Annotated in this window: 44 protein-coding genes and 1 pseudogene; 27 read left to right on the forward strand and 18 right to left on the reverse strand. The window is 41.6% G+C overall.

The annotated features are described in order from the left end of the window. The 3 genes and pseudogenes from ABZB17_RS00135 to ABZB17_RS00145 all read left to right on the forward strand — a co-directional run. A pseudogene (locus ABZB17_RS00135) lies at positions 1 to 984 on the forward strand (hypothetical protein); the annotation flags it as partial. A 242-nt stretch (positions 985 to 1,226) separates the two neighbouring features. Next, positions 1,227 to 1,928 (forward strand): hypothetical protein, encoded by a 702-nt coding sequence (locus ABZB17_RS00140; RefSeq protein ID WP_372647274.1) that lies wholly within the window; start codon positions 1,227 to 1,229, stop codon positions 1,926 to 1,928. 673 nt (positions 1,929 to 2,601) lie between these two features. Then, positions 2,602 to 5,025 (forward strand): ABC transporter permease, encoded by a 2,424-nt coding sequence (locus ABZB17_RS00145; RefSeq protein WP_372647275.1) that lies wholly within the window; start codon positions 2,602 to 2,604, stop codon positions 5,023 to 5,025. A gap of 464 nt (positions 5,026 to 5,489) precedes the next feature. Here the strand turns inward: ABZB17_RS00145 and ABZB17_RS00150 are convergent, their stop codons facing one another. The 6 genes from ABZB17_RS00150 to ABZB17_RS00175 all read right to left on the reverse strand — a co-directional run bounded on the left by ABZB17_RS00150 (position 5,490) and on the right by ABZB17_RS00175 (position 9,933). Next, positions 5,490 to 6,350, reverse strand: coding sequence for an RNA polymerase sigma factor RpoD/SigA (locus tag ABZB17_RS00150; protein WP_372647276.1), 861 nt, complete (start codon positions 6,348 to 6,350; stop codon positions 5,490 to 5,492). Positions 6,351 to 6,824: 474 nt separating this feature from the next. Then, positions 6,825 to 7,406 carry a hypothetical protein gene (locus ABZB17_RS00155; RefSeq protein ID WP_372647277.1) on the reverse strand — a complete coding sequence of 194 codons (582 nt, stop codon included), beginning with the start codon at positions 7,404 to 7,406 and terminating at the stop codon, positions 6,825 to 6,827. A gap of 565 nt (positions 7,407 to 7,971) precedes the next feature. Continuing rightward, positions 7,972 to 8,520 (reverse strand): BBE domain-containing protein, encoded by a 549-nt coding sequence (locus tag ABZB17_RS00160; protein WP_372647278.1) that lies wholly within the window; start codon positions 8,518 to 8,520, stop codon positions 7,972 to 7,974. A 4-nt stretch (positions 8,521 to 8,524) separates the two neighbouring features. Continuing rightward, the gene (locus ABZB17_RS00165) at positions 8,525 to 8,665 is read right to left on the reverse strand and encodes a hypothetical protein (protein ID WP_372647279.1); all 141 of its coding nucleotides are present in this window, start codon (positions 8,663 to 8,665) and stop codon (positions 8,525 to 8,527) included. After that, positions 8,658 to 9,326, reverse strand: coding sequence for an FAD-binding oxidoreductase (locus ABZB17_RS00170; protein WP_372647280.1), 669 nt, complete (start codon positions 9,324 to 9,326; stop codon positions 8,658 to 8,660). The genes ABZB17_RS00165 and ABZB17_RS00170 overlap by 8 nt, the downstream gene beginning before the upstream one ends. Before the next feature lie 475 nt (positions 9,327 to 9,801). Further along, positions 9,802 to 9,933, reverse strand: a complete 132-nt coding sequence (locus tag ABZB17_RS00175) for a hypothetical protein (RefSeq protein ID WP_372647281.1) — start codon at positions 9,931 to 9,933, stop codon at positions 9,802 to 9,804. Positions 9,934 to 10,064: 131 nt separating this feature from the next. Between ABZB17_RS00175 and ABZB17_RS00180 the strand changes: the two genes are divergently transcribed. Both ABZB17_RS00180 and ABZB17_RS00185 read left to right on the forward strand, forming a co-directional pair. Beyond that, positions 10,065 to 10,976 carry a hypothetical protein gene (locus ABZB17_RS00180; protein WP_372647282.1) on the forward strand — a complete coding sequence of 304 codons (912 nt, stop codon included), beginning with the start codon at positions 10,065 to 10,067 and terminating at the stop codon, positions 10,974 to 10,976. Positions 10,977 to 11,249: 273 nt separating this feature from the next. After that, positions 11,250 to 11,813 (forward strand): hypothetical protein, encoded by a 564-nt coding sequence (locus tag ABZB17_RS00185; protein WP_372647283.1) that lies wholly within the window; start codon positions 11,250 to 11,252, stop codon positions 11,811 to 11,813. A gap of 87 nt (positions 11,814 to 11,900) precedes the next feature. On the opposite strand, the gene ABZB17_RS00190 is transcribed toward ABZB17_RS00185, so the two are convergent. Continuing rightward, complete coding sequence (locus ABZB17_RS00190) at positions 11,901 to 12,644, reverse strand: hypothetical protein (RefSeq protein WP_372647284.1); 744 nt, start codon at positions 12,642 to 12,644, stop codon at positions 11,901 to 11,903. Positions 12,645 to 12,918: 274 nt separating this feature from the next. Further along, on the reverse strand, positions 12,919 to 14,028 hold the full coding sequence (locus ABZB17_RS00195; RefSeq protein WP_372647285.1) for a nickel-binding protein: 1,110 nt from the start codon (positions 14,026 to 14,028) through the stop codon (positions 12,919 to 12,921). 366 nt (positions 14,029 to 14,394) lie between these two features. Here ABZB17_RS00195 and ABZB17_RS00200 point away from each other — a divergent pair, with 366 nt between their 5' ends. Then, positions 14,395 to 14,730: a DUF6616 family protein gene (locus tag ABZB17_RS00200; protein WP_372647286.1), complete on the forward strand. Its 336-nt coding sequence runs from the start codon at positions 14,395 to 14,397 to the stop codon at positions 14,728 to 14,730. A 51-nt stretch (positions 14,731 to 14,781) separates the two neighbouring features. After that, positions 14,782 to 15,288: a nuclear transport factor 2 family protein gene (locus tag ABZB17_RS00205; RefSeq protein ID WP_372647287.1), complete on the forward strand. Its 507-nt coding sequence runs from the start codon at positions 14,782 to 14,784 to the stop codon at positions 15,286 to 15,288. 67 nt (positions 15,289 to 15,355) lie between these two features. Here ABZB17_RS00205 and ABZB17_RS00210 read toward each other — a convergent pair whose 3' ends face one another. Next, positions 15,356 to 16,111, reverse strand: coding sequence for a nuclear transport factor 2 family protein (locus ABZB17_RS00210; RefSeq protein WP_372647288.1), 756 nt, complete (start codon positions 16,109 to 16,111; stop codon positions 15,356 to 15,358). Positions 16,112 to 16,297: 186 nt separating this feature from the next. Between ABZB17_RS00210 and hutI the strand changes: the two genes are divergently transcribed. From hutI to ftcD, 3 genes are all read left to right on the forward strand, one after another. Continuing rightward, positions 16,298 to 17,551 (forward strand): imidazolonepropionase, encoded by a 1,254-nt coding sequence (gene hutI / locus ABZB17_RS00215; protein WP_372647289.1) that lies wholly within the window; start codon positions 16,298 to 16,300, stop codon positions 17,549 to 17,551. A 144-nt stretch (positions 17,552 to 17,695) separates the two neighbouring features. After that, complete coding sequence (locus ABZB17_RS00220) at positions 17,696 to 18,010, forward strand: GxxExxY protein (protein ID WP_372647290.1); 315 nt, start codon at positions 17,696 to 17,698, stop codon at positions 18,008 to 18,010. 117 nt (positions 18,011 to 18,127) lie between these two features. Then, positions 18,128 to 19,825, forward strand: coding sequence for a glutamate formimidoyltransferase (gene ftcD, locus ABZB17_RS00225; RefSeq protein WP_372647291.1), 1,698 nt, complete (start codon positions 18,128 to 18,130; stop codon positions 19,823 to 19,825). A gap of 54 nt (positions 19,826 to 19,879) precedes the next feature. On the opposite strand, the gene ABZB17_RS00230 is transcribed toward ftcD, so the two are convergent. Together ABZB17_RS00230 and ABZB17_RS00235 are read right to left on the reverse strand one after the other, a co-directional pair. Beyond that, positions 19,880 to 20,632 (reverse strand): DUF5995 family protein, encoded by a 753-nt coding sequence (locus ABZB17_RS00230; RefSeq protein ID WP_372647317.1) that lies wholly within the window; start codon positions 20,630 to 20,632, stop codon positions 19,880 to 19,882. Positions 20,633 to 20,820: 188 nt separating this feature from the next. Continuing rightward, entirely contained in the window at positions 20,821 to 21,198 is a 378-nt protein-coding gene (locus tag ABZB17_RS00235; RefSeq protein WP_372647292.1) for a MotA/TolQ/ExbB proton channel family protein, read from the reverse strand. A gap of 211 nt (positions 21,199 to 21,409) precedes the next feature. Between ABZB17_RS00235 and ABZB17_RS00240 the strand changes: the two genes are divergently transcribed. From ABZB17_RS00240 to ABZB17_RS00265, 6 genes are all read left to right on the forward strand, one after another. Beyond that, on the forward strand, positions 21,410 to 22,495 hold the full coding sequence (locus ABZB17_RS00240; RefSeq protein ID WP_372647293.1) for a sensor histidine kinase: 1,086 nt from the start codon (positions 21,410 to 21,412) through the stop codon (positions 22,493 to 22,495). After that, entirely contained in the window at positions 22,488 to 23,201 is a 714-nt protein-coding gene (locus tag ABZB17_RS00245) for a LytR/AlgR family response regulator transcription factor (protein ID WP_372647294.1), read from the forward strand. Before ABZB17_RS00240 ends, ABZB17_RS00245 begins: the two co-directional genes overlap by 8 nt. 183 nt (positions 23,202 to 23,384) lie before the next feature. Beyond that, positions 23,385 to 24,044 (forward strand): TetR/AcrR family transcriptional regulator, encoded by a 660-nt coding sequence (locus ABZB17_RS00250; RefSeq protein ID WP_372647295.1) that lies wholly within the window; start codon positions 23,385 to 23,387, stop codon positions 24,042 to 24,044. Between the two features lie 4 nt (positions 24,045 to 24,048). Then, positions 24,049 to 24,903 (forward strand): ATP-binding cassette domain-containing protein, encoded by an 855-nt coding sequence (locus ABZB17_RS00255; protein ID WP_372647296.1) that lies wholly within the window; start codon positions 24,049 to 24,051, stop codon positions 24,901 to 24,903. Beyond that, the gene (locus ABZB17_RS00260) at positions 24,896 to 25,594 is read left to right on the forward strand and encodes a hypothetical protein (protein WP_372647297.1); all 699 of its coding nucleotides are present in this window, start codon (positions 24,896 to 24,898) and stop codon (positions 25,592 to 25,594) included. Before ABZB17_RS00255 ends, ABZB17_RS00260 begins: the two co-directional genes overlap by 8 nt. A gap of 10 nt (positions 25,595 to 25,604) precedes the next feature. Beyond that, the gene (locus ABZB17_RS00265; protein ID WP_372647298.1) at positions 25,605 to 26,315 is read left to right on the forward strand and encodes a hypothetical protein; all 711 of its coding nucleotides are present in this window, start codon (positions 25,605 to 25,607) and stop codon (positions 26,313 to 26,315) included. A 9-nt stretch (positions 26,316 to 26,324) separates the two neighbouring features. Here ABZB17_RS00265 and ABZB17_RS00270 read toward each other — a convergent pair whose 3' ends face one another. Next, on the reverse strand, positions 26,325 to 27,074 hold the full coding sequence (locus ABZB17_RS00270) for an NUDIX domain-containing protein (RefSeq protein ID WP_372647299.1): 750 nt from the start codon (positions 27,072 to 27,074) through the stop codon (positions 26,325 to 26,327). A 151-nt stretch (positions 27,075 to 27,225) separates the two neighbouring features. Then, positions 27,226 to 28,098 (reverse strand): AraC family transcriptional regulator, encoded by an 873-nt coding sequence (locus ABZB17_RS00275; RefSeq protein WP_372647300.1) that lies wholly within the window; start codon positions 28,096 to 28,098, stop codon positions 27,226 to 27,228. Between the two features lie 133 nt (positions 28,099 to 28,231). On the opposite strand from ABZB17_RS00275, the gene ABZB17_RS00280 reads away from it, so the two are divergent. From ABZB17_RS00280 to ABZB17_RS00295, 4 genes are all read left to right on the forward strand, one after another. Beyond that, positions 28,232 to 29,359, forward strand: coding sequence for an L-rhamnose/proton symporter RhaT (locus tag ABZB17_RS00280; RefSeq protein WP_372647301.1), 1,128 nt, complete (start codon positions 28,232 to 28,234; stop codon positions 29,357 to 29,359). A 20-nt stretch (positions 29,360 to 29,379) separates the two neighbouring features. Next, complete coding sequence (gene rhaM / locus ABZB17_RS00285) at positions 29,380 to 29,694, forward strand: L-rhamnose mutarotase (RefSeq protein WP_372647302.1); 315 nt, start codon at positions 29,380 to 29,382, stop codon at positions 29,692 to 29,694. Positions 29,695 to 29,717: 23 nt separating this feature from the next. Further along, positions 29,718 to 30,977, forward strand: coding sequence for an L-rhamnose isomerase (locus tag ABZB17_RS00290; RefSeq protein WP_372647303.1), 1,260 nt, complete (start codon positions 29,718 to 29,720; stop codon positions 30,975 to 30,977). Between the two features lie 71 nt (positions 30,978 to 31,048). Next, the gene (locus ABZB17_RS00295) at positions 31,049 to 32,410 is read left to right on the forward strand and encodes an FGGY-family carbohydrate kinase (protein WP_372647304.1); all 1,362 of its coding nucleotides are present in this window, start codon (positions 31,049 to 31,051) and stop codon (positions 32,408 to 32,410) included. Between the two features lie 59 nt (positions 32,411 to 32,469). Here ABZB17_RS00295 and ABZB17_RS00300 read toward each other — a convergent pair whose 3' ends face one another. Then, complete coding sequence (locus ABZB17_RS00300) at positions 32,470 to 33,189, reverse strand: GntR family transcriptional regulator (protein ID WP_372647305.1); 720 nt, start codon at positions 33,187 to 33,189, stop codon at positions 32,470 to 32,472. Positions 33,190 to 33,383: 194 nt separating this feature from the next. On the opposite strand from ABZB17_RS00300, the gene ABZB17_RS00305 reads away from it, so the two are divergent. The 7 genes from ABZB17_RS00305 (at position 33,384) to ABZB17_RS00335 (ending at position 43,975) form a co-directional block, all read left to right on the forward strand. Next, positions 33,384 to 34,697, forward strand: coding sequence for a dihydrolipoamide acetyltransferase family protein (locus ABZB17_RS00305; protein ID WP_372647306.1), 1,314 nt, complete (start codon positions 33,384 to 33,386; stop codon positions 34,695 to 34,697). Between the two features lie 7 nt (positions 34,698 to 34,704). Continuing rightward, positions 34,705 to 36,066: a dihydrolipoyl dehydrogenase gene (gene lpdA / locus ABZB17_RS00310; protein ID WP_372647307.1), complete on the forward strand. Its 1,362-nt coding sequence runs from the start codon at positions 34,705 to 34,707 to the stop codon at positions 36,064 to 36,066. A gap of 144 nt (positions 36,067 to 36,210) precedes the next feature. Then, entirely contained in the window at positions 36,211 to 38,679 is a 2,469-nt protein-coding gene (locus ABZB17_RS00315) for a thiamine pyrophosphate-dependent enzyme (RefSeq protein ID WP_372647308.1), read from the forward strand. Between the two features lie 96 nt (positions 38,680 to 38,775). Then, complete coding sequence (locus tag ABZB17_RS00320; protein ID WP_372647309.1) at positions 38,776 to 39,993, forward strand: PHP domain-containing protein; 1,218 nt, start codon at positions 38,776 to 38,778, stop codon at positions 39,991 to 39,993. A 205-nt stretch (positions 39,994 to 40,198) separates the two neighbouring features. Then, a complete protein-coding gene (locus ABZB17_RS00325) occupies positions 40,199 to 42,160 on the forward strand; it encodes an SDR family NAD(P)-dependent oxidoreductase (protein ID WP_372647310.1) in 1,962 nt (653 codons plus the stop codon). Between the two features lie 85 nt (positions 42,161 to 42,245). Beyond that, complete coding sequence (locus tag ABZB17_RS00330; RefSeq protein WP_372647311.1) at positions 42,246 to 42,392, forward strand: hypothetical protein; 147 nt, start codon at positions 42,246 to 42,248, stop codon at positions 42,390 to 42,392. Between the two features lie 308 nt (positions 42,393 to 42,700). Next, complete coding sequence (locus ABZB17_RS00335; protein ID WP_372647312.1) at positions 42,701 to 43,975, forward strand: zinc-binding dehydrogenase; 1,275 nt, start codon at positions 42,701 to 42,703, stop codon at positions 43,973 to 43,975. Positions 43,976 to 44,078: 103 nt separating this feature from the next. Here ABZB17_RS00335 and ABZB17_RS00340 read toward each other — a convergent pair whose 3' ends face one another. The 4 genes from ABZB17_RS00340 to ABZB17_RS00355 all read right to left on the reverse strand — a co-directional run. Next, positions 44,079 to 45,164, reverse strand: a complete 1,086-nt coding sequence (locus ABZB17_RS00340; RefSeq protein ID WP_372647313.1) for a glycoside hydrolase family 88 protein — start codon at positions 45,162 to 45,164, stop codon at positions 44,079 to 44,081. Between the two features lie 270 nt (positions 45,165 to 45,434). Further along, on the reverse strand, positions 45,435 to 47,144 hold the full coding sequence (locus ABZB17_RS00345; protein ID WP_372647314.1) for a RagB/SusD family nutrient uptake outer membrane protein: 1,710 nt from the start codon (positions 47,142 to 47,144) through the stop codon (positions 45,435 to 45,437). A gap of 15 nt (positions 47,145 to 47,159) precedes the next feature. Continuing rightward, the gene (locus tag ABZB17_RS00350) at positions 47,160 to 50,219 is read right to left on the reverse strand and encodes a SusC/RagA family TonB-linked outer membrane protein (protein WP_372647315.1); all 3,060 of its coding nucleotides are present in this window, start codon (positions 50,217 to 50,219) and stop codon (positions 47,160 to 47,162) included. A gap of 49 nt (positions 50,220 to 50,268) precedes the next feature. Further along, positions 50,269 to 50,740, reverse strand: a 472-nt coding sequence (locus ABZB17_RS00355; protein WP_372647316.1) for a glycoside hydrolase family 16 protein, incomplete at its 5' end; no start/stop codon positions are given.

Raw genomic sequence — 50,740 nt, forward strand, 5'->3', positions numbered from 1 at the left:
GATGCCGAAAACAATTCCACGTATCACCTGGAATTTGAATGCCCGGAAGCAGCCGGAAATTATAAAAGCGGCGATTTGCTGGATGTAATTCCCGAAAATCCTGCAGAACTGGTTCTGGCGCTTTGCGAAAAGTTAGAGACACCACAACTGGCAGCTGCTTTTGCAACAGAAAAAGAAATTACACGCGTAAATCGGCAATTGTTAAAGGCTTATGCCGGAGCGACATTAAATAAATCGCTGGCTGAATTGCTTACTCAAAATGAGGCGCTGAATACCTATCTGAAAAATGCAAATGTACTTGATCTGCTTAACGATTTTCCGGCAGAAATTTCCGGCGAAAAACTGCTTTCGTTCTTGCCACCAATCCGCATCCGGCAGTTTTCGATAAGCAGCGTGCCCAATGCCGAAAAGCCAATTGGTCTGATGGTAAAAACCTTACGTTTTCAGTTCAACGGTAAAAAACATTTGGGAGCAGCTTCCAGCTGGTTAAACGAAATTAGTACGCCGGGTAGTCCAATTCGTTTTCGACTGGCAGCAAATCCCGATTTTTATTTGCCGCCCGATAGAAATACTCCGATTTTGATGATCGCCGCCGGAACAGGAGTAGCACCATTCCGTGCCTTTATGAACGAAATGGAGCAACAGCATTTTCCGGCAAACGCCTGGTTGCTTTGGGGCGAACAGTTTCATCATCACGAAAACCGTTATTACGCAGAATTCAGCGCAATAAGTGAAAAGTATGCCAACTTTTTGTTCGATGCTGTAGAATCGCGTAATCAGCAAAAACCAATGTATGTGCAGGATTTGTTACTGGAAAAACACCATGAAGTATCGGCCTTTATAGAGCACGGTGCACATGTTTATGTCTGCGGCTCAAAAGCAATGGGCGAGGGCGTTGAAAAAGCCCTGCAGCAAATCTTTCCGGATTCCGCAGCCTGGGAAATTTTTAAATCCTCCGGGCGGTATCACTGGAGTTGTTATTGAGTGGAAAGTTGGGAGTCGGAAGTTGGAAAACCGAAGAGATGGCCAACTCGTAACATGCAACTTGTGTCTTGCAGCTTCTTTAATCCTTCATCCTCTCACTTGGCTTGCCCCTGCTTAAAGAAATAAATCTTAAAAAGTAGCGGGTAAATCAATCATACACTTTTCTATTAAGCAACTTATAGTTAAATTGCAATACAAGCCCGGATTACAAATCAATCCTACGCTATAAATAGAGAAGAAAAATGGAATTTATAGATGCACTCAAATATGGAGCTATTGGATTATGCGCTATCCTTTTTGCTCTTTCAACCAAATTGCTGTTAAAGGAACAAGACCGCAATGATGATGCGCGTCAACCCATTTTAAACACCATTAAATGGTTTCTGGTTGTCTCCTTTTTAATGGCGGTGTTTTTTGGAATAACCGAGTTTCTGAAACCGGATAAAACAAATGCGACGCTGGAAAATGCGATAACAACGGTATGGGAATCTCATTATTCAGAATATACCACTGATACAACATTACTGTTAAAAGCAAAGCGGGTAAAAGAAGGTGACAACGAATGGGAGGGAACGGCAGATCCGGCCAAAGTGTGTGAAGATATTATTTCGGAACTGGAAATGTGCATGAACGAGCGATCGAGCATTGAATTTGAATTTTACACCTATATTATTCGTTTAAAAAAGGAGATTAATGATAAAGGAGGAACGATAAATGTTGATTTTAATCCCAACAATAACAAAAAGGACGTTTATGAAATTCTCGAATTCATATTTATAAACCTCGAATTAACCGCTAAACAAAACTTAAACGACGATGAGGTGCGTTCATTGTGGAAACAATACAAACGATCGTGGTCGACTAAAAATTTTAAGTTTATCGATTATTGGGATGTTGCACAATTGGTACGTGAATACCTGGATAAGTTTTACCCGAACGAATAGACTATCTCCCCAAAAAAAATCTTGTTGCCTTTCGATACTAAGAAGTTGAAATGTTTCATTTCTGATATATTAGGACGAGTTTCACGGCGCCGTTCCCCTTGGCGAAGGGCGATTTAGAGGGATTGATCTTTTTACTTGAGAATACCTGAATGCGTAAATGCAAAAATGCGTTATTAAAAACTCAATGCCCAATGCCCAATGCCCAATGCCCAATGCCCAATGCCCAATGACTAATGACTAATGACTAATGACTAATGACTAATGACCAGCGACTCGTAACTTTCTTTAATCCTTCATCCTTAATCCCTAATCCTTTCACTCATCTTGCCACAGTCGTTGCTCCCTCGCAATGACAGTTCCGGTTTATATCCCCGTTAGCAAATGCCCAGTGCCCAGTGCCCAGTGCCCAGTGCCCAATGACTAATGACTAGCGACTCGCAGCTTTCTTTAATCGTTCCTCCTTTTGCCTTTTTACTTTTGCCCCCAACGCTTCGGTCGGGATTTCGTCCGGCAGAACCGTCCTCAACTTTTGCCTTTTTACTTTTGCCTTTCTCCTTGATTCATCCTTCATCCTTTATCAATAATCTTTCATAACCCTGTAACCAACAACAACTTCGTGCGTCTTTAAAATATCCGGTCCATTCATCTCCGGAAAACTAAAGCTATTGAAAACATGATTAAAAACTTATTGAAACACAGCTTGCGGGCGCTGAAAAAGCAAAAAGGATACGTTGCCATCAACATTCTGGGTTTGGCCATTGGTATTGCCTGCAGTATTATTATCGCACTCTTTATTATTCACGAGTTAAGTTACGACCAGTACCACCAGAACAAAGACCGCATTTACCGGGTAAACTTAGACGGCAAGATTGGCGAACAGGAGGTAAATGCCTCTTATTCGGCATCGATACTGGGGCCAACAATGGCCGATGAATTCCCTGAGGTGGAAAAATTCTGCCGCTTAAATAACTGGGGCGAAGCCGTTGTAAAAAGGGAAGATATCGCTTTTGTAATCGATGATTTTGCCGAGGTAGACTCTACCTTTTTCCAGCTGTTCTCCATTCCTCTGCTTCGGGGCGACAGCAAAACCGTGCTGAATGAACCCCATACCATGGTGCTGTCGGAATCTACCGCTAAAAAGATCTTTGGCAACGAAGATCCGATAAATAAAATGGTGCGGGTAAACACGGGGCAAGATCCGTACCGCATAACCGGAGTAATGGCCGATTTCCCCGAGGAAACGCATTTAAATGCCAACATCCTCACGTCGTTTATGACCAACAACCGAGCCGACGATCCCGAATGGATGAACAACAGTTTCTCCACTTATGTGTTGCTAAAACCCAATACCTCGCCCGAGAGTGTGGAGGCACGTTTCCCGGGACTGATTGAAAAATACGTTGGGCCGCGGGTGCAGGAACTAATGGGAATAATGCTCGAGGATTTTCTGGCGCAGGGCAACCGTTACAATTATCACCTGCAGCCATTAACAAAAATACACCTTATGCCCGAGGTAGAGCACGAAGTAAAACCGGCCACCGACCCCAAATACCTGGTTATTTTCAGTAGTGTGGCTATTCTTATCATCGTTATTGCCTCCATTAATTTTATGAACCTTTCCACCGCACAGGCCACAAAACGCGCCAAAGAAATTGGGGTGAAAAAGGTGAGCGGATCATCAAAAGGAATGCTTATTTTGCAGTTTCTTACCGATTCAACGCTGATTTCGTTTATTGCACTCATTCTGGCTGTGGCCATTGTTTTTGTGTCGCTGCCGTTTTTTAACGACGTTTTCGATACGCAGGTGCGGTTCAATATCATCGAACATTTCTACTACATTCCCCTGCTTATCCTTTTTGCCTTGTTTGTGGGTTTTGTTGCAGGTGCTTACCCGGCCTTTTATCTATCCTCGTTTAATCCCAATACTGTCTTGCGCGGAAAACTTCGCGACGGGGCAAAAAACGGAAAACTACGCCGCATCCTGGTGTCGGTACAGTTTCTTATTTCCATTGTTCTTATTGTTGGCACCATCATTATGTACCGCCAGCTGACTTACATGGTAAATAAAGATGTTGGTTTTGGGAAAGATCGCCTGATGGTCATCCAAAGTGCCGGTTCCATTGGCGACCAGGTAAAAGCGTTTAAACAGGAAATACAAAAAATACCCGGTGTTAAGCATGTTTCGGCCTCAACGGCAGTGCCCGGGCGCAACAATAACAACAACGGCTATATGCTGGAAGGCCACGACGGACAAACCTACCTGATGCAAACCGCTTATGTTGATTACGATTTTCTGGAAACCTACGGTATGGAACTAAACAAAGGCCGCTTTTTCGACCGCGAGTTTGGTGCCGATAACGAGGCTTGTGTGGTAAATCAGAAAACCATTGATGAGTTTGGTATCGGCGATTATACCCAAACCCGCTTTATTGTTCCGTTTTCCGATGACGGCAATAAAAAACTCATGCCTATAATAGGTGTGTGTAACGATTTCCATTTTAAATCGCTGCACGATCGTATAGGCCCTTATGTAATGCGCTTTAAGGAAGCCGACAATAACTGGGGTTATATTTCGGTGAAATTTAATACCGATGCACCGGCCTCGGCCATTAACCAGATTGAAGAAAGCTGGAAAGGTTTTGCGGCCAACAACCCGATGCGTTACTTTTTTATGGACGAAGATTTTGCGCACATGTATAAATCCGAAAGGCAAAACGCCAAACTATCAGTGGTGTTTGCCATACTGGGGATTTTAATTGCCGCACTCGGATTGTTCGGGCTTACTTCGTTTACCGTTGAGCAGCGCACCAAAGAAGTGGGCGTGCGCAAAGCACTGGGCGCTTCGGGCTACAGTATTTTTTACCTCATTTCGAAAGAAATCGTTATCCTGGTTTGTGTAGCAACACTGGTGGCCAGCCCGTTGATTTACTGGGTAGCTACAAACTGGCTGCATAATTATTACTACCGTATCCACCTCGGAGCGCTCGAGTTTGTTGTTGGTTTTATTGCGGCCATATCCATAGCGCTGCTTACCATCAGTTATAAAACACTGCAAACACTGCGAATCAATCCGGCGCATACGTTGAGGTATGAGTAGGGATTGAGGGATTGAGGGACTGATGGATTGAATGTTGGAATGCTTAAATGCGTGAATGATTTAATGCTTTAATGAGCAGTAGCTTTGTAAAATTGCCTACTGCGATGTTGCCAACTGCCTACTTGTTGCAGATTGATTTAAAGATTGATAGAGATTGAAGGAGATTGACAAATTGATAAATTGTCTTGAATTGATAAATTGCCTACTGCGATTTTGCCAATTGCCTATTACTTGTAACTTGCAACTTGTACCTTGCACGAGATTGAAGAAAGCTAGTAGCCGCTAGCCTCTTTCATCCCTAATCGCTAAAGCCTAAAATGCTATTTACTCCTAAATCACCGCCCTGAAGGACGGTGCAAAAAAATCTGTCAGCACGCGAATCCTTACACGAGCAATCTCTCGCAGCTGGCAACCAGCGACTCGCAGCCTTAATTCATCCTTCATCTTTAATCGATAATCCTTACTTAGCCCAAGTAGGTTTTCAATGATTTACTTCGTGATGATTTTTGTAAACGTCGGATGGCCTTTTCTTTTATCTGCCTTACCCTTTCGCGGGTCAGTCCAAATCGTTCTCCGATTTCCTCCAGTGTCATTTCCCGACAACCAAGACCAAAAAATAATCTGAGAATGTCGTTCTCGCGCTCTACCAGTGTATCCAATGCACGGTGTACCTCTTTTTCCAGTGATTCCCGCATAAGTGCACGGTCGGCGTTTGGCGAATCGTTATTTACCAAAACATCCAAAAGACTATTTTCATCGTTATATACGAAAGGGGCGTCAACTGAAACATGTCTTCCTGATACGCGCAGCGTAGTGGTAATTTTTTCGGCAGGTAACTCCAGTATTTCGGCTAATTCTTCCGGCGATGGCTTTCGTTCATTTTCCTGCTCAAATTTTGCCATTGCCCTGTTTATTTTATGCAACGAACCTACCTGATTTAATGGCAAACGAACAATGCGCGATTGTTCTGAAATTGCCTGAAGAATTGATTGCCGAATCCACCACACTGCATAGGAAATAAATTTAAATCCACGTGTTTCATCAAACTTCTGACCTGCTTTTATCAATCCGAGGTTTCCTTCGTTTATCAGATCGGGTAGGCTCAATCCCTGATTCTGGTATTGCTTTGCCACCGATACAACAAAACGTAAGTTTGCCTTTGTTAATTTCTCCAAAGCCGCCTGATCGCCTTTTTTAATTCGTTGTGCCAATTCAACTTCTTCCTCAACAGAAATAAGTTCTTCCTTACCAAGTTCCTGCAAATACTTGTCTAAAGAAGCACTTTCACGATTAGTAATCGACGTTGTAATTTTTAGCTGTCTCATAGTTTTCCTAAAAAAGCGTTCAATTGTACATGGCTAAAGCCAAACCCATCAACCACCCTTCTTCGGGTTTAAAATCAAAACGTATAGATATGAACCCAACCCTCGTACCGATACACGCACATTATAAAATTGTGTAACATAGCCTTTATGCCATACTTAAAAAGTATGCATTATTATCTCTCCTGCGAATAGTGACTCCGATTTTTGGTGGTGAGGTGGTTCGATTTTTCCACAGCTATTACTACGAAAGAAATGCAGGCTTTGTTGCAATGCACGATGTTAGATTTCAAACTAATGTAAGAATGGTGTTAAAGGATTAAATATCTGGTTTATACTCAAAATTAATTCATTCTATTTCATTGGGAATTAATACCTCAAATAAGGGGGATTGGCAAGGTTGTGACTAATCTTTGCAACAAAAAAAGGCCTAACGAATTGTCAGGCCTTATTGTTTTGGCTTATAAAATCAACTTTTTATCGTTTACCTTTAAGCATTGTTATGGTTCCTTCCCAGTAATGGTGCGAGTTATTGTCTTCCGTACTGTTATAATCATCCGACCATCCGCCACCTGTGGCTCCTTCAAATCGTCCGGTTCCTCCCAATATTTCAAATTCATCTGTCCAGTAATTCACCACATAATCGGGGTGGTCGTCCAGTGGCGGCGAAACTACTGCTCCTTCAATCGAGACAAATAGCGAATCGCCGTTGTCGGCTATAATATAAGCATCGGTATTCCCGTAAAAAATAGAGTCTCTACTGGCTGTTGCGCCAAGAATACAAAAATCAAAATGAATGGTTGAAACGCCCACATGTGTTCCTTCGCCCACTCCGTCAACTATAACATTTGTGGTGCCGGGACATTTGTCGCCGGGAGGCATGTAAGTTCCCAGGTAGTACACTTTAAAAGGTACAGTTACCATTTTTAGGTCTCCATCTTTGTTGGAGCCGTACTTACCACTTTTGAGGTCGTTTGTAACATCTTCATTGAAATCTGCACAGGCAAAACACAGGCTGACACAGAAAACCAGACACAGCAATTTTCTGAAATTTTTCATAATTGGTAATTTTTGGTTAATAAAAAGTCCGGTTTTTCCACAACTGAAAATGGAAGTAACTCTTCATACGAATATTTCCGGATAAAAGTAATCCTATAGGATTTGCAAGAAGAAAATTGTTTGCTGTGAAGTTTGGTCTTTAATCCTCCGTCCCGATTGTAGTATCAGCACATCTCTTTTAGCAAAAGGTGGATGTACTTCGAAGCGCAGTCTCTTATGGCTTCAGTACTGCTCCCGGAAAATGATTTTTTGAATGAAATTTTAGATAAAAAAAAGAAGGGGAAAGCTCTATGGACGCTTTTTGAAGATGATTGATAATTTACAAACCCCTAAACACAAAACCAATCATAAATACAGAAGTCGCTTTCCCCTATTTTATCTTTACCAAGAGTCGTACCATAACTGAATGAGGTCTGACCTTTAGATGTTTAACAAAATATTCCATTTTTAATCCTTCCCTATTTAGGAATTATTTCCTCATTTGAGTCCGTTTTCTTCGCCGGAAACATTTTTCCTGCGAAGGAATGATCAAAATAAGCAATACCCCCTCGTCAGTGAAAGCAAACTATTCAGCCGGTTTAATATTCTGGTTAATACGGAATAAATTGTTTGGATCGTACTTCTTTTTTATCACCGACAGGCGCTCGTAGTTTTTCCCGTAGGCCGATTTTACCAGGTCGGTACCTTCCTCGCCCAGGCCGGCAAAGTTTACATATAAACCACCGGGCGAGAAATCTTTCAGGTCATCAAGAAATTCGCGGGAATAGCTTATTACTTCATCTTTTGCTGCGGCATCGGCCCAAATGGCATCAATGCTAAACAGGTAATTCGATTGTCGACCGGAGAAAGGAGTGGCGTCGTCTTTTACGCGGCTCATGGCTCCTTCAATGTGCCAAATGGCGATCAGCACCATTGGTTGCGGCGGATTGCTCGCTTTTGGAACAATGGCATCGATAGATTTTGTATCCAACCGGTTAATGTATCTCGATTTAAAAAAATACAGTTGTTCGCCTTTCGGGAAGAAAGGATCGAACATGGTTTGCAGTGTGGTCCAGGGCAGGGGCGTACTCAGGTCGACCAGTGGTGTACTGAGTTCGCGTAAAGGTTTAAGCAATTGCTCACCTTTTTTCCACTTCGCCGGAATGAACAGCAAGAATGATAAGTACGCGTCTGCCATGCGCTTCTTCGGGGAAATCGGGAACCGGGGGAATGGTCCAGAACATGGCAGTTGAGGATACCTCGTCGGGCGATTCATCCATAAAAGCCTGCCATGCCGGTAAGATTTCCGGGGCTTCTTCTGCAGGGTAAAAAGGCGCACACAAAGTTACCAATGGCCCAACCGGGTACACTTGATACTGGAACGAAGTAACCACGCCAAAATTTCCACCGCCGCCACGCACGGCTCAAAACAGGTCGGAGTTTTTGTTTTTCGCAGGCGGTAATAAATTGTCCGTCGGCAGTTACTACATCCACCGATACCAGGTTGTCGATACTCAATCCGTATCTTTTTTGAAGATGACCCAACCCGCCCACCAGCGTTAAGCCGGCAATTCCGGTTGTTGATACCACTCCGGATGGAGCAACGAGTCCGAATACCGATGTTTCACGGTCGAGATCGGCAATGGTAACGCCGCCTTGCGCATAAACGGTTTTTTTCTCCAGGTCGACCCGAATCCCTTTCATTTGAGAGAGATCGATCATTAGTCCACCATCGTTCGAGGCGCTGCCACCAACATTATGGCCGCCACCGCGCACCGATACCAGGATGTCGTTTTCGCGGGCAAAATTTACCGATGCAATTACATCGGCCACTCCCGAGCACTGTGCTATAAGTGCCGGTTTTTTGTCGTGCATGCCGTTCCAGATCTGACGAACTTCGTCGTAATTGGCATCCGAAGCTGTTACCAATGTTCCACCCAATGATGCGCTAAAATCATCGATCAGCTGCTGACCGATGTTTGTTTTGTTACCGGATTTTGTAATAATTTCCTTGACTTTATAATTTTTGGTTAAAAACTAAAAACTTACGCATGCCTGTTTCACACCAATTGAGCATTGCCGGCATGGCAAAACATTTGTGCGAAATATTATACTGGTAATCAAAGCTTAATTGAGTGGGAGTTACTATGCGCGGGATGGTGAGTTGCTACCTCATACAGCTACCTGCGAAGAGAGAAATAAGTGTTTCACTTAGTTGTAAAAACAGTGTTGCCTTACTTTGTATATGAACTTTACTACAAAATATTGGAGGTATGCTTTTTTAGCTTTTTCGGGTTTTATGCCGGGGGTTATGTGGTAATTCATAATGAGCGGCATAGTGCAGTTTTTACAAGTTCAGGATAAAGTGTAACATGCGCTGTAAGGATTTGTTCATCAGGTAAATGTACTAATTTGTTTATTGCTTGTGATTACGTGTATCGCGAAGAAATCTAATCCATACATACCATGTTTTCATCCATATTTCATCCTGCCACAGTTGTGAGCTGTTTACTCCTGAAAGTTTACCATCGTTTACTGTAAATGGCAATGGCCATGTTATTTGGTATCCTTTTTAAAGGTTGTAACGTATAAAACGGTTGTGTTATTGAAATCTCAATCCTGATCCGCAATATTCCTGGTCCCTGTTGCCTATTTTAAGTTTCACCAAATAAAAATAACATGAAAAAAATTGCCTGCCTTTTACTGGTGCTTGTATGGGGCACCTGCGCCTTTGCGCAAACCAAAAACGGAACAGTGTATTCGGATCACGAATACATAACCAAAACACGCGAAATGTGGAAAGCCTTTCAAGATGGCGACGCAATAGCTTTTCAAAGCTTTTTTGCCGACAGTGTTTACCGCTCGATGAACGGAACCTGGAGCAAGGTATCAAACGAGGTGTTTAAAAATGCTGGCGAATCGTGGAGCAAAGCTTACGAAAACCTGGAGGTAAAAGATGATAAGCCGGCTTTCCCGGATGCAATTGAGTACAAAGAGGGTGGCACCTGGGTGCAGGACTGGCTGTTGTTTACGGGCACTCACATTGAAAGTGGCATCAATATAGCGGTGCCGTATCATAACTTGTATATGTTTAACGACGAAGGAAAAATTGCAAATATCGGTTTCTATTTCCCAACCGCCACTTTCGATGCTATTCGTAATAGTAGCACAACTTCTGAAAACGGCGAAGTGTATGATAATCATCCGTACATTACCAAGGTGCGCAAATTGGTTAATGCCTATTGCAACGAAAACCTTGATGAGCTGGTTGATTTTTATGCCGAAAATGCGCGGTTCAGCGATTTAACCATGGATTGGAACGAATCGTTTGGCCTCGATGAAGCTAAAAACGGCTGGATTTCGAATTTTGAAACTTACGATAACCTCACATTAAAACAACAGGGCTATCCCGATTGTATCCACTATAAAAACGGAGACATGATGGTTGTTTATTCGTGGTGGACCTGGTCGGCCCTTGTTACGGCTACCGAAGAGAAGCTATCGATTCCGGTAATGATGACAAATTATTTTAATAAAGATGGAAAAATAATGAATCAAAGTCTTTATATGCGAACCGACGAGCCGGAATAAAATTATCCCCGATACTTATTCATATAAAACTTTTCAGAGCTAAAGGCTATCCGGTACGGATGGCCTTTTTGTAGTTGTAATTTTAATAAAACTTCAACTACGTTACTTTTCTTGCTTTGTTTCGTGCGGCTTATTCCGGTACTCCATTGTTTTAGCTCTCGCCGGGCGGAAGGCGTCTTTCATTGAAAATCTTTTTGTGTGCTTTTAATTTCTGTAAACAATATTTACCTTTAAAACACTTCAAAATCAAAGAGATAACATGTGGTTTTCATCATGAAAAATACAAAACTGCTTTTTACACTGCTATTCTTGTTGCCTCTTGGCGCCTGTATTTTTAACAACGACGACGATGAGCTGCACTTGTACCTTTTTGTAGAGAACAGTACCGAAACCGATGGCGTATTGATTTCAGGTCCGGAGCCACCGTTAATTCATATTGATTTTCCAACCTATCGGTACGATGCGGAAATGAAAACGCTGAATGGGATTATCGATTTTGAAATTAACAGGAATCTGAAACTCATTTATGGAAGCGGAGCCTGTTTAACCGGTACAGCCGGAGCCGGTTGTGCCAGCGGACTGGAAGGAGTTTATGAAATACCGTTTGAGCATGGATCGTTTGAGCTATTAAAGATTGAAGACGATGGTACCATACGTTTTATTTATAAGGATGAGGTTTTTAGTTTACGTGTAAATGAACAACATTCTGAAGTTATGTCGCGTATGGATACGGTTGAGGTGGAGGGAGTTAACAGCATCTCCGAAATTACCCGTACAAAAACTATTTCGAATTATGGTTTTCTGGAAAAGGGAGATATTAGTTCGTGGGAGTGGTAACAAACAGCTGCGGATAAAAGAAAAGGCCATTCCGGAAACAAGTTCCCGAAACGGCCTTTGTAAAAACCTTCTAAGTAATACGTTTAATTATTTGGTTGCAAAAAGTTCTGAAAGTAGTTCGTAGCCTTCAACATTTTTTAGTTTTTGAGCCAATTCTTCTTCCAATATATTTTTGTCGCCTCCCAGTTTCCTGAACCGGTCAACATACGCCTGAGCTGCTTCTCTATTTCCGCGGTCAACTTCGCAAAGTGCCAGCATATACAAAGTACCCTGATCGTATGGTCGGTAGCGAATGGCTGACTCGAAATGTTTGATTGCCTTTTTGGTTTTTTGGTCGAAGAATAACTTCTCAGCACCTTTTGTAAAATGATCCTGGGCAATTACGGTAAAATCGCGATTTTCAGCTGACGATTCGGTCATTCCAAGTTTTACCTGAATGGCTATTTCTTTTTCCATAGCCACCGGAGTTCCATTGTTTTTGCCAGGCATCCACATGTAATCGGTTTCTTCCAGTATACTTGTTATAAGGTTATCAACTGTTGGCGAAACGCTGTTTACAATCTGAATATCCGATAAACTTCCATCGGTATTTACTGTAAACTTAACTACTTCGGTACCTTCAGCAGACCCACCAAAATCGGCATCGTATTTAAAATTATTGGCGATGTAGGTTTTTAGCGAATTTGTATTGTCAACAGGGCTATACTTAACCGCTGTAAACTTGGGAGGTGTTACTTCCACGTCTGTCATCATGTAGGGAGGTACATTTTCTTGTGCATAAGCAAACAGGGTTGCCAACATACAAACGAATAATAATTTAATTGTTTTCATGACTTTGAGTTTTAATAGTTTTCAAATACTTGTTTTTAATTGTTTTAATATCTCTGTTTTCATTGTTGTTACTTGCCAAAATAATATCCATAATCTGAATGTTTTGGACCTAACTAATAGCTAAAAATATAGGGTTTATTGTGTTGGGTTAGTTCTTCAAATTGTCATCCATTGAACTGTTATATGCAAATTTACGGCACAAGAGGGTACAGGTGTTATCAATTTTGATTCAAAAAAGAATAAAAAAAGACCATTAAGTATTTAATAGGTGATTTTAAGCTTTTATCATTTCCGCCTGGAAGCTGGAAGGTTTTATTCCGTACTCTTCCTGGAAACATTTCGAGAAGTAGGATGGGCTGCTAAAACCGGTATCGAAAGCAATTTCAGAGATGTTGCCGCTTTTGTCGCGCAACAGTTGTTTGGCACGATTAAGGCGATACGTTTTAATAAACGAATTTGGCGACTGCGCAATAAGCATTTTCATTCTTCTGTAAATCTGCGATTTGCTGCATCCCAGGTGTTGTTCGAGCATTGAGGCATGCAGGTCGTGATTTTTCCAGTGTTTTTCCATGTAATCCATCAGTGTGGTTAAAAACCGCGCATCGTCGGGCGAAACCGATTTTATACGATCTCCTTTAATCACCACTTTCATGCTTTCGCTTTGAAATAAATTTCGTACTTCGAGGGTAGCCAGTATTTGCGTTGTGGCAACGTAACACAAACGTTTGGCTAGTTTTACCGATTGCTGAAATTCACTATTGCTAATATTTTCGAGGAAACATCCGCTTATGCCCACTTTAAGAAATAATTTTCGTTGCAGGTTACTTAGGATAGGTGCAAATTCTTTATGAATTTTTAAGGCACAATAAACCGCAGCACTTGCTGTTTCGAAAGTTAGTTGCGATGCATATTGATCGCGAACAATAAAGGTTCCTTTAAAGTGTTTGCAATAGTCAATTACCAGTTTTTTGAACAACCTTACCAGGGCACGCCGCTCGTCTAATTCTAAACCGTACAGTTCGTTCGAATCGATACTTAGTGCCACTATAATTGTAAGCGGCTGTGTGCTCATGTTGTTTATATCGACCATTTCTGCCTGGGGTTGCGATTGTATTTGTTTGAGAAAAAAATCAATAATCCGCGAGTCAACTTCAACAATGTGGTTGGTAACATTGCCATGTTCTTTCTTATGCAGTTCTTCGATACACGAGCGGTTGGGGGCCTCAAATAAACAAAAGGCAACCTTTCGTTTTTCGTCGAACCAGTAACCTAGTTTCCGGCAATTGTACAGGTGTTGAACTTTAATATCCTTAAGGTGCTTTTGTACCATTGTTTCGGTATGGGTATCACCATTTAGCTCGTGATTATCGATAAAGTAGGGCATATTCTCAAGCTTTTAATTAATGGTTAAACACCGGGGATTTTCCAGAATGTATATATGGATAATGGGTTAACAGGATTATGATATTAGAGAACGCTTGCCTGATGAAAAATGTTCAAAGTCAAAGATTTAATTACTAAAAATGATTGGCACCGGCGATTGGATTTATTTCATTCGGCTTATGTAGCAATAAACAGAAATTAAATGGTTTTTATCAGCGGTTTGGTGAAAAAAGTCAGTAGTGGGCTTATTGGGTCTGCTGTTTAATAATGCGTTGTTTTTCAGGTGTTTATTTCGTAACTTATAAAGTCTGAAATTCAGGCAGGCCGGGGCGGTCTGTTTGTAGGTAGTAACTAAAATCAAACAATTATGGAATGTTTTATCGAATTGTGGAGTGCAAGTGATGCCTGGAAACAGCTGTCGCATGACGAGCGTGGCATTTACCTTGAACAAATTGGGCCGCATGTGCAGGCCTTGCTCAACAAGGGAGTAGAAATTGTTGGCTGGGGCATAAACGATGAGGCCACAACCCATCGGGCTAATTTTGATTTTTATGCCGTCTGGAAATTTCCAACATTGGATATGAAGAAAGAATTTGAAGCCCTTGTGATGGAAGCCGGCTGGTACAACTATTTTCACCAGGAAAACGTGTCGGGAGAATTGACTACTCCTGATGAAATTATTGGCAATCTCATTTCAATGTAAGTATTCTCAAAAATCACCATAACTTTAACTCAAATCAAAATTACTAATCAAATGAAAACCATTTCAATCCTTTTAACCGCAGGTTTGTTCTTGCTTGCTGCCTGTACAAACAATGCTGAAAAGCCACTTTCTGAAACAGAAAAGGAAGTTTTAGCCCAAGAGGTGCAAACCACCATTAATACCATGATGGATGGTATGAAAAACATGGATGTAAACCAGGCCTTCGAGGCTAATTTTTTGCTGGATAAAGATTTTAAGTACATCGGAATTCATGGAGAAACAATGAATGTGGATGCTTTTACCAAAGAGGTTCATGGGATATTCGATAATCTTGAAAAAGTAGATTTTAGCTTTTCATCTCCCGATATTCGGATAGTTACCCGCGATGTTGCTATTGTTACCATGCCCTATAAAGGGAAATTTTATTTCCCGGGCTCCACGATAAGCTTTCCTGAATGCGGAAGTACACTGGTGCTGCAAAAGAAGAATAATAAGTGGGAGGTGATTCATTTTCATGAATCGCTGCAGGAATCGGAGTTTGTTACCACAGATTTATAATCCATAATAAAAAATAAACCATCCATAATTCATAAGAAATACGGATGGTTTACTGAAATAAATTCTGCTATAAATCTGCAACTTGCAAATAAATCTGGTCGTCCATTAGGCTGGAAGCTTCTTCAGGAAAATTGTTGGTAATTGTTTTCCATGCTTCACTATCGTGTATGGCATCGTAGATTTGCTGGTTTATCCAGTTGCCTTTTATAAAGTAGTTGAACTCGTCGTTACTGTCCGGAACCACCTTCATTACCGTATAACCACAATCCCAGAAACCCATTTCGGCAATGGCCTGATTCAAATTATTCAGGGCATCCAGCAGTGTGTCAATCGACTTGTCTTCAGGTACTTTTAGCAAATGCAGGCTGGCCATATTTTTATCGTTTTTATTGGGTAAGTGTGTGCTGTGGCAGTAATGCATCAGCCATTTTCCATTTTCTTTTTTTAATACATAATTTTCATTTGCCTCGATATTCATGGTTGCGCCGCCACTCTCAATTGCAGCATTAAACTGAAGGAGAACCAGCGCCATATCGCCAACCACTTCCGTTTTATCGATATCAAGTGTAATGTTTAGGTTGGCTCCTTCCATCGATTTTACCGACGCAATCAGGCCATCGAGATCAGCATGATCGAAACCGGTTTCGTACACACTAAAATCTGTTGTACATAATGCGCGCATGGCATCGTAGTTGAATTCTTCCATGGCGTTAAAAAAGTCGTTTAATGTAGTTTCAACGGCAGCTTTTTCCTGCTCGGGATCAACAGTTTGACAAGCCATTAGCAGAGCTAAAAGCCCAAAAAGAAGAAATAAGTTTTTCATAATAGTTGTGATTAAAGTTTCCCACTAATACGTGAGAACACGATAAAGGTTAACCCCGCAATTTTTTGTTTTTCCGGGCCCGAATTTGATTTGCTGATATCCATCATTCCAAAATCAGGATGTAAAAGGTTGATTTATGCATGCATTTTTGTACCTTTTTAAAACAAACAGAATAACAGCACAGGAATGAAACTATTACTTGAAAATATAAAAGAGCTGGTTCAGGTTGAAGATCAACCCGTTTTGTTCAGAGCCGGAAAAGAAATGGCAAAAGTGAATACCATAAAAAATGCCTTTCTGATTATCCGCGATGAATTGATTGAGGACTTCGGCACAATGGATCAGCTAAAAGACAAATATTTTGATGATGACCTGCTGATAGAGATCGACTGCTCGAATCGGCTGGTTTACCCCAGTTTTTGCGATTCGCACACGCATCTGGTTTATGCGGCACCTCGCGAAAAAGAATTTGTGGACCGCATAAAGGGCTTGTCGTACGAAGAGATTGCACGCCGGGGAGGAGGAATATTGAATTCGGCCAAACTGTTGTACGAAACTTCGGAAGATGAGCTGTACGAAAGTGCCATGGAGCGCGTTTTGGAGATTGTAAAAATGGGAACCGGAGCAGTGGAAATAAAAAGTGGTTATGGCCTGAACACCGAAGATGAATTGAAAATGTTGCGTGTAATTCAACGGATTAAACACACTTCGCCCATTTGTGTGCGTGCCAATTTTCTGGGGGCACACGCCATTCCGCCGGAGTATAAAAACAATCCGGCAGAATATGTCGATATCATCATTAATGAAATGATTCCGCAGGTAGCTGCCGAAGAACTGGCCGATTTTATTGACGTATTTTGCGACCGGGGCTTTTTCTCGGTGGAAGATACCGAACGAATTCTTATGGCCGGTTTAAAATACGGTTTACGGCCAAAAATCCATGCCAACGAACTGGGATTAACGGGTGGTATTCAGGCCGGAGTGAAATACAATGCCCTTTCGGTCGATCACCTGGAATATGTGGGAGAGGAAGAAATTGCAGCGTTAAAAGATTCGGAAACCATGCCGACAGTATTACCGGGAGCAGCATTCTTTTTGAATATGAAATTGTCGCCGGTGCGCGAAATGATAGAAGCCGGTTTGCCGGTGGCGCTGGCATCCGATTTTAATCCCGGCTCGTCACCCAGTGGAAACATGAGTTTGATATCGGCAATGGGCTGTATCAACTTTAAAATGTTACCCGAAGAAGTGATTAACGCCACCACGCTAAACACGGCCTACGCTATGGGAATTAGCGAAAGCTACGGAAGTATTGCCCGCGGAAAAATTGCCAACCTATTTATTACCAGCGAAGTTCCTGGAATTGAGTATTTGCCGTATGCATACGGTTCAAACCTGGTAGAAACGGTGATTATTAACGGGGAAGTGCAAAACTTCTAGGCTTCGACACCGCTCAGCCTGACTGTTTTTAATCACTGCAAAAAATCATATGTAAAAACCAAACTGATTTATATTTTCGGATTGAAAATTTTATGTATTTAACCACAAAGTCCCACCATGTTAATCACTAAGTAGCACAAAGAAATGGAAAGAGAGAAGCTATTTAAAAAAGTACTTGATTGTGCTTTTAAAGTACATTCCAAATTAGGTCCGGGGTTGCTGGAAAGTGCATATGAACAGTGTTTGAAATATGAATTAGAGCAACTTGAACTTAAGGTTGAGGCTCAGAAACCAATGCCTTTGGTTTACAAAGAGGTGAAATTAGATGCTGGATATCGCATAGACTTATTGGTTGAAGATCAAATAGTGATTGAAATAAAGTCAGTTGAAGCTTTAAATGATGTTCATCTGGCACAAATACTTACATATCAAAAGTTGGCAAATTGTAAACTGGGATAGTTAGTCAATTTTAATGTAAAAAGTTTGAAATACGGAATTAAGAGAGTTATAGTATAAACTTGGATGTCCTTTGTGATAAACTTTGCGAACCTTTGTGGTTAGAAAAAACTAAACGATATGAAAAAAATTATCGAATGCGTCCCAAACTTCTCTGAAGGGCGCGATATGAGTATAATCAAGGAAATTACGAATGCCATCGAAAGTGTGGCCAACATCAGTTTGCTGGATGTTGATCCGGGAAAAGCCACCAACCGCACAGTGGTGACTTTTGTTGGTACGCCGGATGATGTTATAGAAGCAGCTTTTCGTGGAATAAAACGCGCTGCCGAGTTGATCGATATGAGTCAGCACCATGGTGAACACCCGCGTTTTGGAGCCACCGATGTTTGTCCGCTGGTGCCAGTTGCCAATGTTAGCATGGAAGAAGCCATTGAATACGCCCGGAAACTCGGACAACGCGTTGGCGAAGAACTTGGAATTCCTGTGTTTAGCTACGAGTTTGCTGCGTTTAAAGAAGAACGCCGCAGTTTGGCCAATTGTCGTTCAGGCGAATACGAAGCTTTAAAAGAGCGCATTACCACCGAGCGTTGGAAACCTGATTTTGGTCCGAATAAATGGAACGATCGGGTAGCCGGCAGTGGTGCAACGGCTATTGGTGCACGTAACTTTTTGGTAGCATACAATATCAATCTGAATACCACTTCAACCCGCCGTGCCAATGCTATTGCTTTTGATATTCGTGAAGCCGGGCGTGTAAAACGCAAAGGAGATCCCATTACCGGAAAAATTGTTACGGATGAAAACGGTGAGCCGGTTCGCATACCGGGCAGTTTGAAAAAGACACGTGCCATTGGCTGGTACATCGAAGAATATGGAGTTGCCCAAATCTCGATTAACCTGACCGACATAACAGTTACGCCTGTGCACGTAGCTTTTGATGAAACCTGCAAAAAAGCTATCGAACGTGGAATTCGTGTAACCGGTTCAGAGTTGGTGGGCTTAATTCCGCTACAGGCGATGTTGGATGCCGGGAAATATTTTCTGCGTAAACAGGAGCGTTCAACCGGAATTTCGGATGTGGAGATTATAAAGATTGCGATAAAATCTCTTGGGTTGGATGAACTTGGGCCTTTCGATCCTAAAAAGAAGATCATTGAATATGTGATTGAAGATAAATCGGCGAAAAAGTTGATTGATATGACTTTAACGCAGTTTAAAGATGAAACTGCTTCTGAATCGCCGGCTCCGGGTGGAGGTTCCATTTCTGCCTATGTTGGTGCTTTGGGAGGCGCTTTAGGGGCTATGGTAGCCAACCTGTCGGCGCATAAACGGGGTTGGGACGAACGCTGGGAAGAATTCTCCGACTGGGCTGAAAAAGGCAAATATTACCACACCGCATTGTTGAACTGCGTAGATGAAGATACCGATGCATTCAATAAAATTATGGCTGCTTTTGGATTGCCAAAATCCAGCAAGCAGGAAAAAGTTGAACGTAAACAAGCCATTCACGATGCTACAAAAAATGCCATTGAAGTGCCGTTAAAAGTAATGCAACTGGCGCACGATTCGCTGGAAGTGATGCAGGCCATGGCTGAAGTTGGAAATCCAAACTCGGTTTCCGATGCCGGGGTAGGGGCTTTGTGCGTACGCACAGCTGTTCACGGTGCTTACCTGAATGTGAAAATTAATGCGGCCGGATTTGCCGATGCTGAATACCTGGAAAAGGCTTTGACAAAAGCAGAGAATTTGCTGAAGGCAGCTAAAGAAAAAGAGGCGGCAATTTTGGATATCGTTAATAAAAAGATTGAAGGTTAATAAATTTTACGCGCTTAGCGTATAAACAAAAAACTAGGGCGGTGAAAGCAAATCTCATCGCCTTAATTTTTCAATTTTATCGGCAACCGTGCCTCGTTCGGTCCAGCGTATTACACGGAACAAAAAGCGGATGACTTTCCCGGGATCTGTTATCAGCCGGGTTTTATCAGCTACTTTTTTGTCTCTGATCCTGATTGTTTCCGGCCAGTCGACTTTCTCAACTGCAGCTATTTCTTTGGCAAATTTCCAGGCGCCGTTACGCGCGATTTTCATACTAAAATCCACCAGTAAATTATCGGCCTGCCCCAGCCACAAAAGCAACTTCCGTAGAAATGGCCAGATGGAAGAAAGTCCGTTTTGCACTTCGTCAACCATCGAAGCAAGAATGTCGTTTATCCGGTTAAAATCATCTTCCAACTCAGCGATGGTATTGCTGCCTGAAATTTCTGCCGCCGCAATTCCAAGATCAAGGTTAATATGGGCGTTCATCCCCAATAAAAGGTGTTGAACCACCAGCAGATTATTGTTTCGGGTTTCCGTAAAAGCAATCGCCCACGATTGAGTTACCGGCTCATTGTTTTTCCAAGCAAAATAGGCATCGATGTAGCGCTTCGCAAAAACAACATCCAGTTTTTCCATTCGCGGGCCATCATCAAAATAATTATTCTGAATTTCCTCTTTTACCTTAACCGTTACTTTTTGGTAGAGCACAGCAAAATAACCCAGTGTGTCGCCGGTTTTCAACGAGTCTTCTATAATAGAATCCAGAATAAGGATAACGTCGTCGATGCTTTCGATTGGTTTAATTTAGTGCTTATTTTGTTGATGTTATTATTAAGCAACAACAAAACTAGGCAAGTGTTGAAATTATGCACTATGCGGATAGAAAAGGCAAAAAAAGTGAAATGTCATTTCGACGAAGAATGAGGAGAAATCTGTTACATTATAGTTTAAAAGTAACAGATTTCTCTCTTCGTTCGAAATGACAATAGTGTTTAATTGTTTTCCTGTGGCTGGTAGTTTTTTTGCAGACTTACGAGTACAACAATACCCAATCGTGTTAAAGCAAAAACAAGAATTCCGCACAAAGGAGCAACCAGGGCTATTTTTAATCCGTCGGCAAATACACTTGGCGCTACATCGCCCATTGCCTGAACTTTATCGAAGATCATAATCAGTCCGAAAGTACGCCCCAAAAATCCCCAGGCTACAGCAAACCAACTTATTTGCTTCATTAATTCAATGGTCTTGTATTTTTCCCCTTTCATTAAAATTCCACGTACAAACAGCCCAATTAGTACCAGAAATGTAAGTACAATAATGTAAGTAAAAGCAGGGCCGCCATCGTTAAGTTTTTCAATCAGTGCATTCATAATTTTAGTTTTTAAATAAATACTAATCAAATGTATGTCAGAAAATGATCGCATTTATTTTATTGCGACAGATGGAAGATTCTGTACGTGTTTTTTCAAAATTAAGCTTATAAACCGAAAATGAAATGTTATGAATGCAACAAAGCGAAGAAAACCCGCAATTCGTCGCTAAAAAAATGCCGGTTCACGAAAAATAAGTAGTATTGTATTAATGAACTTTTGGAAGAAAATAAATTTTAAAACGATTCTTTTCCATTCGCTGTTCTGGGTGGCGGTATGGTTTTTCTTTTTCTATTTTTTTAGCTACAATTCGGATAAAGTAGATTATGCGCTGTGGTTTTCGAGCGGATTATTGCCGCTTACCATTGCCGTTACCTACTTTGTTAATTACCGCCTTATTCCGCGGTATTTGCTGGCTAAACATTACTGGAAGTTTGCGCTGTACAGTTTTTACACTTTCGTTTATATTTCCTATGTCATCTCGTTGCTTATTTACACTTGCCTGATTTTGGTACTTAAATTTAATCTGGATGAGATGCCGCCAATGAGCAAAAACTTCTTCTTTGTTTTGCTGCTGGTTATTATTGTTGTTGGCGTAATTAGTTTTGTAAGTATTCTGAATCAGAGTTTTAAAACCGCCACGGCAAACAAGGAGTTACAGAACAAAATACTTGAAACGCAGCTTCAGTTAAAGGAGCAGGAGTTGCATTATTTAAAACGCCAGATTCATCCGCATTTTCTGTTTAATACTTTAAATACGATTTATGGTTTTGCCTTAAAACAGTCGAAACAAACGCCCGATATTATTCTGAAACTCTCGAATTTGCTCGATTATATATTGTACCAGGTAAATAAACCGCTGGTAAGTTTGAAAGAAGAGGTGTTGCACATTCAGGAGTACATCGAGTTGGAGAAAGTACGTTTTCAGGATACGCTGAAAGTGGATTTTAAATCGACAGAAGTGGATGAGGAAATTCAGGTGGCGCCAATGTTGCTGATTCCTTTTGTTGAAAATGCCTTTAAACACGGTAACTTAGTGGATGGATTTTTGCGCATTAAAATTGAAGTGCGGGTAGACAATGACTGCCTGGAATTTGAAATTGCAAATTCGTTTATTGATGAGGGTAACGAGCACAAAAATGGCGGGCTCGGACTTCTGAATATTCGAAAACGACTGGATTTGAATTATCCGAACAATTATGAACTGGCGCACGCAGTAAAAGACAACTGGTACAATGCAAAACTTGTTATTTGCGACCTGGCAAAAACTGAACAAACCAAGCGGGAAAATGACTAAAAAGATATGTTGTATTATAGTTGATGACGAGCCCATGGCGCGCGAAATTCTGGAAAGCCATCTCCGGAAGATCGAAACCATTGAAGTTGTGGCGTTGTGTAAAAATGCCATCGAAGCGTTTAATGTGATCAGCAATCGTTCTATCGATTTGGTTTTTCTCGATATAAATATGCCGGAGATTTCGGGTTTATCATTCGCCAAATCCATTAATAATTCGGTAAAAGTGATTTTTACTACTGCCTATCGCGAGTATGCTGTTGATGGTTTTGATTTGCAAGCTGTGGATTATTTACTCAAACCTATTTCGTTTGGTCGCCTGATGCAAAGTATTAATAAATACCTGAGCGAAAATCAGCAATTGGATTTTGACGAGCCGGCACGAATTGAGCCCGAGAAAAGCGAATCGGTATTTGTACGTTCCGACCGTAAAATGATAAAAATAAATTTCCCGGAGATCCTTTATATTGAAAGTCTTGCCGACTATATTAAAATACACCTGATTGATAAAACCGTTGTAACCCGCGAAACCATTTCGAGCATCGAAGCCAAATTGCCTCAGCAGGATTTTCTGCGCGTGCATCGCTCATTTATTGTAGCCGTTAATGCTATCAGCTCATTCACTTCAGAAATAATCGAAATCGGTAAAAAGCAAATTCCGGTAAGCCGCAGTTATAAGGATGCGGTGCTTCAGAAACTTCAATCCTAAATTCTTTGTATTTGGTGTTAATACTATTTTTTGTGTTTGTTCTGTCGTCACCCTGAACTTGTTTCGGGGTCTTTACGTGTCTGTTTATAACACTTGGTTGTTTTAAAACATGGATTCATTCTTTACTATTTATGACCGGGTAGTCATTTTTGTTTTTATATTTGTGACCAGGTAGTCATAGTTATGCCAAAAGAAACATTCATAAAACTAAAAGAAGAAAAGAAAAAGCAAATCACAGATGCTTTTTTGAGAGAGTTTGCGGTGAAGACTTTTGATGAAGCTTCCATATCGATGGTGGTAAAACAACTCGGAATTGCCAAAGGAAGTATTTACCAGTATTTTAACGATAAGCTGGATTTGTTTATGTACTTGGTAAACGAATCGGTTGCCGTTAAAATAAAGTATACCGAATCGGTAAAACGCGAAAATTATCCCGACTTTTGGGCTTACTTTGCTGCTTTGTACGAACACGGATTTCGCTTTGACGATGAAAATCCGCTACAAAGTCATTTTTTGCATAACCTGACACAAAATCTCAATTCACCTTCCATCAAACATTTGTACAACGAATTGCTGTCGCAGGTGGTGGCAGGCTTTGAAAAGATGGTGGAATATGAAGTTCAAAAGGGCTTGTTCCGTTCTGATATTCCGGTAAAAACACAGGGATTTTTCTTGTATAAACTGGGCATCAGTATTCAGGAACAGCTGGAAGTAAACGACGTAATCAATCCCAAGGAAAGCATTGAAAAGCAACAGCCGGTTTACTTCGGTAAAAAGAACGATTTAATGCAGGTAGTTGCTGACTATATAAAACTGGCCAAACCGGCTTTTGATAAAAACTAAACGAATGATACAGGTTGAAAATTTGGTGTTTCAATACCCCGGAAACGATGGCCCGACATTAAAAGGTCTTGACTTTTCGATTACAAAAGGTGAGATATTTGGTTTTCTCGGGCCTTCAGGAGCCGGGAAAAGTACCGCACAAAAGGTGTTGTACAAAATTCTGGAAGGCTACAAAGGACAGGTGAAAATTGATGGGAAAAACCTTTCGGAGTGGAACAATTCGTACTTCGAACGTATTGGTGTTGGATTTGAGTTACCCAATCATTACCTGAAATTGACAGGAAAGGAAAATCTGGAGTTGTTTGCTGCTTTCTACCCAAACGGAAAAAAACATAACAGTACAGAACTTTTTGAAATGGTTGACCTGCTGGATGCCATGGACAAGCCGGTAGAGACCTATTCGAAAGGAATGAAAATGCGCCTGAATTTTATAAGGGCCATTCAGCACGATCCGGATATTTTGTTCTTTGATGAGCCAACAACCGGCCTCGATCCGGTAAATGCGCACAAAATAAAGCAGCATATCCTGGATTTGAAAAACCGGGGAAAAACCATCTTTGTAACCACGCACAGTATGGAAACGGCCGATGGTATTTGCGACCGCGTATCGTTTATCGTAGATGGAAAACTCGTGCTCACTGACACTCCGCGCAACCTGAAAAGCAGTTACGGAAAAGCAGCTGTTAAAGTTGATTTGAAAAACGGAAATTCTGAGGAATTTCCTTTGAAAGATATTGGCGCAAACCCACAGTTTCTGGAATTTTTAAAACAGGATGAGGTAAAGCGCATTCATACGCTGGAGGCAACTTTGGAAGAGGTTTTTATTCGTGTAACCGGAAAATCGTTGGGTGATGAATAGTTTTGGTTCGCAACTTAAATGGCAGTTCGTTCTATTGCAAAAGAACAGCATAATAACGATCAGTTTTGTGGTTACACTCATGTATGGACTGGTGCTGTATTTCCTCCGCGATATTGGCAGTTTGGATAAACTGCTGGTCGCACTTGTTCTGAATGATCCTTCGGTAATTGGTTACTTTTTTATTGCACTGGCCATTTATATCGAGATGAAACACCAGATTTTGCAAGCCATATTTGTAACCCCTTTTAATCTGCATCATCTGTTTTTGTCGAAAGTTATTTCAGTCTCGTTAATTGGAATGGTGTGTTCATTGGGGCTGGCATTTTCAGTTAAAGGATTTGACTTTAATATTGCCTGGTATGCAATCGGTTCACTCTCAATTTGTATCCTATCGTCGCTGTTGGGCTTGTACATGCTGACTTTCTCAAACGAGTTTTTAAAATTTGCCATGACTTCCATCCCTGTTTTCCTGGCATTTGTAAACCTGCCACTTCTTCAATATCTCGGTGTTTTTGAAATGGGAGTAGTGAAATACATTTTCCCCATACAGGGAAGTCTCTATCTTATCGATTATTCGGTAAGCGGAACAGCAATTAATTTTGGTTTTGCAATAGCATCAATTGTGGTGTTTATTCCACTTTTCTACTGGCTTGCATATCGCCGATTTTTAAGAAAAATAGTTCACCAATAAAACACCGGAAATGAAAAAGATTTTTAAACTGGCTTTTACTGATTTTAAGTTGATCTTTCGCGATCCGTCGCTGAGATCATTTCTGGTGTTGCCCGTAATTCTGCTTGCGCTAATTATTTGGGCAGTGCCTCCGTTGATTGAAAAATATGCGATTTTGGCTCCGTACCTTTCATTGTTTTTAGTGATTGGCGTTATTGAAAACACTCAAATGTTTAGCTTTATCAGTAGCATGGTGCTTATTGATGAGAAAGAGTCGGATGTTGCAAAAGTTTATGGAGTTGTTCCGCTAAACAAGAAGGAATATGTGCTTTCTCGTTTTTTGATACCGTATTTATTTACAATTGTTTTAAACCTGGTTTTATTGTCGGTGCAAACTATTTGCGAGGTATCGGTGTTGGCGATACTGCTTATTTCGTTTCTGGCGGCGTTGGTGGTTCCGGTTTATGCATTGGCAATAAATTCACTTGTGCAAAACCGTATGCAGGGAATGGTGTATATAAAAGCATTTAATATGCTGGTGTTGATTCCGGTAGCAGCGTTTTTTGTTCCCGAAAAATTTGTGCATCTGTTTGGGGTTTTTCCAACGCACTGGGTATTTCAGACAATCGATAAGGCTACACAAAACCTGTCGATAGGTTTATTTACCATTATTGGTTTTGTATTCTTTCTTACTTTGTTGTGGTGGGTTAGCCGCACTTTTGTTCGGAAACATTTTGTGTAGCTAAAAGTGCTACCAAATTCCACTCAAACCATCCTCCAGCGCTTGTTTGTAGCTCTCGCGGTTGAATTCGTACAGAAACGGTGCTTTATGGGCTCCGCCGGTTTTCCGTTCATTAAGTTTATTCAGGATTTTATACGATAAAATTTTTCGCTGAAAATTTCTGCGGTCGAGTTCGCGGCCCAAAATCGTTTCGTACAGTTTTTGTAATTGCGGCATGGTAAATTTTCGGGGGAGCAATTTTAGCCCAATAGGTTGCTGATTCAGTTGAATACGCAAAGTTGTCAGTGCTTTATCAATAATATCTTTGTGGTCGATAAACATTTCAACATTGGCAAACGGGCTTATCCATTCGCAGGCTTCCGAAAGTGCGTCGGGTTGGGGATCTACTTTCGAGAACTCAACCAGCGCATAAAATCCAACCGAGATAAAACGCTTTTTGAAAAACTCAACCACTTCGGGCGGTTCGTTTCTTAAAAACTCAGGATCGTCTTTTTTCGGTTTATCCCTAAGTGGATCGCTAAAAACCTTAAACTGATTCAGGAATATATTGTCCAATCCGGTTCGTTCTTTCAGGGTTCGTTCGGCGGCTTGTTCCAGCGTTTCTTCGTGTTTTAAAAAACCACCGGGCAAAGCATAAGCTTTTGTGTGCTTTAGCCGAAGCATTAAAACTTTTAATTCATTGTCGTGAAAACCAAATATTACACAATCTAAAGAAATATGGTCGAGTACCTCTGAAACGTTAAGATGAAGATTTGCCAATGTCTGAATATTTTAAAAACCACAAAATAACCGATTTTTTTTGAAACTCAATTTTCTGCGCCAACTTAGTTCTGTTTACAAGGATGAGCAATGATATTTACGGGTTTTTGAAGAAATACCAACATTAAACTTTGAAACGTTTTTTTAATCATTAATTCAGGCGTTTTCGGAATTCCGAAGGGTTCATGCCAACTTTCTTTTTAAAGATTAAACTGAAATAATGAATGGTTTGAAAGCCAAGCTCAAGGCTGATCTCTTTAATGCTTTTATCGGTAGAAATCAGCAGTTCTTTGGCACGAATTATACGCAATTGTAAATGATACTGGCCGGGCGAAACACCAGTGTATTTTTTGAACATTTTCCGAAAATACGAATAGCCAACATTGTGCCGACGTGCGAGCTCTTCCAAATCGAATTCCTGAGCCGCATTTTGCCGCATTAAAAAACGCACCTCTTCAATTACTTTGGAGATTTGTTTTCCGGAGAATCCTTTTCGTTTTTCGAATGAAATAATGTACCCCAGCAGTTTTACAACCATTCCTGAAGCAATTTGCTGGTACCCGGGTTGCTCTTTTTCAACCAGGTCAAATATTTTCAAATACGAATCGATAATATCTTCGCGAATGCCACATTGTATAACAGGTTGCCGTACCGAGAATGTAGGGTGTTTTAAAAGATGGTTGGCAACACTTCCGTTAAAACCTACATAGTTTTCCACCCACCCCGTTTTTTTTATGGGGCGGTAGCGGTGCCATTCATTGGGGAAGATAACAAGCAAACTGCCCGGTTTTACCTGGTATTTACCATAGGAGTTTTCAAATATACCACTACCTTCAGTAATGTAGTTTAACTGAAATTCGTGCAGGCTCCTTCCGTTTTTCCATTCAAAGAAGTATTCAGAAGGATGTTCTTGTGGAGGGTATAAAGTGTTAGGTTTTATACGTGCATATCCGGCCACTTTTAAATATAAACCCCAGTCTATATCTTCTTCACTTGTTGTTAGATATTTAAAATACTCGTTCATTGAAATTGTGCCAAAAAATATAAATTATTTGCCAGTTTCTGTATTGATGAGCTAAAAAAAGCATAATATTTTTGACTTGTCTTAAAAGCTTAGAACTTAGAACTTTTTTCAAACCAATTAAAAATTAATCAAAATGCAGGCTTTACTTGGAATTATTTTTCATTCGCTTGGAGGTATGGCATCCGGAAGTTGGTACATGCCTTATAACTGGGTGAATAAATGGCGTTGGGAAATCTACTGGATAACAGGAGGAATATTCTCATGGCTAATTATGCCTTACCTGGCTGTTGTTTTAACGATCCCCGATTGGCAGGGAATATTGCAATCAGCCGAAGGAAGTGTTATCCGCAATACCTACATAATGGGTTTACTATGGGGAATTGGCGGACTAACATATGGTTTGGCAATTCGTTACCTGGGCATGTCGCTGGGTAATTCGGTTTTGTTAGGTATCACTTCAGTGGTAGGATCGCTCGGATTACCGATTTTACGTAATATTCCGGGTGTTGCCGATTTACTTCCCGATGGACTTTCTTTTTCTGATCTTTTTGGCTCAACAGGTGGCCGAATAGTGTTACTGGGTATTGTTATTCTGGTAGTTGGGATTATTTTGAGTGGACGTGCCGGAATTATCAAAGACCGCGATCTGGCGGGTAATAAGGAAGGTGTTAACGAAGAATTCAAACTTACAAAAGGACTTATAATAGCCGTTATTTCGGGTGTTTTAAGTGCGTTTTTTAGTTTCGGTATCGATACCGGAAAAGAAATGGCTGAAGTGGCCCGGACGATGGCGGTGGAACAGAGCTATTCTTTTGTAACAGAAAATGGCAGCGGATTTAAATACCTCTTCGAAAACAACATCATATTTTTTGTGATTTTGTGGGGAGGGTTAACAACCAACTTTTTGTGGTCGCTTGCGCTGATCTTAAAAAATAAAACCGGCAGCGATTTTGTCAACAAAAAAACGCCATTATTGCGTAACTATCTTTTCTGTGCACTTGCAGGAACCACCTGGTTTCTTCAGTTCTTTTTTTACGGAATGGGGGAAACCAAAATCGGCAACGGCGCCAGTTCCTGGACGCTCCACATGGCAACTATCATTCTTACTGCCAACCTGTGGGGATTTTACCGGAAAGAGTGGCGAAGTGTTTCCCGGAAGGCTTTCAATATGATTCTTATCGGAATCGGAACCATTCTTTTATCGGTTATCGTAATAGGAATAGCCAAGTGGTTATATCCTGAATTAAATGCCCTGGGATAATAATCAAAAAACTTTAACAGATGAAACGACTGGCTTTTAAAATGTACCTCAACGAGGGGCAAAAAGAAGAATATAAAAAACGACACAATGCAATTTGGCCGGAATTGAAACAGCTGCTAAAGGAGGCCGGTGTTTGCGAGTATTCTATTTTTCTCGATGAAGAAACCAATACCTTATTTGCTTTTCAGAAAGTAAGCGGCGAAGGTGGTTCGCAGGAGCTTGGGCAAACCGAAATTGTGCAGAAATGGTGGGCTTACATGAAAGATATTATGAAGTCGAACCCCGACAATTCGCCGGTTTCAATACCACTTGAAGAGGTGTTTTACATGGAATAATCAGAAATAAATAAAAAATAACCATGAGTGAATTGATAAAACAGGCTTACGAAATAGCCAAAAAGCAATATGCAGCAATTGGGGTTGACACCGATGCTGCCATTGCAAAAATGAAAGATGTAAATATTTCGTTGCATTGCTGGCAAACCGATGATGTTGGTGGTTTTGAAACTGCCGACGGTGAACTTTCAGGTGGAATTCAGGCAACCGGTAATTATCCGGGTAAGGCAACAACCATTGAGCAAATGCGCGCCGACCTCGAAAAAGTACTGGCGTTGCTTCCCGGGAAACAGCGCCTGAATTTGCATGCCATTTATGGTGATTTTCAGGGAGAGAAAGTTGACCGCGACGAAATTGAGGTAAAACACTTTCAAAGCTGGATAGACTGGTGCAAAGCACAGGATATTGGTATGGATTTTAACGCCACTTGTTTTTCGCACGAACGTGCTGCCGATGGGTTTACCTTGTCGAGCAAAAACGAAGAGAACCGTAAATTCTGGGTAGAGCACGTAAAACGTTGTCGTGCTATTTCAGCTGAAATTGGAAAACAATTGGGTACGCCTTGTGTACACAATACCTGGATTCCGGATGGTTCGAAAGATGTTCCGGTTGACAGAAACGGGTACCGTACTTTACTGAAAAAATCGCTCGACGAAGCTATGGAAACCGAATATCCGAAAGAGCAGATGAAAGATGCTGTGGAAAGTAAATTGTTTGGTATAGGTGTGGAGTCTATGACAGTTGGGTCACACGATTTTTACCTGGGTTATGCCATTAAAAACAATAAATTAATTTGTTTGGATAACGGCCACTTCCATCCGACCGAGCAAGTAGGCGATAAAATTTCGTCTGTGCTTCAGTTTGTTGATGAGGTGCTGTTACATGTAACTCGTCCGGTACGTTGGGACTCTGACCATGTTGTTACATTAAACGAAGATGTTCAGCTGATTGCGTCAGAAATTATGCGCAATGATTTTCTCGACCGCGTAAATATTGGTTTGGATTTCTTCGATGCATCGATTAACCGTATCGGAGCCTATGTAACCGGTACGCGCGCTGCTCAAAAGGCTTTTCTTATTGCTGCTCTTGAGCCTACAAAATCTTTGGTAGCCATTGAAGAAGCCGGTAAAAACTTCGAACGATTGGCTATGTTGGAAGAATTGAAAACAATGCCGTTCAGCGCAGTTTGGGATTATTACTGTTTGCAGGAGGGTGTTCCAACAGGTATGGATTATATTGGTGAAATTCAGCAGTACGAGAAAGACGTGCTCTTAAAAAGATAAGTTAAGTTTCAAATTTCAATCCTTTTCTGTTTCTTATTTATAAGGCAGGGGAGGATTTTTATCTTCAAAAAATGACTGAAGTAATCGCTGTTTTCGATATAGGAAAAACCAATAAAAAAATATTGTTGTTCGATAGCAATTTTAAGGTTGTAAAACAGCACGAAGAAAAGTTTCCGGTTATAAGCGACGATGACGGATTTGAGTGCGACGACATCGGTCTGATCGCTTCGTGGATAAGCAAAAGTCTTGAAGAAATTATAGCCGGTAATGAATATGATTTGAAAGGAGTAAACTTTTCAACTTACGGTGCATCGTTAATGTTTCTCGATGAGAAGGGGCAACGGCTGACACCGGTTTACAACTATTTAAAGGAGGTTCCTGAAACGATTGCAGCGGGTCTTTTCGAGCAGTACGGTGGGAAAAATGAGTTTTGCCGAAAAACGGCCAGCCCGGCGTTGGGATTGTTGCTGAATTCGGGAATTCAAATACTGTGGTTAGAACAAGAAAAGCCAGAACTGTTTGAGAAGGTAAAATCTGTGTTGCATTTTCCGCAATACTTATCATACACTTTATCAAACAAAATTGTTTCGGAGCCGACCTCGATCGGGTGCCATACCTTTATGTGGGATTTCGATCAAATGAAATATCATCAGTGGATATCGGATAACGAAGTTGTTTTACCGGAACCTGTCAACAATAATGTGGTTTTTACGGCCGATGTGGCTGGAAAAGAGGTGAAAATTGGAGCCGGTATTCACGATAGTTCGGCTTCGCTGGTTCCCTACTTAAAAGCCAGTCCTACAAAATTTATTTTGGTTTCAACCGGAACCTGGTGCATCAACATGAACCCATACAACGAGGAGCCTTTAACGGCCGGTGAGTTGGAGCAGGATTGTTTGTGTTTCCTGACGCCCAACAAAGAGCAGGTGAAATCGTCTCGTTTATTTATGGGGCATTTCCACGAGGTTTGGGTTGAAAAACTGGCCAAACATTTTGATGTTCCCGGAGATTCATTTAAAACTGTTAAAAATAATCAGCAATTAGTACGCGAGCTTTCAAATAAATATGAAGACACTTCCGTATATTTTCCCAACGGCAAGGGAAGTTTTGAGGAAGGATTGAAGGCAGTTGATTTACGTGTTTTTGTAAATTATGAGCAAGCATACACTAAGTTGATGATTGATCTGACAGCACTTTGTGTAACAAGCATCAGGCTGGTTGTTCCTGAAAATGATAAAACTGAAATTTTGTACGTTTCAGGAGGTTTTGCCCGAAACCCAATCTTTATTGAGTTACTGAAAAAGAGCTTTCCGGCTAAAAAAGTTCTGATATCAGAAATTGATAATTCAAGTGCATTGGGTGCTGCAATAGTTATTGCCGATACGTTATCGAATGCCGGTGTTGCTAAGCTGGAGTTGGGAATCAAGGACTAATTCGCCGGTAAACATGGATTGTGCTATAGTACTGTAGCGGATTTTATTTAAGTGTAGAATTAAAACGTGCCAAAAATAGCGTATTTCTCGCTGTTGCAATAAACCTGGCTGTAGATAAAAAAGCCCTCGCGGCTGGTTTCCATTTTTCGGTTGATGTGAAGAATAGGGTGGCCTTCTTTTACATTTAGGTATTCCTGAATTTTATCGTCGGCCAAAATGGCCATCAGGCGTTGTTCGCCACCGGTGACTTCAATGTCGTACATAGTGCGCAAAATGTTGAACAGTGATTTGTTCTCCAGGTTTCGGCTGATAAAACGACGCAGGTTAATGTTGGGCATCATGGTAATATCGTAGAAAACCGGCTGCTTGTTCATAATGCGCAGTCGCTCGAAATAAATACAGCCAAACTCTTCCTCGTCGTTTAACAGCGGGTATGCCAGGTTTGTGGTGTCCCACTGTCTAATCTCCGGTTTTACAATTATCTCCGTAATAAGGTTTTCCTGTCCTACAGCGCTGGTAGTGCCCGATAACGACAAAATTCCAACCCCTTGAGGAACGCCCATCACAATACTCCCTTTGCCTTGTTTCTTTTTGATGTAGCCTTCGTGAACAAGGCGGTCGAGTGCCTTGCGTATGGTGGGGCGGGTGGTCTGATGCACCGCACAAAGTTCGTTTTCTGATGGGAGGATGTCTCCTTTTTGGTACACCCCATCTGATATGTGTTTGCGAATAATTTCGTAAACAACTTTGTATTGCGGTAAATTTTTGCTCAGACGCATAATGATTTCTTTTTCAGGAGTGACAAATATAAACGATTTTATCTTTATATGTAAACACAAAATTAAATAAATGTATTTACAAGTTACTTGTAAATATGTTAAAAAGGTTGTAAATTAGATGTTTAAGTAAAAACTATGAATTAACTTGTAAATACAAGTTGGGTCGTTTAAGTTTGTCGAAAATTAATAAAGTTATGGCTACACCAATAATAATGCCCCGCCAGGGGCAGTCTGTTGAGTCCTGCATCTTTACCGAATGGACGAAAGAAGTGGGAGAGGAAGTGAAAAAGGGCGAGGCGCTCTTTGCTTATGAAACTGATAAGGCATCATTCGAGCAGGAAGCTGAGGAAGATGGTGTTTTATTGGCTGTGTTTTGCGAAGAAGGAGATGAGGTTCCTGTTTTGCAAACCATTGGCGTTATTGGCCAGCCTGGCGAAAACATAGATGAGTTTTCTGCCGGAACTGCACCTGCTGCCGCTGCTGAAGTAGAAGAAGAAGTGGAAGAAAAACCTGCTGAGGAGAAAGAAGAGCTAAAGGTTGTTCTGAAAGAAAAAGCTGAAGGTGAAAAAGTAAAAATTTCTCCACGCGCCAAAAATCTGGCTGAGAAAGACGCAGTTCCTTACGAATCGATTGAAGGATCGGGGCCTGGTGGACGTGTAATTGAGCGCGATGTGAAAGCGTTTGCAGCATCGCAGCCAAAACTTTCGCCACTGGCTAAAGAAGTTGCCAAAGCCGAAGGTTTGGAAGCCGTTGGTGCCGGAAGTGGGTTGGCAGGAACGGTTAAGGCGTCAGACCTTGGAACAAATCCTGTTTATGCCGGTGATTTCGAAATCAAAAAAATGCCGCATATCCGCAAGCTGATTGCCAAAGCAATGCACCAATCGTTGCAGAACTCGGCGCAGTTAACTCACCATTTGGGTGCCGATGCAAGAAGATTATTGGCCTTACGTAAAGAAATTAAAGCCAATGAAGGTGCTCCGAATATTACATTAAACGATATGGTTTGTTTCGCCGTTATCAAAGCGCTGAAACAATTCCCTGATGTAAATGCACATTTCCTTGGAGATAGTGTGAAATATTTCAATAAAGTACATCTAGGTTTGGCCGTTGATACCGACCGCGGTTTGATGGTGCCTGTAATTAAAAATGCAGATGACCTGTCGATTACAGGACTGTCCAATCAGTTTAAAGAAGTTGCCGATGCCTGCCGTACCGGAAGTATCGATCCTGAGCTGCTTTCTTCCGAGGCTGCATCGTTTACGGTTTCAAACCTTGGAAATTATGGCGTTGAAATGTTTACACCGGTTATCAATCTTCCACAGGTAGCTATTCTGGGTGTAAATACAATTGTACCGCGACCAAAAGATCTTGGTGATGGCGTTTACGGATTTGTGCCATACATGGGCTTGAGTTTGACATACGATCACCAGGCACTGGATGGCGGAATGGCAACACGTTTTGTGAAGCAGGTAGCTATTGAAATTGAAAATTTGACCTTTGACTTATAATACCGAAATGAAGTACGATTTAGCAATAATAGGTGCCGGACCGGGCGGATATGTTGCCGCCGAAAGAGCCGGAGCAAAGGGACTGAAAGTGGTTCTTTTTGAAAAGAAAGAACTGGGCGGTGTTTGTTTGAACGAAGGTTGTATTCCCACAAAAACATTGCTTTACGGTGCAAAGATTTACGATAGCGCAAAAAGCGGAAGTAAATACGGTGTTGAAGCAAACGATCTGTCGTTTAGCTTCAAAAAAATGATGGCTCGCAAAAATAAAGTGGTGAAAAAACTGGTTGGCGGCGTTGGCATGAAAATGAAGCAGTTTAAAGTTGATGTTGTCAACGACGCTGCAATGTTACAAAAGAGAAGTGCCGATGGTATTGAAATTGAAGCAGGAGGTAAAACGTATAGTGCTGCCAATGTGATGATCTGTACCGGATCTGAAGCTTTTGTGCCTCCAATTCCCGGAGTACAGGATAACGATGATGTACTGACCAATCGCGAAATTTTGCAACTGAAAGAGCAGCCAAAATCCTTGATGATCATTGGCGGAGGTGTTATTGGAATGGAGTTCGCCAGTATTTTTAACAGCCTTGGTACTAAAGTTACCATCATTGAAATGCTGGATGAGATTCTGACCGGAATGGACAAAGGACAAAGTGCTATGTTGCGCCAGCTATACGCCAAAAAAGGCATAGAGTTCAATCTGTCGTCAAAAGTTACCAAGGTTGACGGAACTAAAGTTACCTACGAAAAAGACGGAAAAGTAACCGAGATTGAAGGTGATAAAATATTAATGAGTGTTGGCCGCAAGCCGGTAACCACAGGTTTTGGCCTGGAGAATCTGGGTGTTGAATTATTCAAAGGTGGTATTAAGGTGGACGAAAAAATGCGTACCAACATTCCGAACGTTTATGCAGCCGGCGATGTAACAGGTTTCTCATTATTGGCCCATACTGCCAGTCGCGAAGGCGAAGTGGTGGTTAATAACCTCACTGGCCGCCCGGATAAAATGCGTTATAATGCTATTCCGGGAGTGGTTTATACCAATCCTGAAATATCGGGTGTTGGACTTACTGAAGAAACAGCAAAAGCAAAAGGAATCGACTATAAAATTGCCGAACTGCCAATGGCTTACGCCGGAAGGTTTGTTGCCGAGAATGAAGGTGGCAGCGGATCGTGCAAAGTATTGGTTGGTGCAAAATATGGCGAAGTGCTGGGTGTTCACATGATCGGAAATCCATCGAGTGAAATGATCTACGGAGCCTGCATGGCCATTGAAGCCGAAATGACACTGAAAGAAATGGAAGAAGTGGTTTTTCCGCATCCAACCGTTTCGGAGATATTTAAAGAAACCGTGTTCAGTTTTGGGCATTAGGAAGCTCGAAGCCGGAAGAAAAACAGAACTTCGCTCTTCCGTCTTCGGTCTTCAGTCCGAAGGGAAAAATATAAAATAGATGAGACCACGTTAAAGTAGCACGAATCTAACCAATAATAAGTAAACAAATTAAAACAAAATATTATGCCTAAGTCGCAATTTATTGATCCGGTTGAAGTAAGAAAGCCAGGTTCAATTCAATTCAAAGAAATACCTGTAAATCAATACAACAAAAGTATTGAAGAGGAAAAAGCTAACTTTTCGAACGAAGAATTCATCAATATCTTCCATGATATGTCGCTGATTCGTGAGTTTGAAACCATGTTGAATCTCATTAAAATAAAGGGAGAATACGAGGGGATTGAATATAACCACCCGGGACCTGCTCACTTGTCGATCGGACAGGAATCGGCAGCAGTTGGTATGGCTTATCACCTGGGAGTTGAGGATTTTATTTTTGGTTCGCACCGTTCTCACGGCGAGATTTTGGCCAAAGGTATGTCGGCTATTCATAAAATGAGCGAGGACGAATTGATGGATGTGATGACCAACTTCTTCGATGGTACAATTCTGAACATCGTAAAAGAAGGTCACGAGGGCAACATAAAATCGTTGGCACGCCGTTTCCTGATTTACGGAACACTGGCCGAAATTTTTGCCCGCGAAACAGGATTTAATAAAGGTTTAGGTGGATCGATGCACGCTTTCTTTACGCCGTTTGGTGTTTATCCGAACAACGCTATTGTTGGTGGTTCGGGCGATATTGCTGTGGGTGCTGCATTATTCAAAAAAGTAAATAAAAAAGATGGTATCGTAGTGGCCAACATCGGTGATGCTTCAATGGCTTGCGGTCCTGTTTGGGAAGGTTTGGCTTTTGCATCGATGGACCAGTTTGAGCAGCTGTGGGAAGGTGCCTACAAAGGTGGTCTGCCAATCATCTTCAATATCATGAATAACCAGTACGGAATGGGTGGACAAACCTGTGGCGAAACCATGGGTTACGATATTGCCGCTCGTATTGGTGCCGGTGTAAACCGCGACAGCATGCACGCCGAGCGTGTTGACGGTTACAATCCGCTGGCGGTTATTGATGCCTACAAACGCAAAATGGAACTGCTGAAAGACAAAAAAGGTCCGGTTCTGCTCGACGTTTTAACCTACCGTTACAGTGGTCATTCGCCATCTGATGCTTCGTCGTACCGAAGCAAAGAGGAAGTGGAAGCATGGGAAAAACAGGATTGTATCGCTTCGTATGCAAACGATCTGGTTGGAGCCGGTGTTGCAAAAGAAGCAGAGCTTGAAGACATTAAAGCCGACATCGTTGAGTTGATGAAATATGCGATGAAACTGGCTATAGATGATAAAGTTTCTCCTCACATGGATATGGAGAAATATCCTGAGCTGATCGGCGACATGATGTTTTCGAACGAGAGCCTGGATAAAATGGAAGACCGTGAAGTGGAGGTGAACCACCCGATGGAAGAAAATCCACGTGTACAGCAGCTGGCTAAAAAAGAGCGTTTTGCTTTTGATGCCAACGGAAAACCATTCTCAAAAATTAAACAATACCAGTTACGCGACGGTATTTTCGAAGCTGTTGTTGATCGTTTCTATAAAGATCCAACATTGGTCGCTTACGGTGAAGAAAACCGCGACTGGGGTGGTGCTTTTGCTGTTTACCGTGGATTAACAGAAGCGTTGCCATACAATCGTTTGTTTAACTCGCCAATTTCCGAGGCATCGATTATTGGTACTGCCATTGGTTATGCCATGTGTGGCGGACGTGTAATTCCTGAAATTATGTACTGCGATTTCCTTGGACGTTGTGGCGATGAGGTTTTCAACCAGATGCCGAAGTGGCAGGCGATGTCGGGTAACGTAATTAAAATGCCGGTGGTAGTTCGTGTTTCTGTTGGTTCGAAATACGGAGCTCAACACTCGCAAGACTGGACTTCGCTGGTAGCGCATATTCCGGGATTAAAAGTGGTATTCCCGGTAACGCCATACGATGCCAAAGGTTTAATGAACACTGCACTGCAGGGAACTGATCCTGTGATTTTCTTCGAAAGCCAGCGTATTTACGACATTGGCGAGCAATTCCATGAAGGCGGTGTGCCGGAAGGATATTACGAAATCCCGTTTGGCGAGCCGGATGTAAAACGCGAAGGAAAAGACATTACAATTCTTACCATTGGTGCAACATTGTACCGTGCGCTTGAAGCCGCTGATAAACTGAAAGAAGAATATGGAATGGAAGCAGAAGTTATCGATTCCCGTTCGCTTGTTCCTTTCAACTACGAAAAAGTGTTGGAGTCGGTTAAAAAGACCGGAAGAATTATCATTTCTGGAGATGCCAACTCTCGTGGTTCATTCCTGAATGATTTGGCAAGAAATATTACAGAACTGGCTTTCGACGATCTGGATGCACCTCCTGTAGTTGTTGGTTCGCGTAACTGGATTACTCCTGCGTACGAACTGGAAGAGTATTTCTTCCCGCAGGTTGACTGGTTCCTGGATGCAATTCACGAAAAAATCGTTCCGCTGAAAGGTCATGTTGTGAAAAACAACTATACAAACGCCGAGCAAATCCGCAGAAATAAGTTAGGTATATAATCTTTGTTAGTTGAAAAGCATAGTGTGAATACATTTTTGGTAGGAAAGGATTTTTTATATTCACACCTGCTTTTTAACCAATAACTGATAACTGATATGAATTTTCTAAAAGAATACCCGGATATTGAAACATTAATGCGAATTGGAGGCGATGTTAGCATTCCTCATGTTAATGGTCACATCCATACACCTTACTCATTCAGCTCTTTCGATAATATTGCGCAGATATTTGATCTGGCAAAAGACGAAGAGGTTGAGGTGTTGGGGATTAACGACTTTTTTGTTTCCGACGGTTATAACGAATTTTATAATTACGCGGTAAAATATGGCGTATTTCCGCTGTTTAATGTTGAGTTTATCGGGCTGATTCCGGAACTTCAACGCCGCAATGTTACCATCAATGATCCAAATAATCCGGGGCGCATTTATTTCAGCGGTAAAGGGCTGAATTATCCTTACCGCGTTTCGGAAGAAAGCAAAAAGTTTTTGGATGATTTGATTGCTGAAAGCCAGAAACAAGTGGCGAAGATGATTGAAAAGGTGAACTATCTTTTGCAATCGATCTACCCGGAAATGAGCCTGACTTACGATAACATAAAATCAAAATACGCCAAAGAATTGGTGCGAGAAAGGCACATTGCCAAAGCTGTTCGTATTTTGGTGGAAGAGAACTATCCGAAAAAGTCGGGCAAAAAAATGTTCTATACCGAACTTTTTGATGTGGAGCCCAAATCGAATCCTGACGATATTCCTGCAATTGAAAACGAAATCCGCGGGAAATTGCTGAAAGCAGGGGGTACGGCATTTGTTCCTGAATCACCTGCATCATTCCCGCCGGTGGAGCGCATAAGCGAGTATATTTTGGATGCCGGTGGTATTCCCTGTTATCCTGTTTTGCTTGATGACAGAAAAGGTAATCTGATCACTGTTTTCGAAAGAGACTGGGAATTTATGGACGAGCAACTAAAAGCTATGAACGTACACATGATCGAACTGATTCCGTCGCGGAATTCAGTGCAGAAATTGCGTGAATTCATTAAATATTTCAGCAAAAAAGGATATGTAATTTCCCTGGGATCGGAGCACAATACACCGGGAGTTTTTCCTCTCGAAGTGAAAGTTGACGGAGAAGATACGCTGCCCGAAGATTTGAAAAAAGTATCGTACAACGGAGCTTGTGTTATCGCAGCCCATCAATACTTAAAAACCCATGGCGAAGAAGGATTTGTTTTGGCAAACGGCGATCGTACTGAGCGTTCCGTTACCGATCTTATCACCCTGGGTAACGCGGTTATAAAAGAAATGATCGCATAAAAAGAAGTTTCACGCAGATTACGCAGAAATCGCAGAGAAAAAAAATCAGCGATTATTCGTGAAATCGACGTAAAAGGGGAGTTCACGAGCAAAAGTTACTGAAGAAATTTTACGTAGACAATGCAGTAATGTGCAGAGAGAAATGAAAAAAAATCTGTGCAAATCTGCGATATCTGCGAGCAAAATTCAAAGCGAAAAAGAAAAAATGGAAGGATTAGAAAATCTTATTAAGATATCGCAATTCTATGGCAAAAATCCGGAGATGGTGATTGCCGGAGGTGGAAACACCTCGTACAAAAACTACGAAAATATTTGGGTAAAAGCCAGTGGTCATGCATTGGCTACAATTACCGAAGATGGTTTTGCAAAGCTTGATCGCAAAAAGCTGGGGTTGATCTCAGAAAAAACATACAGCGCTGATCCGTTTGAGCGCGAACGCCAGATTAAAGACGATCTGATGGAAGCAACCATCACAAAAGACCGCCGTCCGTCGGTAGAAACATCCATGCACGATGCCATCGAATATGCTTACGTGGTGCACCTGCATCCAACAAAAGTAAATGGACTGATGTGTGGCAATGAGGTGGAAAAATACCTCAATGAGCTGTTTGGCAACCAGGTGGTTTATATTCCTTATATCGATCCGGGTTATGTGTTGTTTAAAGAGGTTGAAAAGCAATTGGCCAAATTCAAAGCGGAAAAAGGTAAAGCAGCTCAGATCATCTTTTTGCAAAATCACGGAATTTTTGTGGCTGCCGATTCAATCGAAGAAATTGAAACGATATACAACGATGTATTTGCAAAACTAAACGATTCGTTGAAACAGGAATTGCAGGAAGAAGTACTGCCAATTCGCGATGATATTGCTGAATTTGTTCCTGCCATCCGCATGATGGTTTCTGAAGAGGAGATTAAAACGCTGAAACTTCGGAACAATGCAGTAATCGCACAATTCGCAAAAGACGCGCAGGCCTTTGAAAAAGTGGCCAGGCCATTTACACCTGACCTGATCGTTTACTGCAAATCGAAATACGTATTTATTGAAAATACCGAAAACGTTGAAGACCTGTTGAAAGAGGCCAAAGAAAAGATCGCGGCTTTTATTTCAGCAAACGGCTTTGCACCAAAAGTAATTTTGCTGAAAGGAATTGGTTTGGTGGCTGTTGGCGATCATGCTGCGCAGTGCGACACTATTTTGGATGTGTTTGAAGATGCGATGAAAATCAGCGCTTATTCGGAGTCGTTCGGCGGTCAGCATTTTATGACGCCTGAACAAATTGCATTTATCGATACCTGGGAGGTGGAGAATTACCGCCGTAAAATTGCTGCCGGAACATCTGTTGGCCGCGTTCAGAATAAAACCATAATTGTAACAGGAGCAGCCATGGGATTTGGCGAAGGTATTGCCCGCCATTTAACCGAAGAAGGTGCCAATATTGTTGTGGCCGATATTAACGAAGAAGTTGGTAATAAAACGGCTGCCGAACTGGCTGCCATGAAAGGCAATAATCGTGCGATTTTCGTTAAAACCAATGTGGCCGATATGGATAGCCTGGCCAATTTGATGAAAGAAACCGTTGCTACTTTTGGTGGTTTGGATGTGTTTGTAAGCAATGCGGGCGTGTTGCGTGCCGGTGGTTTGGATGAAATGACACCGGAGAACTTTGAGTTTGTTACCAAAATCAACTACAATGCTTATTTCTATTGCACAAAAGTAGCCTCTAAAATATTGAAACTTCAAAATGCTTTTAAACCGGATTATTACTCAGATATTATTCAGATCAACTCAAAATCGGGCTTAAAAGGAAGTAAGAAGAATTTCGCCTATGCCGGTGGTAAATTTGGTGGAATCGGACTTACTCAGTCGTTTGCACTGGAACTGGCACCCGAAAAAATTAAGGTGAATTCGGTTTGTCCGGGTAACTTTTACGAAGGTCCGCTGTGGAGCGATCCTGAAAACGGATTGTTTATTCAGTACCTGAATGCAGGGAAAGTGCCGGGGGCAAAAACAATCGACGATGTGAAGCAGTTTTATTTAGACCAGGTGCCACTTGGAAAAGGATGTTCGCCAAAAGACGTGGTGAAAGGAATTTTATACCTGATCGACCAGGAAAATGAAACCGGACAGGCGCTGCCAATTTCGGGTGGACAGTCGATGTTACACTAGGAATTGAAGGCAAAAGTAGAAGGAGTGACCCGTGTGAAATTGTCCGGGAAACCTTAAGGAATGCATGGGGAGCCGTTAAAAACGCATGAGGAACGGCAAGGAACGAACGGGAAACGTTAAGGAACGCATGGGGAACGTTAAGGAACCCATGAGGAACGTTAAGGAACTCATGAGGAACGACAAGGAACGAAAGGGAAACGTTAAGGAGCTCATGAGGAACGACAAGGAATGAACGGGAAACGTTAAGGAACGCATGGGGAACGTTAAGGAACCCATGAGGAACGTTAAGGAACCCATGAGGAACGACAAGGAACGAACGGGAAACGTTAAGGAACGCATGGAAAACATAAGGATTTCCGGCAAGCCGGTAAAAATAATCGTTAATAAAGCAAAGTAGTAAAAAAGCAGAGGAACAAAAATTGGAAAGGATTATTGATAAGTGATGAAAAAGCTTCGAGCCGCGAGCTACGAGTTTCGAGATAGGAGCTTCAATCTGCATCAATCTAATTCAATCTTTTCAATCTGAAAATATAAAAGAAAATGAAGACAAAAGCAGTTCGATTATACGGTAAAAAAGACCTTCGTGTGGAGGAGTTTGAATTACCTGAAATAAGTGAAGATGAGATTTTGGCAAAAGTGGTAACCGACAGTTTGTGTATGTCGAGTTACAAAGCAGCCAATCAAGCGAGCGACCACAAACGTATTCCGGATGATATTGCCGGGAATCCGATTATGATCGGTCACGAGTTTGCCGGAGAGATTGTTGAAGTTGGAGCCAACTGGCAGGATAAATTTACGGCCGGACAAAAATTCTCTATTCAACCGGCAATTTATTACGAAGATGGTCCGGTGGGTGTTTTGAGTGCTCCGGGTTATTCGTACAAATACATTGGCGGTGATTCCACTTACGTGATTATTCCAAAAGATGTGTTGGTTCAGGACTGTTTGCTGGCCTATGAAGGACCGGGTTATTACCCTGCGTCGCTGGCCGAGCCATTAAGTTGTGTGATTGGTGCAATGCATGCCAATTACCACACCACTGCCGGAAGCTACGTGCATAAAATGGAAATTGTTGACGGTGGTAAAATGGCCATTCTTGCCGGTGTTGGCCCGATGGGCCTGGCAGCTATCAATTACGTTTTGCGCCGAGAGGACAGAAAACCATCGTTGATGGTGGTTACCGATATCGACCAGACAAGACTGGACCGGGCTGCTGAGCTCTACACCGTTGAGTTCGCGAAAGAGCGTGGCATTGAGTTGAAATACATCAATACAGCAGAAATGGCAGATCCTGTGGCTGGTTTAAAAGAATTAACCGGCGGTAGCGGTTACGACGATGTATTTGTTTTTGCGCCTGTTGCTCCGGTAGTTGAGCAGGGCGACGCGATTCTTGGATTTGACGGTTGCCTGAACTTTTTTGCAGGGCCATCAAATACCGAATTCACGGCAAAAATGAATTTCTATAACGTACATTACGCTTATACGCATATTGTTGGAACTTCAGGCGGTAATACCGACGATATGAAAGAAGCGCTGGAAATTATGACCGCAGGACTGGATCCGGCAGGATTGGTAACCCACATTGGCGGTTTAAATGCAGTACCTGAAGCTACTTTGAATCTGCCAAATATTCCGGGAGGTAAAAAGTTGATTTATACACATTTTGATTTCCCGTTGACAGCAATTGCTGAATTCGAAGAGAAAGGAAAAGAAAATCCTGTATATGCTGAGCTGGATAAGCTTTGCAAAAAGTACATGGGATTGTGGAACGTGGAAGCCGAAGCCTATTTATTGGAAAATGGCGATAAATTATAAAGTTTAATTGCTGATTGGTGTGTTGACATCAATCGGGTGTTAGATATAAACTTGAAAATAAACGTAAACAACAGCAGTAAGAGAACCTTACTGCTGTTTGTTTTTATTTCAGTTTACCTTCTTTTATCAGCTGCTTAGCACGCATTAAAGCTTCAACAAAATAATAATCGGCATAGGTAAGCGGAACATCAACTTCACTTCCATTGGGCATGTGTCCAACGCTGTGTTTCAAAATGAAATTGGCATTTTCACCGGCTTTTGCCAGATACTTATCGGAACTTAAACTTCGAAGCTGAGTTTCTGCAATATCAAGGTATGATTCTCCTTTTTCATCTGCAACATAACCGCTTAATTCAAGTAATGCAGAACATATAATTGCACCGGCCGATGCATCGCGCATGGCATTCGGAATATCAGGAGCATTAAAATCCCAGTAAGGAATTTTGTCCTCAGGAAGATTCGGGTGATTGATAATAAAGTCGGCAATATGTTTTGCTTGTTCCAGATATGTTTTGGTTCCTGTTTCGCGGTACATCATGGTGTAACCGTAAAGGGCCCAGGCTTGTCCGCGTGCCCATGCCGAATCATCAGAATACCCCTGCGACGTATTTTTCTTTTCCACCGCTCCGGTAATGGTGTCGTAAGATATCACATGGTAGCTGCTGTAATCGTCGCGGAAATGGTTCTCGAGAGTGGTATTGGCATGCGTTCGGGCAACATGACTATAGGTGGTGGTGTTAAATATTTTGGCGCTCCATTCCAGCAATTCCAGGTTCATCATATTATCGATAATAACCGGGTATTTCCATTTGGCGCTCCACGGTGCATAATCCCACGAGCGTATGCAGCCAACCGTAGGATTAAAACGTGTGATCAACGATTCTGATGCATTGTGAATCACTTCTTTGTATTCCGGGTTCCCGGTGATGCGGTAACCGTTCCCAAAGCTACAGAAGATCATAAAACCAACATCGTGATTATCGGTGGTGTATTGTTGGTCTTCAACGCGCATTGTAAAGTTTTCAGCCCACATTTTTAAACTGTCTTCCGGATCGTTTTCATACAAATACCACAATACGCCCGGAAAAAATCCGCTTACCCACCAGTCAGAGTTACAAGTTTCAAGTTCTCCATCTCTGTTTATGGTTTTTGGCAACTTGTTGGGCTGATCTTTTAGAGATTCGGCCATTTTTAGGCTTTGTTTTGTGGCTGTTTCGAGAGATTGGTCGATTACGGAATTCAATGACTGAGTGTCACTTTCGGGTGTTTTGCAGCTGAAAAACAGGATTATAATGACGAAGAAGAAAGTGGCTTTTAACATGATGAATTGTTTTGGACAAATAACATTGACAAATATAAAAATAAGAAATGCCCCGTAGGGCATTTCTATTCATACTAACTAATCTAACTAAACTTGAGAACCATCAACTATTAAACCGTGGTTTCTCATGAATATATCCTAATTATATCCCGGGTTTTGATCCCACTGAACATCTTTGTTACGTTGAATTTCGCTTAATGGAATAGGGAACAACAGGTTGTTGCTACTTACTCCACTAATGGTACCTTTAATGGTACTTTCTGTATTCAGTGCTGTCCGTTCCACTAAGGTTCCGGTTCTCATCAATGTCATGCGGCGGTTTTCCTCAGCAAACAATTCGCGGGCACGTTCGTCCAGAATAAAATCAAGATCGATATCGGCTGATGATACTTTTCCTAATTCGCTGTTGCCGCTTTCTTCACGTGCAGCTTTAAAAGCACGATCGCGTAAAACATTAATGTCTTCAGCTGCTCCGCTTGTGTTGTTTTGTTTAAAACGAGCTTCAGCACGAAGCAGGTACGTTTCACCAAAACGCATCATCGGGAAATCTTTGATATTTGTCCAACCCCACTGATCATCCGGATCGAATGAGTCCCATTTGCGGGTGTATGGATATGCTACTTCGATGGTGTCGCTGGCTGCAATTAATGCAGTATCGCCTTCATGAACTTCTACTACCTTAACCGCATTGGGTGAATTTTTGTCAACTCTGTACCCGTTGGCATCTACACCCCAGGTAGCATTATAGCCAACTGAATTGTAATAGAAGGTTCGGGTAATGTTGTTTTCAGAATTACGGATGTCGCCATCATCGTATAACTCGTACTTCACCCAGTTACTTGGGCGCATACGGCCATTACCACGTCCTCCGTAAGGATGTACAAAACTGTCATCAACATCATCATAATACGGTGTCATTCCGGGTACATTGTGGTATGCAGGAACCCAGTTACGACGCTGCTGAGGAGCTCCGGTAAAACCACCGGCCACATTTTTTGTATATTCCAGTTCGAATGTCCAGATCGCTTCTGAATTTCCCTGCGAACGACGCTGGTTTCCGAATTTAAACATATCGCTGAAATAGTCGCCATCCACATCTAAAGCAATACCATAGCGTTCTTCAACCAAGCTAAATAAACCACTGTTGATAATTTTTGTTAAAACAGTTTCTGCAAGGTCTGGTTGGTCAACACGTAAGTATACTTCTCCTAAACACTGCATAGCCATATGTTTATTAGCGCGGCTTTCGGTTATTGTACCGGTAATATCTGGTAAGTTATCAGCGGCATATTTTAAATCTTCAATGATTTGAGTGTTTACCTGTGCCACCGGAGTACGCTCGAGGTCGGTGCGTGCTGATGATGTTGCTTCAACAAGTAAAGGAACATCGCCATAAAGTGTGGCAAGGATATTATAGCAATAACCACGGAAAAAACGGGCTTCTGCAATCTTTTCAGGATCTCCATCTTCTCCAATTGCTGCAAGAGCTGTATTGGCATTGTTAATTACAAGGTAACATCTTTCCCACATGTAATAAACGGCACCATTTTCCGAGTTTAAATCTTCGTATTTAAAGAATGGAATTTCAACACCCTCAATACCACCGGGAGAACAAACATCGGTTCCTACCTGCCACACGCAGTTCCAGCCTTGTCGGCCTGCCCAGGTCCATATTGTTCCAAAGTTGTAGTGTAATCCTTTCAAAGCTGCTTCAACACCGGCTTCGTCAGTTAAAGTTTCAGGAGCATACGACGACATTGGTTTTTCATCCAAAAAGTCTTCGCTACATGAGACAGCTATCATTGTAATAGCTATCAGTAATATTAAATATATTCTATTCGTTTTCATAATTGTTATACGCTATTATAATGTAAGATTAATACCAAATACGATTGTCCTCACACTGGGGTAGTTGATATCCCAGTTGTTCGAACCTCGGCCAATACTTCTTTCTTCAGGGTCCCAGCCAATCCAGTCGGTGAAGGTGTAAAGGTTACGACCACTCAAATACATGCTCAATGCATCAACACCAATTTTGTTGGTTAGCTGCGATGGGAAGTCGTAATTGAGTGTAATGTCTTTAATTCTTGTAAAGTTATTTTTAACCGGGAATCCATATCCGTGAGGATTTGAATTTTTATTAAGTGAACGCCATTCGTTGCTTTGGTTTTCAGGAGTCCAGTATCCAATTTCGGCAAAACTGTTACGACGTTCAATTTCGTCGGAAGCCATACTTAGGTGCGCATTTCCGCGCATTGCACCTTGAGTGGTTTGAATAAATACATTAAAAGTGAAGTTTTTATAGCTAAATGTATTGGTTAAACCACCGGTCCATTTAGGTGCTCTCTGTCCCAGAATCGAACGGTCATCGTCATTAATCACACCGTCAGGCACACCGTCAGGACCACTTATGTCGGCTAATTTTACATCACCTGGTTTGGCTACCGGATCCCAATCTAAATGATCGCCATTGGCAATTTCATCTTCCTGCCAAATTCCCACTTTGGTATAATCGCGAATTACTCCGATAGGCTCGCCAATAAACCAGCCACTTCCCAGGTCGTCCTGTCCGTCGCCATACAGTGCAACAATCTCGGTTTTGTTAGTAGAAAATACAACAGCACTGTTCCATTTGAAATCGCCGGAATTAACGTTAACAGTATTCAATGTAAGTTCGATACCTTTTGACGAGGTTTCTCCAATATTTGATGTTACTTGAGAGAAGCCGGATGCAATTGGCAGTTTTCGTGCCAACAATAAATCAGTGTTTTTCGCTGTATATACATCCAGCGAACCATTAATCCGGTTATTAAAGAATCCGAAATCCAAACCGGCATTTAAACTTTCTTTTGTTTCCCAACTTAAATCGCTGTTACCTAAACGGTCGGTAACCATGGCAATATTGGTTATTCCGCCTAATGCAATCTGGCGGTCAGTCATTGTTGTAAATGTATTGTAAACGCCAACAGCTTCGTTTCCTGATTTACCATACGATAATCTCAATTTCAGGTTGGTAATATTTTCGGCATTCGCCATAAAGTTTTCCTGACGTATATTCCATCCCAATGCAACTGAAGGGAAAGTTCCGTATTTTACACCATCGGAGAATACTGACGAACCATCGCGACGAACGGTAAATGTGAATAGGTAACGACTGTCGTAAACGTAATTTAAACGTCCCATTTGCGACACGGAAGCGTACCTGTCGGCATACGAACTAACATTTGAGCTTGCACCTGCCTGCATTCTGTTCCAATACAGTTCATCGTTAACAAAATCACGAGCCTGTGCCCAGTTATTGTTGTAGTTTCTTTCCTGCGCACCGTATACAGCAGTTATATCGAAATGGTGTTTGTCAATATCACGGTCGTAACGTAAAATGTTTTCAATAGTATAGGCTTGAGTTTCTGCATGATAAATTTCTGCGGTTCCAAGCTGGTCGTTTACCGACTTTCCGTTATAGCTACTGGTTCGGCGTGGAATATACGAGAAACCTGCATTTAAACGATAAGTTAATCCGGTTAATGGTTTCCAAATGTCGCCAAAAGTTACAAAAGCATATCCGTTCAGATTCATGTTATACTGGCGTCTTTCAGGATTGGTTGTTGTTGGCAGCAATGGGTTGGCCCACAGCGTTTCGCCATACATCGGGTAAATGGTGTACGATCCGTCTTCTTCATACATTCTTCCGTACGGACTCATGGCCTCTGCATTTAACAGGTTGGCACGGCCACCGTCTCTGTTGTGGTGAACGATAGATGAATTTGTTCCGATTTTTAGGTAATTTGTAACCTGAGCGTCGATATTGGTGCGAAGTGAATAACGTTTGTAGTTGTATCCTTTAACTACGCCTTTCTGATCTAATATGTCTCCGGAAATGTAATAGTTCAGGTTTTCGGTTCCACCGGAAATGCTAACATTATGATTTTGCTGAATTCCGGTTTGCGAAACCGCATCAATCCAGTCGATTATGTGTCCGTTTGCATAGTTTTCCACCTCATATTCATACTTAACGGGCGCATCATACAGAGGCGAACCATTAATTCTGTTTCCTTCAGCATAGCGGTTTAGCAATTCTTCAGGAGAAACCATTTCCGGAATATGAGCAAACTCCTCTACTCCGTAATAACCTGAATAACGGATTTTTGGTGCTGATGATTTACCACGTTTTGTAGTTATTAAAATTACACCGTTTGCTCCGTTCATACCATAAATTGCGGTAGCCGACGCATCTTTCAAAATCTCGATTGATTTGATGTCGTTAGGGTTGATATCGTTGATCGATCCGTCCATTTTTGAAATAGGAATACCGTCAACTACAACATACGGACTTGTAGAAGCAGTAAGTGAACCACCACCGCGAACAAGAATTGAAGGAGATTCTCCCGGGATAGAAGAGGCCTGGCTAATATTAACGCCGGAAACCGCTCCCTGAACGGCCTGCATAACGTTTGAAACAGGAATTTTTGCCAGTCGTTCTTCCGATACGGAACTTACTGATCCGGTAACATCCGATTTCTTTTGCGTACCATAACCTACTACCACAACCTCGTCAACACCAATTACGGCATCTTCCATGGTAACCTCAAAGCTGGTTTGATCACCAACAGTTACCTCAACCTCTTTCATACCAATAAAAGAGAAAACAAGGATGTCTTCAGAGCGAACATCTTTAAGCGAAAAGTTTCCGTCAACATCGGAAATAGTTCCGCGAGTAGTTCCTTTTACTAAAATCGAAACACCGGGTAATGACTCGCCGCTAGTGCTAAACACTTTACCAGTAACTGATTTTTCCTGTAATGCAGTTCCGGAACCGGCAAATGCTGCTGTTCCGTGAACAATGATTAACATCAATGCCAAAGCCATGGTTTTTAATATCCCATTGCTGAAATAACATTGATTCAATTTACTCTTCTTTTTCATAAAGATTTAAGATTAAATTATTAAAATTGAAATAGTTATAATTTTTTATTTAGTTGGTTGCTCTGTATACTCTTACATAATCAACTTCAAACCTGATTGGAAAATCGGTTAGAGACGGGTCGCCTCCATGGCCACCAATAGCCAGGTTGAGTAATAAGTAGAATCTTTGATCGGAAGTAAAAGGATTGCCTCCGTCAGGATTGATGGTTTGTTGCAGATCGATTTGGTTCATTAACTCATTATCGAGGTAAATGCTGATCTGATTTTTATCCCAATGCAACGACCATGTATGAAATTTATCATCCCATTCGGGGTCGGTTTTCGTAAAATGGTCTAATGGAATTTTTGCATCGTCCCAGTTGGCCTGGTAATTGATTTCAGAGCCCCATGCAGCGTTTGCCAACAGGTGCGGAACATTATTTATACGATAGAACTCCATAATGTCTATCTCGCCACAATAAGGCCAGTCTTGTTTTGTTCCTAATAACCATATGGCAGGCCAGGCACCATTCGAAACATCA

Source organism: Draconibacterium sp. (assembly GCF_041583095.1).
GTDB lineage: Bacteria > Bacteroidota > Bacteroidia > Bacteroidales > Prolixibacteraceae > Draconibacterium.

Excerpts from the sequence above, each read along its gene's own strand:
- ABZB17_RS00140 (WP_372647274.1), top strand. The coding sequence starts at position 1,227 with ATGGAATTTATAGATGCACTCAAATATGGAGCTATTGGATTATGCGCT.
- ABZB17_RS00145 (WP_372647275.1), top strand. The coding sequence starts at position 2,602 with ATGATTAAAAACTTATTGAAACACAGCTTGCGGGCGCTGAAAAAGCAA.
- ABZB17_RS00150 (WP_372647276.1), bottom strand. The coding sequence starts at position 6,350 with ATGAGACAGCTAAAAATTACAACGTCGATTACTAATCGTGAAAGTGCT.
- ABZB17_RS00155 (WP_372647277.1), bottom strand. The coding sequence starts at position 7,406 with ATGAAAAATTTCAGAAAATTGCTGTGTCTGGTTTTCTGTGTCAGCCTG.
- ABZB17_RS00165 (WP_372647279.1), bottom strand. The coding sequence starts at position 8,665 with ATGGATGAATCGCCCGACGAGGTATCCTCAACTGCCATGTTCTGGACC.
- ABZB17_RS00180 (WP_372647282.1), top strand. The coding sequence starts at position 10,065 with ATGAAAAAAATTGCCTGCCTTTTACTGGTGCTTGTATGGGGCACCTGC.
- ABZB17_RS00185 (WP_372647283.1), top strand. The coding sequence starts at position 11,250 with ATGAAAAATACAAAACTGCTTTTTACACTGCTATTCTTGTTGCCTCTT.
- ABZB17_RS00190 (WP_372647284.1), bottom strand. The coding sequence starts at position 12,644 with ATGAAAACAATTAAATTATTATTCGTTTGTATGTTGGCAACCCTGTTT.
- ABZB17_RS00195 (WP_372647285.1), bottom strand. The coding sequence starts at position 14,028 with ATGCCCTACTTTATCGATAATCACGAGCTAAATGGTGATACCCATACC.
- ABZB17_RS00200 (WP_372647286.1), top strand. The coding sequence starts at position 14,395 with ATGGAATGTTTTATCGAATTGTGGAGTGCAAGTGATGCCTGGAAACAG.
- ABZB17_RS00205 (WP_372647287.1), top strand. The coding sequence starts at position 14,782 with ATGAAAACCATTTCAATCCTTTTAACCGCAGGTTTGTTCTTGCTTGCT.
- ABZB17_RS00210 (WP_372647288.1), bottom strand. The coding sequence starts at position 16,111 with ATGAAAAACTTATTTCTTCTTTTTGGGCTTTTAGCTCTGCTAATGGCT.
- hutI (WP_372647289.1), top strand. The coding sequence starts at position 16,298 with ATGAAACTATTACTTGAAAATATAAAAGAGCTGGTTCAGGTTGAAGAT.
- ABZB17_RS00220 (WP_372647290.1), top strand. The coding sequence starts at position 17,696 with ATGGAAAGAGAGAAGCTATTTAAAAAAGTACTTGATTGTGCTTTTAAA.
- ftcD (WP_372647291.1), top strand. The coding sequence starts at position 18,128 with ATGAAAAAAATTATCGAATGCGTCCCAAACTTCTCTGAAGGGCGCGAT.
- ABZB17_RS00235 (WP_372647292.1), bottom strand. The coding sequence starts at position 21,198 with ATGAATGCACTGATTGAAAAACTTAACGATGGCGGCCCTGCTTTTACT.
- ABZB17_RS00240 (WP_372647293.1), top strand. The coding sequence starts at position 21,410 with ATGAACTTTTGGAAGAAAATAAATTTTAAAACGATTCTTTTCCATTCG.
- ABZB17_RS00245 (WP_372647294.1), top strand. The coding sequence starts at position 22,488 with ATGACTAAAAAGATATGTTGTATTATAGTTGATGACGAGCCCATGGCG.
- ABZB17_RS00250 (WP_372647295.1), top strand. The coding sequence starts at position 23,385 with ATGCCAAAAGAAACATTCATAAAACTAAAAGAAGAAAAGAAAAAGCAA.
- ABZB17_RS00255 (WP_372647296.1), top strand. The coding sequence starts at position 24,049 with ATGATACAGGTTGAAAATTTGGTGTTTCAATACCCCGGAAACGATGGC.
- ABZB17_RS00260 (WP_372647297.1), top strand. The coding sequence starts at position 24,896 with ATGAATAGTTTTGGTTCGCAACTTAAATGGCAGTTCGTTCTATTGCAA.
- ABZB17_RS00265 (WP_372647298.1), top strand. The coding sequence starts at position 25,605 with ATGAAAAAGATTTTTAAACTGGCTTTTACTGATTTTAAGTTGATCTTT.
- ABZB17_RS00275 (WP_372647300.1), bottom strand. The coding sequence starts at position 28,098 with ATGAACGAGTATTTTAAATATCTAACAACAAGTGAAGAAGATATAGAC.
- ABZB17_RS00280 (WP_372647301.1), top strand. The coding sequence starts at position 28,232 with ATGCAGGCTTTACTTGGAATTATTTTTCATTCGCTTGGAGGTATGGCA.
- rhaM (WP_372647302.1), top strand. The coding sequence starts at position 29,380 with ATGAAACGACTGGCTTTTAAAATGTACCTCAACGAGGGGCAAAAAGAA.
- ABZB17_RS00290 (WP_372647303.1), top strand. The coding sequence starts at position 29,718 with ATGAGTGAATTGATAAAACAGGCTTACGAAATAGCCAAAAAGCAATAT.
- ABZB17_RS00295 (WP_372647304.1), top strand. The coding sequence starts at position 31,049 with ATGACTGAAGTAATCGCTGTTTTCGATATAGGAAAAACCAATAAAAAA.
- ABZB17_RS00300 (WP_372647305.1), bottom strand. The coding sequence starts at position 33,189 with ATGCGTCTGAGCAAAAATTTACCGCAATACAAAGTTGTTTACGAAATT.
- ABZB17_RS00305 (WP_372647306.1), top strand. The coding sequence starts at position 33,384 with ATGGCTACACCAATAATAATGCCCCGCCAGGGGCAGTCTGTTGAGTCC.
- lpdA (WP_372647307.1), top strand. The coding sequence starts at position 34,705 with ATGAAGTACGATTTAGCAATAATAGGTGCCGGACCGGGCGGATATGTT.
- ABZB17_RS00315 (WP_372647308.1), top strand. The coding sequence starts at position 36,211 with ATGCCTAAGTCGCAATTTATTGATCCGGTTGAAGTAAGAAAGCCAGGT.
- ABZB17_RS00320 (WP_372647309.1), top strand. The coding sequence starts at position 38,776 with ATGAATTTTCTAAAAGAATACCCGGATATTGAAACATTAATGCGAATT.
- ABZB17_RS00325 (WP_372647310.1), top strand. The coding sequence starts at position 40,199 with ATGGAAGGATTAGAAAATCTTATTAAGATATCGCAATTCTATGGCAAA.
- ABZB17_RS00330 (WP_372647311.1), top strand. The coding sequence starts at position 42,246 with ATGAGGAACGGCAAGGAACGAACGGGAAACGTTAAGGAACGCATGGGG.
- ABZB17_RS00335 (WP_372647312.1), top strand. The coding sequence starts at position 42,701 with ATGAAGACAAAAGCAGTTCGATTATACGGTAAAAAAGACCTTCGTGTG.
- ABZB17_RS00340 (WP_372647313.1), bottom strand. The coding sequence starts at position 45,164 with ATGGCCGAATCTCTAAAAGATCAGCCCAACAAGTTGCCAAAAACCATA.
- ABZB17_RS00345 (WP_372647314.1), bottom strand. The coding sequence starts at position 47,144 with ATGAAAACGAATAGAATATATTTAATATTACTGATAGCTATTACAATG.
- ABZB17_RS00350 (WP_372647315.1), bottom strand. The coding sequence starts at position 50,219 with ATGAAAAAGAAGAGTAAATTGAATCAATGTTATTTCAGCAATGGGATA.